Origin of the sequence: Vibrio campbellii CAIM 519 = NBRC 15631 = ATCC 25920 (assembly GCF_002163755.1) — a bacterium.
Classification (GTDB): domain Bacteria; phylum Pseudomonadota; class Gammaproteobacteria; order Enterobacterales; family Vibrionaceae; genus Vibrio; species Vibrio campbellii.
This window is the reverse complement of the sequence record NZ_CP015863.1, coordinates 2,422,199-2,478,734: the sequence shown is the minus strand read 5'-3', so window position 1 is coordinate 2,478,734 and position 56,536 is coordinate 2,422,199. Positions and strand designations below refer to the sequence as shown.

The 56,536-nt window shown below is 47.4% G+C and carries 63 protein-coding genes (2 of these 63 cut by a window edge); 50 read left to right on the top strand and 13 right to left on the bottom strand.

Going from position 1 to position 56,536, the window contains the following annotated elements; genetic code table 11:
- Positions 1-1,113, top strand: the 3' portion of a protein-coding gene (locus A8140_RS11900; protein ID WP_005533968.1) for a DUF2066 domain-containing protein. 168 nt of this gene lie to the left of the window's left edge; 1,113 of the gene's 1,281 nt are visible here — the last part of the coding sequence; its start codon lies beyond the left edge, outside the window; its stop codon occupies positions 1,111-1,113.
- 160 nt (positions 1,114-1,273) lie between these two features.
- Here A8140_RS11900 and A8140_RS11895 read toward each other — a convergent pair whose 3' ends face one another.
- Genes A8140_RS11895 through bepA form a run of 4 tightly spaced genes read right to left on the bottom strand, consistent with a single transcriptional unit; the run spans position 1,274 to position 4,129 of the window.
- The gene (locus A8140_RS11895) at positions 1,274-1,714 is read right to left on the bottom strand and encodes a DUF2069 domain-containing protein (RefSeq protein ID WP_005432995.1); all 441 of its coding nucleotides are present in this window, start codon (positions 1,712-1,714) and stop codon (positions 1,274-1,276) included.
- A 20-nt stretch (positions 1,715-1,734) separates the two neighbouring features.
- A complete protein-coding gene (gene wrbA, locus A8140_RS11890) occupies positions 1,735-2,307 on the bottom strand; it encodes an NAD(P)H:quinone oxidoreductase (protein WP_005533969.1) in 573 nt (190 codons plus the stop codon).
- Positions 2,308-2,658, bottom strand: a complete 351-nt coding sequence (gene arsC, locus A8140_RS11885) for an arsenate reductase (glutaredoxin) (RefSeq protein ID WP_005533970.1) — start codon at positions 2,656-2,658, stop codon at positions 2,308-2,310. It lies immediately after the preceding gene.
- A 16-nt stretch (positions 2,659-2,674) separates the two neighbouring features.
- Positions 2,675-4,129, bottom strand: coding sequence for a beta-barrel assembly-enhancing protease (gene bepA / locus A8140_RS11880; RefSeq protein WP_005533971.1), 1,455 nt, complete (start codon positions 4,127-4,129; stop codon positions 2,675-2,677).
- A 269-nt stretch (positions 4,130-4,398) separates the two neighbouring features.
- Between bepA and A8140_RS11875 the strand changes: the two genes are divergently transcribed.
- Together A8140_RS11875 and A8140_RS11870 are read left to right on the top strand one after the other, a co-directional pair.
- Positions 4,399-4,635, top strand: a complete 237-nt coding sequence (locus A8140_RS11875) for a sulfurtransferase TusA family protein (RefSeq protein WP_005533972.1) — start codon at positions 4,399-4,401, stop codon at positions 4,633-4,635.
- A 1-nt stretch (position 4,636) separates the two neighbouring features.
- Positions 4,637-5,707 (top strand): AI-2E family transporter, encoded by a 1,071-nt coding sequence (locus A8140_RS11870; RefSeq protein WP_005533973.1) that lies wholly within the window; start codon positions 4,637-4,639, stop codon positions 5,705-5,707.
- A gap of 65 nt (positions 5,708-5,772) precedes the next feature.
- Here the strand turns inward: A8140_RS11870 and bcp are convergent, their stop codons facing one another.
- Both bcp and A8140_RS11860 read right to left on the bottom strand, forming a co-directional pair.
- Positions 5,773-6,243, bottom strand: coding sequence for a thioredoxin-dependent thiol peroxidase (gene bcp / locus A8140_RS11865; RefSeq protein ID WP_005433058.1), 471 nt, complete (start codon positions 6,241-6,243; stop codon positions 5,773-5,775).
- Positions 6,244-6,258: 15 nt separating this feature from the next.
- Positions 6,259-6,801, bottom strand: a complete 543-nt coding sequence (locus A8140_RS11860; protein ID WP_005533974.1) for a glycine cleavage system transcriptional repressor — start codon at positions 6,799-6,801, stop codon at positions 6,259-6,261.
- A 409-nt stretch (positions 6,802-7,210) separates the two neighbouring features.
- Between A8140_RS11860 and dapA the strand changes: the two genes are divergently transcribed.
- Complete coding sequence (gene dapA / locus A8140_RS11855; protein WP_005533975.1) at positions 7,211-8,089, top strand: 4-hydroxy-tetrahydrodipicolinate synthase; 879 nt, start codon at positions 7,211-7,213, stop codon at positions 8,087-8,089.
- A gap of 66 nt (positions 8,090-8,155) precedes the next feature.
- The gene (gene bamC / locus A8140_RS11850) at positions 8,156-9,175 is read left to right on the top strand and encodes an outer membrane protein assembly factor BamC (RefSeq protein ID WP_005533976.1); all 1,020 of its coding nucleotides are present in this window, start codon (positions 8,156-8,158) and stop codon (positions 9,173-9,175) included.
- Between the two features lie 142 nt (positions 9,176-9,317).
- Here bamC and A8140_RS11845 read toward each other — a convergent pair whose 3' ends face one another.
- From A8140_RS11845 to A8140_RS11830, 4 genes are read right to left on the bottom strand one after another with little or no spacing between them, the layout of a single operon-like run.
- Entirely contained in the window at positions 9,318-9,521 is a 204-nt protein-coding gene (locus A8140_RS11845; RefSeq protein WP_005433031.1) for a DUF2897 family protein, read from the bottom strand.
- On the bottom strand, positions 9,518-10,216 hold the full coding sequence (locus tag A8140_RS11840; protein ID WP_005533978.1) for a M15 family metallopeptidase: 699 nt from the start codon (positions 10,214-10,216) through the stop codon (positions 9,518-9,520). The genes A8140_RS11845 and A8140_RS11840 overlap by 4 nt, the downstream gene beginning before the upstream one ends.
- Positions 10,217-10,255: 39 nt before the next feature.
- The gene (gene dapE / locus A8140_RS11835) at positions 10,256-11,392 is read right to left on the bottom strand and encodes a succinyl-diaminopimelate desuccinylase (protein ID WP_005533979.1); all 1,137 of its coding nucleotides are present in this window, start codon (positions 11,390-11,392) and stop codon (positions 10,256-10,258) included.
- A gap of 18 nt (positions 11,393-11,410) precedes the next feature.
- Complete coding sequence (locus A8140_RS11830; RefSeq protein WP_005433033.1) at positions 11,411-11,761, bottom strand: ArsC family reductase; 351 nt, start codon at positions 11,759-11,761, stop codon at positions 11,411-11,413.
- A 304-nt stretch (positions 11,762-12,065) separates the two neighbouring features.
- Between A8140_RS11830 and A8140_RS11820 the strand changes: the two genes are divergently transcribed.
- Positions 12,066-12,353, top strand: coding sequence for a winged helix-turn-helix domain-containing protein (locus tag A8140_RS11820; RefSeq protein WP_005445349.1), 288 nt, complete (start codon positions 12,066-12,068; stop codon positions 12,351-12,353).
- Positions 12,354-12,390: 37 nt separating this feature from the next.
- Here the strand turns inward: A8140_RS11820 and A8140_RS11815 are convergent, their stop codons facing one another.
- Together A8140_RS11815 and A8140_RS11810 are read right to left on the bottom strand one after the other, a co-directional pair.
- Positions 12,391-12,723 carry a DUF4156 domain-containing protein gene (locus tag A8140_RS11815; protein WP_005533981.1) on the bottom strand — a complete coding sequence of 111 codons (333 nt, stop codon included), beginning with the start codon at positions 12,721-12,723 and terminating at the stop codon, positions 12,391-12,393.
- A gap of 1 nt (position 12,724) precedes the next feature.
- On the bottom strand, positions 12,725-13,078 hold the full coding sequence (locus tag A8140_RS11810) for a DUF2956 domain-containing protein (protein ID WP_005533982.1): 354 nt from the start codon (positions 13,076-13,078) through the stop codon (positions 12,725-12,727).
- A gap of 145 nt (positions 13,079-13,223) precedes the next feature.
- Between A8140_RS11810 and A8140_RS11805 the strand changes: the two genes are divergently transcribed.
- The 18 genes from A8140_RS11805 to fliJ all read left to right on the top strand — a co-directional run bounded on the left by A8140_RS11805 (position 13,224) and on the right by fliJ (position 32,406).
- Positions 13,224-13,709: a DUF2919 domain-containing protein gene (locus A8140_RS11805; protein ID WP_005533984.1), complete on the top strand. Its 486-nt coding sequence runs from the start codon at positions 13,224-13,226 to the stop codon at positions 13,707-13,709.
- A gap of 44 nt (positions 13,710-13,753) precedes the next feature.
- Complete coding sequence (locus A8140_RS11800) at positions 13,754-14,656, top strand: Dyp-type peroxidase (protein ID WP_005533992.1); 903 nt, start codon at positions 13,754-13,756, stop codon at positions 14,654-14,656.
- A gap of 161 nt (positions 14,657-14,817) precedes the next feature.
- Positions 14,818-15,957, top strand: a complete 1,140-nt coding sequence (locus A8140_RS11795) for a flagellin (protein ID WP_005533994.1) — start codon at positions 14,818-14,820, stop codon at positions 15,955-15,957.
- 263 nt (positions 15,958-16,220) lie between these two features.
- Positions 16,221-17,354, top strand: coding sequence for a flagellin (locus tag A8140_RS11785; protein ID WP_087490646.1), 1,134 nt, complete (start codon positions 16,221-16,223; stop codon positions 17,352-17,354).
- A gap of 295 nt (positions 17,355-17,649) precedes the next feature.
- Entirely contained in the window at positions 17,650-18,780 is a 1,131-nt protein-coding gene (locus A8140_RS11780) for a flagellin (protein WP_005531042.1), read from the top strand.
- 80 nt (positions 18,781-18,860) lie between these two features.
- A complete protein-coding gene (gene flaG / locus A8140_RS11775; protein ID WP_005531045.1) occupies positions 18,861-19,289 on the top strand; it encodes a flagellar protein FlaG in 429 nt (142 codons plus the stop codon).
- Positions 19,290-19,309: 20 nt separating this feature from the next.
- Positions 19,310-21,322, top strand: a complete 2,013-nt coding sequence (fliD, locus tag A8140_RS11770) for a flagellar filament capping protein FliD (RefSeq protein WP_005531052.1) — start codon at positions 19,310-19,312, stop codon at positions 21,320-21,322.
- Positions 21,323-21,628: a flagellar protein FliT gene (locus A8140_RS11765; RefSeq protein WP_005531053.1), complete on the top strand. Its 306-nt coding sequence runs from the start codon at positions 21,323-21,325 to the stop codon at positions 21,626-21,628.
- Positions 21,629-21,640: 12 nt separating this feature from the next.
- Positions 21,641-22,051: a flagellar export chaperone FliS gene (gene fliS / locus A8140_RS11760; protein WP_005433081.1), complete on the top strand. Its 411-nt coding sequence runs from the start codon at positions 21,641-21,643 to the stop codon at positions 22,049-22,051.
- 286 nt (positions 22,052-22,337) lie between these two features.
- Complete coding sequence (locus A8140_RS11755; RefSeq protein ID WP_005531054.1) at positions 22,338-23,804, top strand: sigma-54 dependent transcriptional regulator; 1,467 nt, start codon at positions 22,338-22,340, stop codon at positions 23,802-23,804.
- Between the two features lie 192 nt (positions 23,805-23,996).
- A complete protein-coding gene (locus A8140_RS11750) occupies positions 23,997-25,028 on the top strand; it encodes a sensor histidine kinase (RefSeq protein ID WP_005531055.1) in 1,032 nt (343 codons plus the stop codon).
- A gap of 36 nt (positions 25,029-25,064) precedes the next feature.
- On the top strand, positions 25,065-26,474 hold the full coding sequence (locus A8140_RS11745) for a sigma-54-dependent transcriptional regulator (RefSeq protein ID WP_005531056.1): 1,410 nt from the start codon (positions 25,065-25,067) through the stop codon (positions 26,472-26,474).
- Between the two features lie 126 nt (positions 26,475-26,600).
- Entirely contained in the window at positions 26,601-26,912 is a 312-nt protein-coding gene (fliE, locus tag A8140_RS11740; protein ID WP_005438670.1) for a flagellar hook-basal body complex protein FliE, read from the top strand.
- 15 nt (positions 26,913-26,927) lie between these two features.
- A complete protein-coding gene (gene fliF / locus A8140_RS11735; RefSeq protein WP_005531069.1) occupies positions 26,928-28,670 on the top strand; it encodes a flagellar basal-body MS-ring/collar protein FliF in 1,743 nt (580 codons plus the stop codon).
- Positions 28,663-29,718 (top strand): flagellar motor switch protein FliG, encoded by a 1,056-nt coding sequence (gene fliG, locus A8140_RS11730; protein WP_005531075.1) that lies wholly within the window; start codon positions 28,663-28,665, stop codon positions 29,716-29,718. Before fliF ends, fliG begins: the two co-directional genes overlap by 8 nt.
- A gap of 114 nt (positions 29,719-29,832) precedes the next feature.
- The gene (fliH, locus tag A8140_RS11725) at positions 29,833-30,633 is read left to right on the top strand and encodes a flagellar assembly protein FliH (protein ID WP_005531084.1); all 801 of its coding nucleotides are present in this window, start codon (positions 29,833-29,835) and stop codon (positions 30,631-30,633) included.
- 3 nt (positions 30,634-30,636) lie between these two features.
- Positions 30,637-31,956, top strand: a complete 1,320-nt coding sequence (gene fliI, locus A8140_RS11720) for a flagellar protein export ATPase FliI (protein WP_005531090.1) — start codon at positions 30,637-30,639, stop codon at positions 31,954-31,956.
- A gap of 6 nt (positions 31,957-31,962) precedes the next feature.
- On the top strand, positions 31,963-32,406 hold the full coding sequence (gene fliJ / locus A8140_RS11715) for a flagellar export protein FliJ (protein ID WP_005433085.1): 444 nt from the start codon (positions 31,963-31,965) through the stop codon (positions 32,404-32,406).
- A gap of 36 nt (positions 32,407-32,442) precedes the next feature.
- Here the strand turns inward: fliJ and A8140_RS11710 are convergent, their stop codons facing one another.
- The gene (locus A8140_RS11710; protein ID WP_005531091.1) at positions 32,443-32,757 is read right to left on the bottom strand and encodes an NIPSNAP family protein; all 315 of its coding nucleotides are present in this window, start codon (positions 32,755-32,757) and stop codon (positions 32,443-32,445) included.
- Positions 32,758-33,018: 261 nt separating this feature from the next.
- Here A8140_RS11710 and A8140_RS11705 point away from each other — a divergent pair, with 261 nt between their 5' ends.
- From A8140_RS11705 to ccmE, 26 genes are all read left to right on the top strand, one after another.
- Positions 33,019-34,959, top strand: a complete 1,941-nt coding sequence (locus A8140_RS11705) for a flagellar hook-length control protein FliK (protein ID WP_005531092.1) — start codon at positions 33,019-33,021, stop codon at positions 34,957-34,959.
- A gap of 36 nt (positions 34,960-34,995) precedes the next feature.
- Positions 34,996-35,496, top strand: coding sequence for a flagellar basal body-associated protein FliL (fliL, locus tag A8140_RS11700; protein ID WP_005531093.1), 501 nt, complete (start codon positions 34,996-34,998; stop codon positions 35,494-35,496).
- A 7-nt stretch (positions 35,497-35,503) separates the two neighbouring features.
- Positions 35,504-36,550, top strand: coding sequence for a flagellar motor switch protein FliM (gene fliM, locus A8140_RS11695; protein ID WP_005433073.1), 1,047 nt, complete (start codon positions 35,504-35,506; stop codon positions 36,548-36,550).
- A 98-nt stretch (positions 36,551-36,648) separates the two neighbouring features.
- Positions 36,649-37,059: a flagellar motor switch protein FliN gene (gene fliN / locus A8140_RS11690; RefSeq protein ID WP_005433003.1), complete on the top strand. Its 411-nt coding sequence runs from the start codon at positions 36,649-36,651 to the stop codon at positions 37,057-37,059.
- A 1-nt stretch (position 37,060) separates the two neighbouring features.
- On the top strand, positions 37,061-37,474 hold the full coding sequence (gene fliO / locus A8140_RS11685; RefSeq protein ID WP_005531095.1) for a flagellar biosynthetic protein FliO: 414 nt from the start codon (positions 37,061-37,063) through the stop codon (positions 37,472-37,474).
- Entirely contained in the window at positions 37,461-38,330 is an 870-nt protein-coding gene (gene fliP, locus A8140_RS11680) for a flagellar type III secretion system pore protein FliP (protein ID WP_033000092.1), read from the top strand. Before fliO ends, fliP begins: the two co-directional genes overlap by 14 nt.
- 27 nt (positions 38,331-38,357) lie before the next feature.
- A complete protein-coding gene (gene fliQ, locus A8140_RS11675; RefSeq protein WP_005433008.1) occupies positions 38,358-38,627 on the top strand; it encodes a flagellar biosynthesis protein FliQ in 270 nt (89 codons plus the stop codon).
- A gap of 8 nt (positions 38,628-38,635) precedes the next feature.
- Positions 38,636-39,418 carry a flagellar biosynthetic protein FliR gene (gene fliR, locus A8140_RS11670; protein WP_005531099.1) on the top strand — a complete coding sequence of 261 codons (783 nt, stop codon included), beginning with the start codon at positions 38,636-38,638 and terminating at the stop codon, positions 39,416-39,418.
- A gap of 9 nt (positions 39,419-39,427) precedes the next feature.
- Positions 39,428-40,558: a flagellar biosynthesis protein FlhB gene (gene flhB, locus A8140_RS11665; protein ID WP_005531101.1), complete on the top strand. Its 1,131-nt coding sequence runs from the start codon at positions 39,428-39,430 to the stop codon at positions 40,556-40,558.
- 238 nt (positions 40,559-40,796) lie between these two features.
- On the top strand, positions 40,797-42,896 hold the full coding sequence (flhA, locus tag A8140_RS11660; RefSeq protein WP_005531105.1) for a flagellar biosynthesis protein FlhA: 2,100 nt from the start codon (positions 40,797-40,799) through the stop codon (positions 42,894-42,896).
- Positions 42,897-42,923: 27 nt separating this feature from the next.
- Positions 42,924-44,435, top strand: coding sequence for a flagellar biosynthesis protein FlhF (gene flhF / locus A8140_RS11655; protein ID WP_005531106.1), 1,512 nt, complete (start codon positions 42,924-42,926; stop codon positions 44,433-44,435).
- Between the two features lie 14 nt (positions 44,436-44,449).
- Entirely contained in the window at positions 44,450-45,337 is an 888-nt protein-coding gene (locus A8140_RS11650) for a MinD/ParA family protein (protein WP_033000094.1), read from the top strand.
- Positions 45,330-46,064 carry an RNA polymerase sigma factor FliA gene (locus A8140_RS11645; RefSeq protein WP_005433165.1) on the top strand — a complete coding sequence of 245 codons (735 nt, stop codon included), beginning with the start codon at positions 45,330-45,332 and terminating at the stop codon, positions 46,062-46,064. Before A8140_RS11650 ends, A8140_RS11645 begins: the two co-directional genes overlap by 8 nt.
- Positions 46,065-46,109: 45 nt before the next feature.
- Complete coding sequence (cheY, locus tag A8140_RS11640) at positions 46,110-46,478, top strand: chemotaxis response regulator CheY (RefSeq protein ID WP_017635949.1); 369 nt, start codon at positions 46,110-46,112, stop codon at positions 46,476-46,478.
- Between the two features lie 119 nt (positions 46,479-46,597).
- The gene (locus A8140_RS11635; RefSeq protein WP_005531113.1) at positions 46,598-47,338 is read left to right on the top strand and encodes a protein phosphatase CheZ; all 741 of its coding nucleotides are present in this window, start codon (positions 46,598-46,600) and stop codon (positions 47,336-47,338) included.
- Positions 47,339-47,347: 9 nt separating this feature from the next.
- Complete coding sequence (locus A8140_RS11630) at positions 47,348-49,396, top strand: chemotaxis protein CheA (protein ID WP_005531114.1); 2,049 nt, start codon at positions 47,348-47,350, stop codon at positions 49,394-49,396.
- A 29-nt stretch (positions 49,397-49,425) separates the two neighbouring features.
- Positions 49,426-50,541 carry a protein-glutamate methylesterase/protein-glutamine glutaminase gene (locus A8140_RS11625; protein WP_005531115.1) on the top strand — a complete coding sequence of 372 codons (1,116 nt, stop codon included), beginning with the start codon at positions 49,426-49,428 and terminating at the stop codon, positions 50,539-50,541.
- Positions 50,542-50,549: 8 nt separating this feature from the next.
- On the top strand, positions 50,550-51,329 hold the full coding sequence (locus tag A8140_RS11620; protein WP_005531116.1) for a ParA family protein: 780 nt from the start codon (positions 50,550-50,552) through the stop codon (positions 51,327-51,329).
- A complete protein-coding gene (locus A8140_RS11615; protein WP_005531118.1) occupies positions 51,319-52,476 on the top strand; it encodes a chemotaxis protein CheW in 1,158 nt (385 codons plus the stop codon). The genes A8140_RS11620 and A8140_RS11615 overlap by 11 nt, the downstream gene beginning before the upstream one ends.
- A 36-nt stretch (positions 52,477-52,512) precedes the next feature.
- A complete protein-coding gene (locus A8140_RS11610; protein ID WP_005438733.1) occupies positions 52,513-53,007 on the top strand; it encodes a chemotaxis protein CheW in 495 nt (164 codons plus the stop codon).
- A gap of 14 nt (positions 53,008-53,021) precedes the next feature.
- Positions 53,022-53,513: a DUF2802 domain-containing protein gene (locus tag A8140_RS11605; protein ID WP_005433118.1), complete on the top strand. Its 492-nt coding sequence runs from the start codon at positions 53,022-53,024 to the stop codon at positions 53,511-53,513.
- A gap of 199 nt (positions 53,514-53,712) precedes the next feature.
- On the top strand, positions 53,713-54,330 hold the full coding sequence (ccmA, locus tag A8140_RS11600; RefSeq protein ID WP_005531128.1) for a cytochrome c biogenesis heme-transporting ATPase CcmA: 618 nt from the start codon (positions 53,713-53,715) through the stop codon (positions 54,328-54,330).
- 1 nt (position 54,331) lies between these two features.
- Positions 54,332-55,000: a heme exporter protein CcmB gene (gene ccmB, locus A8140_RS11595; protein WP_005531129.1), complete on the top strand. Its 669-nt coding sequence runs from the start codon at positions 54,332-54,334 to the stop codon at positions 54,998-55,000.
- Between the two features lie 108 nt (positions 55,001-55,108).
- A complete protein-coding gene (locus A8140_RS11590; protein ID WP_005531130.1) occupies positions 55,109-55,852 on the top strand; it encodes a heme ABC transporter permease in 744 nt (247 codons plus the stop codon).
- Between the two features lie 11 nt (positions 55,853-55,863).
- Positions 55,864-56,070, top strand: coding sequence for a heme exporter protein CcmD (gene ccmD, locus A8140_RS11585; RefSeq protein ID WP_005433154.1), 207 nt, complete (start codon positions 55,864-55,866; stop codon positions 56,068-56,070).
- On the top strand, positions 56,067-56,536 hold the 5' portion of the coding sequence (gene ccmE, locus A8140_RS11580; RefSeq protein ID WP_005531131.1) for a cytochrome c maturation protein CcmE. The gene runs 16 nt beyond the window's last position; the window shows 470 of its 486 coding nt (coding positions 1-470); its start codon is at positions 56,067-56,069; the stop codon falls past the right edge of the window. Before ccmD ends, ccmE begins: the two co-directional genes overlap by 4 nt.

Genomic DNA, 56,536 nt, shown 5'->3' with positions numbered 1-56,536 from the left:
AGCCAATCTTCCCTTAGCAACCCAGTAATTAAGAAAGCAGTGGGTTCAAGTTCTCGCTATATTTCTCAACTTGGTTACGGCCAAATTGATGGTCAAAACAGCTTGAAGATGCTGTTTAACAGCGGCCAAATCCGTTCACTGCTGACTCAAGCTCAGCTTCCATTGTGGTCACCAAACCGTGCCAACATTTTGGTGTGGATGGTAGAAGAGCAGGGCTACGATCGTACGATTACGTGGGAGCACTCAGATTCAGCAAGTGCAGCTGCGTTGCGTGAAGCCGCACAAGCGCGTGGTTTACCAGTCACTATGCCCGTGGGTGATTTTGATGATGTGACGGGTGTGAATGTGTCTGACCTTTGGGGTGACTTCGTTGATCCAATTAGCCAAGCGAGCCAACGTTACCCGGTCGATGCGGTACTGATCGTACGCGTTCAAGGCGATAAGCTTCGCTGGACTCTGTACGACCAATCACCAGCACAATTATCTGAATCAAAGCAGTCTCCACGCAGTGGTTCTGCATCAGGTGCGAATGCGATTCCTGCGATGATGGGCGGTATTGCTGATTACTACGCGAAGAAGAGTGCGGTGGTGGTTTCAAGCAAATCGTCTAAAGCCCTAGATGTGAAAGTACTGAACGTTGAATCAGCAATGGATTTCTTTGAGCTAGAGAATTCGCTAACCAAGCTTAACTCGGTAGCGGGTACGGAAATCAAGCGTATTCAAGGCAACCAAGTGACGCTAACAATTCATCTATTGGCCTCACAGCAGGCGTTTGAGCAAGAAGCGTCTTCGATTCGTCCGTTAGAAGTGACTGAAGATCCGATGGTGGGTATGGAACCAGCAACACCAGTGCAGCTTCCGGTAGAACCTGCTCAACCAGCACAATTGCCAGCAGAGTCAGAAGAAGGTCAAACGGCGAATGTGGTCGAACTCGATACGGCGAACGAGCAGGCTCAGCCAGAGCAGCCTGTGATCGCTCAGCCAGCACCAGTGCAATACGACTTGATCTATAAGTGGAAGGCGCCTGTGCGTACTCAAGCTGAGCCAGTAGAGGAAGAATCAGAAATCGCGCCAGTGCTAGAAACAGACGTGGTTGAAGATCATCTGACTTAACTCGTGTTCAATAAAAAACGAACAAAAAAAGAGTCGCCTAGTGCGACTCTTTTTTATGTAGTACCGTCCTAAGTAAGGTAGCTACATTTCCAACATTACATTGGCGAATATTATGCAGAGACTGAAGCTGGATGTCTCTGAGCTTATTACTTATTCCTTATTACTTATTGAATTTCGCTTTCTCTTCTTTCTCAACTTGAGACAAGCGTTTTAGCTTCAAACCTAATTCTTTACCTCGTGCTCGTGCAAACAATATGTTGCCGACGAAGCCAAGTGAGGTAAGCGCTAACTCCACAACGGCTAACCATCGCTCACCGCCATCAACATACAGAATCGTTAGGGCGTGCAAGAAGTAAAGCATTAAGACGAAGTTTGCCCACGCGTGCGTGTAAGGCTTGCCCGCAAGAATACCCGGAAGCGGCAATAATAGAGGGATACACCACGCAATTGCCAGCGTAGTGCTGCTTAGATGCGGGTGAGGGGAAAGGGCTAGTTGCCAAATTGCGACCCAAGCCAATAACGCCAAATTGCCAAATAGCGCCATGTAGCGATAGGTTTGGGTGCGTGTGCTGAGAGGTGGTTGGTCGATAATGTCAGACATCGATTTACTTATCCTTGAGCTTACTGACTTCCTTTGAGCTTTTGCGCTGCGGTTGCCAGTCGTTTTCCTAATTGTTGTGCGAGACGAATCTCTTCTGCAGTAAGACTTGGTTCGTGTCCTACACTGCTTGCCCCATAAGGCGTGCCACCAGACTTTGTGGTGTGCAGTTCGGGCTCTGAGTAAGGAATACCCAACACCATCATGCCGTGATGCAGAAGTGGGGTCATCATGCTCTGTAGAGTCGTCTCTTGACCACCGTGCATTGAAGACGATGAGGTAAACACACAGGCTGGTTTATCGATAAGGTCGCCATTCACCCACAAAGGTGTGGTTTGATCCCAAAAGTGCTTGAGCGGCGCTGCCATGTTGCCAAACCATACTGGGCTGCCAAACGCGAGACCATCGCACTGCTTCAATTCATCTAGAGTAACAAGTGGATCAGAAGGGGTATGTGAGTGAGGTGACAATTCTTCAACTGTACGCAAAATCGCTTCGCAATGAGGAGTCGATTCGACCCCTCTTGCTATCTGTCTTGCCAGCTGTTTTGTTGAGCCATGACGGCTGAAATACAAAATGAGGATCTGGCAATCCATTTATAGAATTTCCAACACTTGCTCTGGTGGACGACCGATCTTCGCTTTACCGTTTGCAACCACAACAGGGCGCTCGAACAGTTTAGGGTTTTGCGCCATTGCATCGAAAAGCTGCTCATCAGTCACTGAGGTGTCACCAAGTGCTAGCTCTTTGTAAATGTCTTCTTTGGTACGCATCATTTCGCGTACTGAAGAAAAACCAAGTTGAGCGTAAAGTGCTTTCAGTTGTTCAACATTAAGCGGTGTATCTAGGTATTTAACCACTTCCGGTGTTACACCATTTTGCTCAAGCAGTTCTAGAGTTTGACGGCTCTTCGAGCAACGAGGGTTGTGATAAATCACGACTGACATGGTTTTCTCCATTTCGTTATTGTAATGCCATGAATCGATCTCTTTGGATCATCAGTTGGTCGATACGAGCATCATATCGAGCTTGTTTCAAGCTGCCCAACTCAGCAATTTTACTTGCCTCACTATAATACTGGATCGCTTTGTTCCAGTTTGCTCGCAATGCCAAAATTTCGGCACGTGCGGCGAGTTCTTCATCATTGTTGCCCAGAGCGTGGTTGCCTTTTGAAAGCAGGTGCCAACCATTGGTGTCTTCTGGGTTATCGTGAGTGTAGCGCTGCAGAATACGTACTGCTTCTTCGTCTTTCTTCGCTTCAAGTAATGCGTTGGCATAGTTGATGGTTAAGACGTTGTTTTGCGGATTACGTTTTAGCGCGCTGCTCAGCATATCGACCGCTCTTTGTGGCTTTTTCTGCGCAATGTACAAATCTGTCATTGCGTCTAAGTAGAATGGGTTGCCAGGGTCTTGTTGTAGCAGCTTTTTCAGCAGCGGCTCTGCTTCGCTCAGGCGTTTGTTATCTAAGTGAACCAGCGCACGCCCGTAATCAAACGATGACATGATTTCTTGTGAGGCTTTTTTCTGAGTACGTTTAAACCATCCCATCGCAGCTTGTCCATCGATACCTGCGTAACGCGCAACGATCCGAGCTCGCGTCAAGTGGTAGTCAATCGACGGCATGATGCGCATTGGCGGATAAGCTCGGGCACGTGCTCGGCTATCGGTAATACGGTCTTCTGGTAATGGGTGAGTCAGCAGCATTGGTGGTGGCTTGCTGGCGTAGCGATATTCATCCGCTAGGCGACCAAAAAAACGTGGCATTGCTTGTGCGTCAAAGCCTGCTTTTGCCAGTGTCGCGATACCAAAACGGTCGGCTTCTTTTTCGTTTGAGCGGGTGTAGTTGATTTGGCTTTGCATGTTGCCTGCGGTTGCTGCCGTTACGGCTGCCATGCCTGCTTCTGGGGCGGCAATGGCGAGTAACAGCGCGCCAGCCAATGCAGCCATCGTTGCAGGAGAACGACGTGCTTGCTCTTCCATGCTTCGTGCGAGGTGGCGCTGTGTGACGTGCGCGATTTCGTGCGCGACAACAGAGGCCAGTTCACTTTCGGTACGAGCATGTAAAAACAGACCCGAGTGCAGAGCAACATAACCGCCAAAGAAGGCGAATGCGTTGATGTTGCGATCTCGAATCATGAAAAAATGAAACGGAGTTTTTACGTCATTTGCATTCGCGACCAAACGGTGACCGAGGGTGTCAATGTATTCATTGATGACAGGGTCGCTAACAATAGGGCTGCTTGATCGAAGCATACGCATGTAGGCGTCGCCGTAAATCAACTCTTGATCGATTGTCAGCGTGCCCCCAGCTGCCGTACCAATATCAGGGAGGTCGAGACTATTGGCGTAAATCGGCGCAGGTGTACTCAATGCAGTAGCAAGGCATAAACAAACTAGCGAGCGAGTGCGTTTTAACATACGGTTTAAAGATTCTCCAAAATACCGAGTCTGTGCTTGAGAGATGAATTCCTTTCAACGTCAGCACAGGCTTTATGGTCATCCGTGTCGGATGAATATGCTAGCAATAAGACCGAAGATAAACGAATTGGTTTCGTAAATTGTCATACACATAACTTTAAATTGTTAATTTAGAAGTCATTGTCGTCTACGCTTAAATCACTAGCACCAGCTCAAAAAGCCGTTACAATACAACCCTATCACAAGTGCAGAGCAATACAATGGAATCCATGTTACTCGATTTGCGTGAGCAAAGCTGCCCTATGGCACTGTTACTTGCTAAGCGTCACGCTGCAGATGTGTTTCAGGGAGAAACACCGCAATATCATCAGCTTGTCATTCAAGTGGTGGACAAAAGCTCTAAACACGACATCGTGAAGTATTTGCGTCACCAAGGTTATACGGTGGATTGCCAAGCTTCGCCAGAACACTTCACTTTGACAGTATTCAATAAGGAACCTTCATAAGATGCTTGAAATGGTAAGTCGTTGGTATAAGCGACGCTTTTCTGACCCACATGCAGTGAGCCTAGTGGCGATCTTGCTGTTCGGTTTTATCACTATTTACTTCTTCGGGCATTTGATTGCGCCATTGTTGGTGGCGATCGTTCTTGCATACCTACTTGAATGGCCGGTGACACAAATGTGCCGTTTGGGTATTCCTCGTACCTTCTCTGTGATTACCGTCATTCTCATCTTTATTGGTTTGATGCTGATTGCCGTATTTGGTTTAGTGCCGACCATTTGGACTCAGGTCGGAAACTTAATCAACGACATCCCGAACATGTATGCGGGGCTGCAAAAGTTTATTGCAACTTTGCCACAGCGCTACCCTGAGTTAGCAAACTTACAAATTGTCGAAACCGTCGTGACTAACGCGAAGAACCAGGCGCTTGGCTTGGGTGAGAGTGTTGTGAAGGGCTCACTGGCTTCTTTGGTTAGTTTGGCAACGTTGGCGGTTTACCTGATCCTTGTTCCGCTGTTGGTGTTCTTCTTGTTGAAAGACAAAGAAGAGATGATGAGCATGGCAAGTGGCATTCTGCCGAAAAACCGTAAGCTAGCGAACAAAGTGTGGCATGAGATGAACGAGCAAATCTCTAACTACATTCGCGGTAAAGTCTTAGAAATCCTTATCGTAGGTGGCGTGAGCTACGTGACGTTTGCTATTCTAGACCTGCGCTACTCTGCATTACTTGCTGTTGCGGTGGGTTTGTCAGTACTGATCCCATACATCGGTGCGGCTGCGGTGACTGTGCCTGTTGCGATTGTCGGTTTGTTCCAATGGGGTCTTACACCGCAGTTCTATTGGCTATTGGTTGCTTATGGCATTATTCAGGCACTAGACGGCAACGTATTAGTCCCTGTGCTGTTCTCTGAAGCGGTAAACCTTCACCCTGTTGCCATTATCGTGGCTGTGCTGGTATTTGGTGGATTGTGGGGCTTCTGGGGCGTGTTCTTTGCGATTCCATTGGCAACGCTAGTGAAAGCAGTATGGAACGCCTTGCCAAGCACCGAAGAAAACGAGCCGATACAAGAATAGAAATGAATTCCAATAAAAAGCCCAGCGATTGCTGGGCTTTTTGATATTCGGATGAAAGCTAAAGCTTACGCGTTTTCTTTCAAGTAGTTCACAACCACTTCATGGTGATCTTTAGTTTTGAACTTGTTGAATACGTGTTCAATCACGCCTTCTTCGTTGATCAGGAAGCTGATACGGTGAAGACCATCGTACACCTTGCCCATGAACTTTTTCTCGCCCCATACGCCGAACTGGTCAGCAACCGCATGGTCTTCGTCAGAAAGTAGTGTGAAGTTCAGCTCATCACGTTCGATGAATTTACCTAGGCGTTTTACTGGGTCGATGCTTACGCCCAATACCACAACGTTGTGTGCGTCTAGCTCTGCTTTTACATCACGCAGACCTTTCGCCTGAGTGGTACAACCCGGCGTCATTGCTTTCGGGTAGAAGTAAAACAGAACTTTCTTGCCTTTAAAATCACCAAGAGAAACGGTGTTGCCATCTTGGTCGAGCAAAGAGAAGGCTGGCGCTGGCGAGCCTGCTGTCAGCGTATTCATGGTTATGTCCTTTACTTATAGATTATTTTTAATGAAATTAAGAGAACCTTGTACGTTGAGCGTGTTACAAAGTTCATCGAAATCTTCTTGTAGTTGCATCAGATTGCAGTCAGCGCTCACTGAAGCGGTGATCGCGATGTGGAACTGATCCGCATCCAGTTGGATTTTAGATTTACTGATGGTTTGCGCACTAAGAGAATGTAGGCCAATCTGTTTATCGGCGAAAAACTGTGTGAACTTTTCAGTGAGGCCGATGCGATCTTCAGAATCAATGAACACTTCCATCGTGTAGCTGTTGTCGAGCAACTCATGTGCTGACGTGCGTTTCATGATGGTAATGAGGTCGTGTTCTTGCCCAAGAAGTGGCAATTGCGTCTCGACGCGAGTGACATTACTGGCGTTCCCAGTAAGCAGCATGATAAGCGTAAATTCGTTACCAAAGATAGCGATACGGCTATCGACAATGTTACAGCCAGCTTGTGTGACGAGCTTAACCACTTGGTTACATATGCCCGGACGATCCTTTCCAACCGCTGTAAGTACCAGATGTTGCTTCATAAATGAGCTTCTTGTCCTTTCTTTCAATAGAGAGATGGTAGCACAGATACAGCACAGAAATGTCGAGTCAGTTCTTTTTTTAAACTTGTTAAAACGCTTTGTTGATTAAGTGAACAGTTTGCTTGCGAGGCGTTCTATTAATTCACTCAACGCTGACTTGAGCCTCATGACGAGAGAGTATATTCCGCGCCTAATTTAAAGTGGCGAGCTCAGCTTGCTCACGGCGTATCGCCATTAAACACAATTATCAGAATGGATAGGATTGAGAACAAAATTCACATTTTAGTTGCGAGACCTCTAACAACTGATAATTATTCATTCATTTGTACTTTGTAAGCGAGTTTACGCTCTTGTGTTTGTCAATCGCATTACAGTACCATGCAGAAAGAGTAAAATGAGGGAGATAAACATGTTTTCAGGAAGTATCGTAGCGCTGATTACACCATTAAAAGCAGATGGTGAAGTAGACTTTGATAGTTTACAAAAGCTTGTTGAGTACCATGTTGAAGCAGGTACAGACGGTATTGTCGCAGTTGGCACCACAGGTGAGTCAGCGACTCTAACCATTGAAGAGCATGTAAAGGTCGTAAATAAAACCGTTGAGTTTGCAAACGGTCGTATCCCAGTGATTGCTGGTACGGGTGCAAATGCGACCCACGAAGCAGTTACATTCAGCAAATTATTGGCTGATTCTGGTATCTCTGGCTTCCTGAGCGTAACACCTTACTACAACAAACCAACTCAAGAAGGTTTGTTCCTACACTACAAAGCAATCGCAGAAGCGAGTGACGTACCTCTAATTTTGTACAATGTACCGGGTCGTACTGCAGTAGATATGTCTCCTGAGACAGTGGCACGCTTGTCAAAGCTTGATAATATCGTGGCACTGAAAGACGCGACAGGCGATTTGAGCCGAATTGCACTTCACCGTGAACTTTGTGGCGAAGATTTTATCTTACTAAGTGGTGATGATGCGACTGGCCTAGAATTTGTTAAACTTGGCGGTCACGGCGTTATCTCGGTAACGAACAATATCGCAGCGGAAGACATGGCAGACATGTTCCATTTGGCAAGTGAAGGTAAATTCGACGAAGCAGAAGCGATCAACGAACGTTTGATGACTCTGCATAAAAACCTATTCGTGGAATCAAGCCCAATCCCAGTAAAATGGGCAGCACACAAGCTTGGTTTGATTGAAGAGGGTGAATTGCGTCTTCCTTTGACCCCACTTTCTGAAAAATCGCAGCCAGTTGTGGAACAGGCGCTAACAGACGCCGGTATTTATTAAGATTGATTTGCTAGGATCGAAGTTCATGCTGGGGGCAAGTAGGCCCTCAGTGTTTTAGGAGTATAAATGAAGCTTTCAAGCCAGTTAGTGTTAAGTTCACTAGCTGTATTCGTATTGACTGCCTGTTCAGGTGGTGCCAACCAGCGTCGTCAAGCAAAGGACGACTTCGAGTATTTGAACACACCAGCTCTGGAAGAGTGGAGTGTACCGGCAGGTGCTCAACCTCAGTTTTACCCTAACTACCGTATTCCTCAAGGAAACTATGCGGGTGGTATCGGTAAAGAAGTTGATATTCGTCCGCCTCAGCAAGTATTGGAATTGATCCCTGGTGCTCGCCTAGACCGCAGCAACGACGGTGAAGTAACACTATGGCTGCTTCGCAAGGATGAACTGGATAAAGTTTGGCAAATCGTTCAAAAGATGGTTTCAGAGAACAAGATCCCGGTAGAAAACCAAACGGACAATCGTATCGAGACAGGTTGGGTTACTTGGAACTCACCTGATGAAGACATGGAAATCGGTAGCCGCTACGAAATTACTCGTGGTGAGATGAACGGTCGCCATGGTTTTAAAGTAAGCTTGATTGATTGGCGTGAAGGCAACCAAGTGAAAGAAGTAACACGTACTAACCGTGAGCGTTACAACGTGTTTATGACTAACTTGGTGACGGCTCGTTACGACCAACATGTACGTAAAGAAGCCCAGCGTAAAGCACAAGAGCTCGTGAAACACATCCCAATTACGATGGGTAAAGACCGCAGCGGTTTGCCAGTGATCATTGCTCGTGCTCAGTACAATGTGGTTTGGAACCGTCTACCAGATACGCTACCTAAGATGGGCTTCAAGATTGAAGAACGCAGCCAATCTCAAGGTACTGTGACTGCGAAGTACGCATCACCAGATGACGAGTTCTGGAATGACATCGGCGTGAAGCCTGTTGACCTAGCTCCTGGCAAGTACACCTTCCTACTTGGTGACTTAGGTAACCGTACTTCTATCAACATTACTGATTCTGCTGGTAAGCCAGTAGAAGAAGAGTTCTTGAAGTCACTGGCGCCAGTACTTGCTGCTGTTGTGAAAGAGTAATTGCTCTCTACAACTAAGTAGTCAGACACAGACAAACAAAAGGGACCTCAATGGTCCCTTTTTGCTGTTTGCTTTAACGAGAATGCTCGACGGGGTAGAGCGCCTGAAGTGGTATCAAGCTTGTCTTGAATTCACAGAGAGGTTAACGAGATTCGTCTTTCTTCTCTCCGTTTTCATCGTAACGCTCTTTATCCAGTTCGTTCAGTTTGTCTAAATCGTTCTTGCGACCTTTATCCATCTGACCGAACTTCATTTTGGCGGTGTACTTGAGAGCAGCGATATTACCTACCACGATGCTGAGCACTATGATGATAATGACCCAAGGGTTGGTTAGTAATTCGATCATAGAGCCTCCGGCGGCGTGATATTGTGAATGAATTTGGTAACGATCTTATCCAAATTATTCAATATGACGTCGATCCCTGCAATGCTGTCGATCTGATTTTGCTCAATTAACTGATTTCTCAGCACTTCGGGCGTCAGATGAGTTAAGCATTGTAGCCCAACCGATTTATGACTGATGTGCCAAGGTTCAATCGCCACGCCACCCAGATCTTGCTGATAAGGGAAGAAGAAACCAAAGCTATCTAGGTTGGCTTCCAACCATTGATAGAACGCCAACTGATGACCTTCTAAGTATTCCCACGGCTCCAATTGTAATTGCGTGCCTGGCGGTAACAAGTTACGCGCGTAGACATCAAAATCACAACCCCAATGATGTCGGCTACCGCCGGGTAGGGCTGACCAGCGCAGGATCGCAATCAGCTTTTCTTCATCACTGAGCTTCGCTTTGTCTAAAGGTTGGGAGTGGGAGTCTAAGATTGTTAAGTCACCGGCAAACTTACCGTTCCAGATGGCTTTTTGGCGATGAAAATCGCGAAAGCCGCTGGCGATTTCCATCTTAAAGCCAGCTTCGATTGCGGCTTCAATCATCTTCAACAAATCATCGACGACTTCTGGATGAAGCATAAACGCCTTTTGACCCACTAACGTGGATTGAAGATGCGAATCGGTGATTCCGGTAAGTTGCTCTGGTGTCATGGTGTTCTCGTTAAATACTACTTACTGCACTCGCAGGCGCTATTTTGCCAATAAGTGCTTTAGCGTGTTCTCGTACATGTCGGTCAATTTCTCTAGGTCATCGACCTTCACACACTCGTTCACTTTATGAATCGTCGCGTTCACTGGACCAAGCTCAACCACTTGACCGCCCATGCGCGCGATAAAGCGGCCATCAGACGTACCACCTGTGGTCAGAAGTGCAGGCTTAGTGCTGTTCACCTCATCAACCGCCACAACGACGGCATCAAGTAGCGCACCTGTATCGGTTAGGAACGGGTCGCCATTGAATGTCCACTTTAGATCGTAGTCTAAGTCATGCTTATCCAGCGTTTCGGTGATACGTTGAACAATCACTTCATTGCTCAATTCAGTACTGAAACGAAGGTTAAATTGAACGTTAAACTCACCCGGAATCACGTTAGACGCGCCAGTACCTGCCGAAACATTCGGGATCTGGAAGCTAGTCGGAGGGAAGTAGTCGTTACCTTGGTCCCACTCAGTGGTCGCTAATTCATGGATTGCCATAAGCGACTGATGAACAGGGTTGTTTGCAAGATGAGGGTAGGCCACGTGGCCTTGCGTACCTTTCACAGTTAGATCGCCGGTGATTGAGCCACGGCGGCCATTCTTCACGACATCACCAACCACTTCAGTACTTGAAGGTTCGCCAACGATACACATATCGATGTTCTCGCCGCGATCCATTAGCGTTTCAACCACGCGAACCGTACCGTTGATGAACGGGCCTTCTTCGTCTGACGTGATCAAGAAGCCGATCGAGCCTTTGTGGTCTGGGTTTTCTGCAATAAAGCGCTCAACCGCCACGACCATACACGCTAGCGAGCCTTTCATGTCTGCGGCGCCACGACCGTGAAGGTAACCATCGATAATAGTCGGCTCAAATGGGTGGGTGTCCCATTGCTCTAGCTTGCCTGCTGGTACGACATCGGTGTGACCGGCAAAAGCAAACAATGGTGCTTCTGTACCACGGCGAGCCCAGAAGTTAGCGGTGTCCTCAAACACCATCACTTCGATTTCAAAACCAAGCGCTTTTAATCGCTCGATCATTACATCCTGACAGCCTGCATCTTCAGGCGTTACGGACTGGCGGCTGATCAGGTCTTTAGTGAGTGCCAGTACTGGACTGTCTGTCATCCTTGAGTGTTCCTTTAATTAAGAGTTAAAAATGGTCGCGTATTGGTCTGCTTTGAAACCAATATGAAGTTGGTCTTCAACTTTCAAGATAGGGCGCTTAATCATCGCTGGGTTTTCTACTAACAGCGCGATTGCGTTTTCTTCGTTAAGAGCATCTTTTTGTTCTTGAGTCAGCTGACGGAAAGTCGTGCCACGCTTGTTCAGAACCTGCTCCCAACCTAGTGCGTTACAAAATTCAGTCACCATTGCCGCATCGATACCTTGTTTGCGGTAGTCGTGAAAATCAAAAGCAACGTTTTCCGCTTCTAGCCATTTCTTGGCTTTTTTAATCGTGTCGCAGTTTGGGATGCCGAACATGGTGATCGTCATATTATTTCCTCTTGTCTTTGTGCTTTACTTATCGGTTTGCGCTATGGAACGCCCGATTTTGCGTTGTTTTTGGCTGTTCAAGCATCCTATCAAGAAGCAACCAATGTGACAAAATCATGGGGCGAATATTTCACAGGTCAGTGCTCTATTGGGCCGTGCCCAGTCGCTCATTCCTCCACCAAACAGCGATAAGAATGATAAAAAACTTGGCTAAATAGCACGGAAAAGTCGAGTTATTGATCAAACGCAACATCTTGCTGAGCAAAAAGGAAATAATGAATCGGCACAATTTTAGGAGGTGTCAATGGAATTGAGTCCTGTTTTTGCAAGGCGGCTATATTTGGCCTTGTTGGTGGAAAACCTAGAAAGGCCAAATGTACCAAAATTGATCGAAAGAACGGGGTGGCCTCGTCGTACTATTCAAGATGTACTCAAGGCATTACCGGGGATCGGCATCGAACTCATCTTCGTTCAAGATGGTCGACGTCATAACGACGGCTATTACCAACTTTCGGATTGGGGACCTTTTGACAGTCAATGGGTTCTTGAGCGAGAGGGAGATATCGCTAGCAGTCTTGGATTTCGTGCATAAGCCAGCAATTGCTGGCTTTTTTACGTTTGGAAAACGCTTATTGGCAGCGGTAGGCAGTACCTAGTACGCTGAAAGAAGTCACAAAGTCTTGTGGGGAGACCATGTAAACGGTGTCGGCCTCGAGCAAAGCGGCGTTGTTTTTCAAATCGGCCATCGCACCATGCATCATGGCATCGTTGGTGTAGAACAAGTAACTGTACCAGTGACCTTCGCTGCCCGTGACTTCACCTAAATACTCGCATTGCTCCGGATTGAACTGGCTATCAAAGCGAATCTGAACGTCATCACTTGATGCCGCCGGTAGCGTTGACGGTGACGAACAGCCCATCAAAGCTAGTGCGATGCTTCCTATCATCACAGAACGTTGCATATTATTTCCCCATCACGATGTAAGCCGCAAAACCAATCCAGCTTAGAACCAATAGTGCCCAAGGTAATACAGCTGGTTTGCTCGTTGATGCTTCAATATTTGCTGAATCTTGTTCAACGACGTCATCACGTTGACGCTGTTTTTCTCTCTGTTGTTTTTTCTTCGCTTTATCGGCCTGTCGATTGCGCTCTTTCTGCTGCTTTTTGTACTGAGCAATGCCTTTTTCAATCCCCTGGGCGATCAGTTTCGTCTGCTCTTTGGTTTGCCCTGGCTTTTGGGTTGATTTGGCAATTTTCATGGCTTCAGTTTGGGTTTCTTGAGAAGGAGCGGGTGCTGCTGTGTTTTTCTTTTTCATGCTTTTTTATCGACGTCACTGTAAATCTTAACTTAGTTTACCTGCGTAAGATGACGAAATGAACTTTAGTTCTCATCTTTGCTGGGTTGCAACTCTTAAGCGATCGGTTAAAGTGGCGTTTTTATGAAACTAAGAAGACGATATTGTGCGTTACTCATTTGATCAGTACGACGCTCATGGATTTTTGAAAGCGCCAATTATGTTATGGCTAGGGTGGATGTTCCTAGCGCGCTCTTGGGTAGTGTTTGCCATGGCAGGAGTAAGTAGACACAGCGGTAGCAAGATATTATCGATTGTTTATCCCGACTCAAATACGCTATATCTCGGACTATCGATGGGTATTCCAAGTTTATTATTGATGTGGCTGATGGGCTTACGTCATCCAGACAGAGGTTGGGTGAATCAAATTACGCAGCATGGTCGTGCCATGACTTTGATCTTGTGCGGTATTCAATTGGTTCAGACCATGTATCATGTCTACTTAGAACATGGTGTATTCAACTGGGCAAACGCGCTCACTATTACCCTGTTAGCTTGGTTTATGATCTATCTTTTTAATGGAAGATGGGCGAAAGACTGTTTCAACGTGCCACAAGTTGAGCACAAAGAAGAACAGCCATCTAAGAATTAAGAACAAAAAATTCCCGCATGGGGCAATGTATAGAGGATTTCTCAATGTCACAAGCTCAAACGGCGATTGTGCCTGAAGCAGGACCATTTGCACTTTACACTCAGTTAAAGGTGAACCAAAACCGTGAAAACGTACTGGCGAAACTGAAAGCGCTACCTGGGCTAGTAAATGAGCTAAATGCGAGCCAACCAGGTGCAGACCTAACGATTTCTATCGCATTCACTAAGTCTTTCTGGCAGCACCTAAACATGCAAATGCCAGAAGATTTGATCGACTTCCCTGAGCTAGGCGAAGGCGACGTGATTGCGCCTGCATCTGATGTTGATGTACTGATTCACTGCCACTCAAATCGTCACGATTTGCACTTCTATGTACTGCGTAAATTCCTAGTGGATACAGCAGAAGATGTAACAGTCGTCGACGAAACTTACGGTTACCGTTACCTAGATGCTCGTGACATGACGGATTTCGTAGATGGCACAGAGAACCCGAAAGGTGATGCGCGTGCTGACGTTGCATTGATCAAAGACGGCGCTTTCGCTGGTGGTAGCTACGTGATGGTTCAACGCTTTGAGCACAACCTTCCTGCATGGAACCGTCTGAATGTCTCTGCTCAAGAGAAAGTCATTGGCCGTACTAAACCAGACTCTATCGAGCTAGAAGACGTTCCAGCTGCGTCTCACGTAGGTCGCGTAGACATTAAAGAAGAAGGTAAAGGTCTTAAGATCGTTCGCCACAGCTTGCCATACGGCACAGCGACTGGTGCACATGGTCTTCTATTCATCTCTTACTGCAATACTATCCACAACATCAAAGTGATGCTTGAAAGCATGTACGGTGTGACGGATGGCAAGACAGACCAACTGCTTCGTTTCACTAAAGCGGTAACAGGCGCTTACTTTTTCGCTCCATCACAAGAAATGCTAGCGGAATTGGCGATTAAGTAATTTCCTAGAAGCAACGTATACTAAAGCTCTCCGCTCGGAGGGCTTTTTCGTCTTTCCTCCCTTTCCATTACTTTGAGCACTGGCTCTTTCTCAAAAAAACCTAAACCTTTCTGCAATTTGGTCGATAAGTATCCAAAGCCTTAATTTCAGGACCAATATTTGTGGCGATCACTGTTAATACCAATGTGGCAGCACTTGTCGCACAGCGTCATTTGACCAGTGCAACCGATATGCTGAACCAATCCATGGAGCGTTTGTCTTCAGGGAAGCGTATTAACGGCGCAAAGGATGACGCTGCGGGTATGCAAATCTCCAACCGTCTGCAATCGCAAATGCGTGGTTTAGATGTTGCCGTACGTAACGCGAACGATGGCATTTCCATCATGCAAACTGCGGAAGGCGCGATGAATGAGGTGACCAATATCATGCAACGTATGCGTGATTTGTCGCTCCAGTCAGCTAATGGCTCAAACAGCAAAGCGGAACGCACTGCGCTGCAAGAAGAAGTGATGGCACTTAATGATGAGCTAAACCGCATTGCCGAAACCACCTCCTTTGGTGGGCGTAAATTACTGAATGGCACATTTGGCACATCGTCTTTTCAAATCGGTGCAACTGCTGGTGAAGCGGTACAAATTGGCCTACGGACTATGCAGCCGGAATCTTTTGCTAGCTTTTCTATGAGATCATCTCAAAGGGTCGGCTCCGATTGGATGGTTCAAAACGGAAACAACGATATTGTTATCCACTATCGTGATAACAATTTTGAAGAGCAGGAGGTCCGTATTGAAGCTAAAGCAGGTGACGATATAGAAGAACTCGCTACTTACATTAATGGGCAAACCGATAAAGTAAAAGCGTCTGTTAATGAAGAGGGGCAACTGCAGTTACTGATGTCCTATAAAGATGCCATAGGATACCCTGGACCAACCTTCAGTGGTGGTTTGGGGGATGAGTTAGAGCTTGACAAGTATGTCACCGTAAAAAGAACGGTAGATAAAATTGATATCAGTACGGTGGGTGGTGCTCAGATGGCGGTTGGTATTCTAGATGATGCCATGAAAACAGTGGACAGCAGTCGTGCTGAGCTAGGTGCGTATCAAAACCGCTTTAATCATGCGATCAATAATCTGGAGAATATCCACGAAAACCTAGCGGCTTCGAATCGCCGTATTCAAGATACTGATTACGCCAAAGAAACCACACAAATGGTGAAGCAGCAGATCTTACAACAGGTCAGCACTTCGATTCTGGCACAAGCAAAACAAGCGCCAAACCTTGCTTTGACGCTGCTTGGTTAATGATTCGCACCACACGAATTTAACGCAAAATCAGCCTGTATCGACAATTCGAAAAGAAGCTTTAGCGAAAAATGAAAGTTTTTTTGCTTTTTTATCCGCTTCGTCACGATTACCCCTCCAAACGAATTATTTTCAAAAAAATCTAAAATTTTTTCTAAAGAAAACAGGGCATGCGCCGTTAATAAAAGTAACTTTGAGAGAACTACTTGGTTTTCCGAGACGTCGGAAACCGTTACATCGGAAAATCAATTGGAGAAATCACCATGGCAGTGAATGTAAACACAAACGTATCAGCGATGACCGCTCAGCGTTACCTAAACAACGCAAACTCAGCACAACAAACTTCTATGGAGCGTTTGTCTTCAGGTTTCAAAATCAACAGCGCGAAAGATGACGCTGCGGGTCTTCAAATCTCGAACCGCTTGAACGTACAAAGCCGTGGTCTGGATGTGGCTGTTCGTAACGCGAACGACGGTATCTCTATTGCACAAACTGCTGAAGGTGCAATGAACGAGACCACTAACATCCTACAACGTATGCGTGACCTGTCTCTTCAATCAGCAAACGGTTCTAACTCAAAAGCAGAACGTGTTGCGATTCAAGAAGAAGTAACAGCACTGAACGATGAACTAAACCGTATCGCTGAAACGACTTCTTTCGGTGGTAACAAGCTTCTAAACGGTACTTACGGTACTCAGTCTTTCCAAATCGGTGCGGACAACGGTGAAGCAGTAATGCTTAACCTAAAAGACATGCGCTCAGACAATAAAATGATGGGCGGCGTGAGCTACCAAGCTGACAACGGTAAAGACAAAAACTGGAACGTTGAAGCGGGCAAAAACGACCTGAAAATCAGCCTGACTGACAGCTTTGGTCAAGAGCAAGAAATCAACATCAGCGCGAAAGCGGGTGACGATATCGAAGAGCTAGCGACGTACATCAATGGTCAAACTGACCTAGTAAAAGCGTCAGTAGACCAAGACGGCAAACTACAAGTGTTTGCGGGTAACAACAAAGTTGAAGGTGACGTTGAATTCTCAGGCGGCCTATCTGGTGAGCTAGGTCTAAGCGACGGCAATAACGTAACGGTTGATACTATCGACGTAACATCAGTAGGTGGCGCACAAGAATCTGTGGCTATCATTGATGCGGCACTGAAATACGTAGACAGCCACCGTGCAGAGCTGGGTGCTTTCCAAAACCGTTTCAACCACGCAATCAGCAACTTGGATAACATCAACGAGAACGTGAACGCGTCGAAGAGCCGTATTAAAGATACTGACTTCGCGAAAGAAACGACTCAAATGACTAAGTCACAAATTCTATCGCAAGCGTCAAGTTCTATCCTTGCGCAAGCGAAACAAGCGCCGAACTCAGCGCTAAGCCTACTAGGTTAATAACCTAAGGCGAGAACCCCATTGGCTCGTGGTGAGAGATGAGCGAGTAAACCCAGCTTCGGCTGGGTTTTTTTATATCTGTTTTTGAGGTTTGGACAAGCTTGAGTTACTTCTAGTTACAATATTAGAGATGCATCACACTTCAGTAAGCCAAAGAAATTAATCGCAAAAAATTGAAAATTTCTCCTAAAGGATATTTATAGGCCGCCGTTAAAGGGACTGAGAGAAATGAGATGTACCTAAGTGAGGTGAGAGACACGACGGTGCATCAACTAAAGCCTTAAGGAGATCAACTATGGCGATTAACGTTAATACTAACGTTTCTGCGATGACCGCACAGCGTTACCTAAACCAAGCGGCTGAAGGTCAACAAAAATCAATGGAGCGTTTGTCTTCGGGTTATAAAATCAATAGCGCGAAAGATGATGCTGCAGGTCTACAGATTTCTAACCGTTTGAACGCACAGAGCCGTGGTCTAGACATGGCTGTGAAAAACGCGAACGACGGCATCTCTATTGCACAGGTTGCTGAAGGTGCAATGAATGAATCTACCAACATCCTACAACGTATGCGTGACCTATCGCTTCAATCTGCGAACGGTTCAAACTCGCGTTCTGAGCGTGTAGCGATTCAAGAAGAAGTAACAGCACTTAACGACGAACTAAACCGTATCGCTGAAACCACATCATTTGGTGGTAACAAGCTTCTTAACGGTACTTACGGTACTCAATCTTTCCAAATCGGTGCGGACTCTGGTGAAGCAGTAATGCTTTCTATGGGTAACTTACGTTCTGATACTTCTGCAATGGGCGGTAAGAGCTACTCAGCAGAAGATGGCAAAGATGCATCTTGGGCAGTAGGTGATAACACTGAGCTTAAGATGACTTACACCAACAAGCAAGGTGAAGAGAAAGAGCTGACTATCAACGCGAAACAAGGCGATGATATCGAGCAGCTAGCAACTTACATCAACGGTCAAAGCGAAGATGTAAAAGCATCTGTTGGTGAAGATGGCAAGCTACAAGTATTCGCTGCTACTCAAAAAGTAACAGGCGATGTAGAGTTCTCTGGCAACCTAGCGGGTGAAATTGGCTTCGGCGATGCAAAAGACGTAACGGTTAAAGACATCGACGTAACCACAGTTGCAGGCTCTCAAGAAGCAGTAGCGATCATTGACGGCGCACTAAAATCAGTAGACAGCCAACGTGCGTCTCTTGGTGCATTCCAAAACCGTTTCAACCACGCTATCAGCAACCTAGACAACATTAACGAGAATGTTAACGCGTCTAACAGCCGTATTAAAGATACTGACTACGCGAAGGAAACGACAGCAATGACTAAGTCGCAAATCCTTCAACAAGCAAGTACTTCAATCCTGGCACAAGCGAAGCAGTCACCATCTGCAGCGCTAAGCTTGTTGGGCTAATTGGGTCGACTCAGCCTAGTGATACCATCACCAAAGCGATAGACCTAATCGTTAGCTCATAAGGTGGAAGGGAGATTGTAATGGAAATATCCTCCTACACGTCGAACATCCAGCCTTACGGCACACCGAGTGGCACAAAAGTTGCTAAAGAAAATGGCATAGGCACGCCTAGCACAGCAAGTACTAACGGCACCGTTCCCGTTAAAAAACCGAACGATGCCGAACGCGAACTCTATGTTCAAGCTGCGATTGAAATGGCGGAATCTCGCCAAGAGCTGAACAAAGAAGAACGCGAAAAAATGGTCGAGCAAATGAATGAATTTGTGAGCGCCATGAATAAAGGGGTAGCGTTTCGAGTCGATGAAGAATCGGGCCGAGACGTTGTGACGATTTACGAAGCCACAACCGGTGATGTAATTCGTCAGATCCCTGATGAAGAAATGCTCGTGGTATTGCGTCGCCTAGCTGAGCACACAGCTAACCGCGGTTTGTTAGTTGAAAAGGTGTAAGTCGTTTTTGAGGTGATTTGATGAGTTTAGGCCCTTTGGGGATGTCTGGCGGCATGGATATCAATTCCATGGTCAGCAAAATTGTAGATGCCGAGCGTGTGCCAAAGCAGCAACGCATCGACAACGAGCGCGCGACAATTGACGCCAGCATCAGTGCCTATGGGCGACTCAGAGAATCGTTGGATACGATGAAGAATCTCATGACGAACTTTCGTCAGGAGAAGGCGTTTGCCGTTCGTTCTATAGAGACAACGGACGACGCAGTCGTATCCGCGACCGCAACAACAGACGCTATAGCCGGTAAGTATGCTATCGATGTGTTGCAGCTTGCACAGAGCCACAAAGTGGCTTCTGACGTTTTGCCAGAAGACGCCAAGTTTGGCGCTGGTAAGCTGCAGATTTCTCTTGGTGATGACACCTTCGACGTTAATGTCCGTTCTAGCTCTAAGCTAGTTGATGTCGTTCGTGGAATTAACGGCGCTAAGGATAACCCTGGCGTACGTGCTTCCGTTATTAACGACGTAGAAGGGCCGCGTTTGATCCTTGCTTCGAACCTTTCGGGCAAGGACCATCAAATCAAAGTCAGTGTGGATGCCGAAGCTGGCAACCCTCTGAAACATTTCGAATACAAAACTCTGGAAGACCGAGTGAACGCGCTTGAAGAAGCTCGTGAAGCGGCAGAAGCCGTACTTGGCCCCCTTAAAGAACCAGAGTCAAACACCGATGCAGACCAACCTGAACAGGTGGATGCAGACGGCAATCCTATACCTCCTGAAGAACAAAAAGCGGCAGAGAATGCGCAAGATGGCGCAACGGACGAACCGATCTCTGCGGCGGGTGCCGCTGCGGCGAAGGCAGGGCAAGAAGCAATTGATGCTGCCAATAAACGAGCGGGTATGCGTCCGCAAGACAGCATACCCGGTTGGACAGAAACCGCTTCAGGCACACTTCTCGATTCTTACCGTCCGCCAGAATTAGAGCTGGATGAAGAAGCCATCGCGAAAGCACCAGACGTTCCGGGCTGGAACAATGCAGCCTCTGGTACGCTGACTGACTCTTACGTCACAACCAAAGAAGCTAAACAACAGCTTGAACAAGAGAAAGCGGAAATTGAGCAAAAGATTGCCGATGAAAAGCAAGAACTTGACCAAAAGGTGGCTCGTGGTGAACTGACGGAAGAACAAGCGAAGCAAATCCATCGCGCTAAACTAGAGCCTGAAGAGCGCGAGCGTCTTGAGAAAATTGATGTCGCAGAGGCAAAGATCGCAGAAGCGCAAAAAGCCTTTGAAGTTTATTCAGGCATGACAGAAGTGCAAGCCGGTCAGGATTCGCAAGTGATGCTTGATGGCGTTGCACAGCTTTCGAGCCATAACAACGTGATTGAAGACGCCATTGAAGGTGTAAACCTAACGCTGAAGGGCAAATCGGAACTGGGTAAACCCCCGGCTGAGATTGGCGTTGAGTATGATCGCCAGAGTGTACGGTCAGATATTGAAAACTTCGTTTCCGCGTACAACTCGTTCTATCAAACCTCTAAAGCACTTGCCAGTGTTGACCCGACGACAGGTCAGAAAGGACCGTTAGCGGGTGACAGTACGGTACGTAACGCTGATGCACGTTTGAAATCGGTCTTTTCAACCTCGATAGAGAAAGCACCGGAAGATCTGAAATCCTTGACTGAGTTCGGTATCACCACCACACGTCAAGGTACGTTAGAAATCAACTATGACATGTTGGATCGCCAATTGAACAACAACTTTAATGAGTTGGAGAAGTTCTTTGGCGGTAACACAGGTTTCGCGAAATGCGTTGAAGACGCAATCCAAGGCATTACCGGTTTTACGGGTAGCATCCGTACGCGAGAGAAGAGCCTAACTGAACAAAACTACCGCCTTGGAGACGACCAAGCGGCATTAGATCGCCGCATGGACAGTTTAGAGAAGCGTACTCACGCTAAGTTCGCTGCGATGCAAGATGCAACGGGTAAGATGCAGGGCCAACTAGGGGCGCTGATGAACGCGTTGGGCCAATAGATGAAAGATGCACTCATAGAAATTAGTGATATTGATCAACTAATTACGCAAGAGCTGGAAAAAGTCGACTTTAATACTGAAGAAATCCTTCACTTGGTCGATATCAGGGAACGGTTATTGCAAAACCTGCTGTCCATTGTTGAGAACAATCCATTGGTGAAGCAGGAAGCAGAGTGGCAAGACTTGCTCACTCGTACCAAAAGTATTGTTGAGCTGATGCAAAACGAAACCACTAACGTCGGTAAAGAGCTTCACAAGTTCCGTTATGGTCAACGTTCGCTTCAGCAGTACAAAAAATTTATATAAAAGAGGAATACTATGCGCGGTTCTTTGCAAGCATACAAAAAGGTATCAGTCGACAGCCAGCTGAGTGCGGCGTCTCCGCACAAAGTCATTCAAATGCTAATGGCAGGTGCAATTGAGCGTCTGATCCAAGGTAAAGCAGCAATGCAAGCAGGTAACATTCCTGCAAAAGGTGAACGCTTGGGTAAGGCGTTGGACATCATCATCGCACTTCGTAGTTGTCTATCTATGGAAGATGGTGGTGACATTGCTTCAAACTTAGATTCACTTTACGAATTTATGATCACTCAGATCTCGGCTGCGAACCACCAGAATGATCCTCAACCAATTGATGATGTTATTGATATTATTCGCGAAATCAAATCGGCTTGGGACCAGATTCCTACTGAGTTCCACAACCTAACGGCAGCAGAAGTCGGCATTTAATCGATAAAACAATACCTTACTTAATGAGTAGGGTATTGTGCCAAATTGCATAGAAATGAGTTAGATAAAGTTACAATAGAGCTCACACCTCTTTATTGCTTGGTTGCCTTATTTTTTTATTCAAATAAAATAGAAGTCATTAGTGGCCCTAATGGCTTTTTTTTGTTGCTGATTTTCCTATTTTGTCTATCGTTAATTGAGAGTGGTCCCCCCCTTTCTAACACTCAATTGCGCAAATCAAGGTTTGGCCGCAACAACCCCATAATAAAGGCAATCATTCTTACTTATGCAAGGTTTGGCAAAGCTGCTTGTAATCGATGACGATGCACCAAGTCGTTTGAATATAAGCAATATATTGGAATTTGTTGGAGAAAGTTGCGAAGCTGTCAGTTCTGATCAGCTAGGCGATGTTGACTGGTCAGCCGTTTGGTCAGGCTGCATTGTCGGTAACATCTCTGCGGGTCATGCAGCGACAGCGGTGATGGCTCACCTCAACGAAGCGTACCATATCCCACTTCTCGTCATGGGCTCTTTCCCATTGCCCGTTGATGATTTGCCAAACTTTGTCGGTGAATTAGAGCAACCGCTCAACTACCCGCAACTTAGCGAAGCGTTACGTCATTGCAAAGACTTCCTTGGTCGTAAAGGCGTAAACGTGGTAGCAAGCGCACGCAAAAACACGCTTTTCCGTAGCCTTGTCGGCCAAAGCCGAGGCATTCAAGAAGTTCGTCATTTGATCGAACAAGTATCAGGTACTGAAGCAAACGTACTTATCTTGGGTGAATCTGGTACAGGTAAAGAAGTGGTAGCACGAAACATTCATTACCATTCTGCTTACCGCAATGGTCCGTTTGTGCCTATCAACTGTGGCGCCATTCCCCCAGAACTATTAGAAAGTGAACTGTTTGGTCACGAAAAAGGCGCATTTACTGGCGCTTTAACAGCACGTAAAGGCCGTTTTGAACTGGCTGAGGGTGGCACTATCTTCCTTGATGAAATTGGCGATATGCCGATGTCGATGCAAGTGAAGTTATTGCGTGTACTGCAAGAGCGTTGCTTCGAGCGTGTTGGTGGTAATACGACGATCAAGGTGAACGTTCGAGTGGTAGCAGCAACACACCGAAACCTAGAAGGGATGATCGACGACGGCACATTCCGTGAAGATCTTTTCTACCGTTTGAATGTCTTCCCAATTGAAATGCCAGCGCTAAAAGCGCGTAAGCAAGACATCCCTTTGTTGCTACAAGAGCTAATGACGCGTTTGGAAGCAGAAGGCGGGCAACCAATTTGCTTCACACCTCGTGCAATCAACTCATTGATGGAGCATAACTGGCCGGGTAACGTCCGCGAGCTTGCTAACCTTGTTGAGCGTATGGTGATCCTGTACCCGAATAGCCTAGTGGACGTGAATCACTTACCCACCAAATACCGTTACAGCGATATCCCAGAATTCCAGCCAGAAGGTAACCCATTCACCTCTGTGGAAGAGCAAGAACGCGATGTGTTCCAAGATATCTTCTCTGAGAACTTCAGCTTTGATGAGCAGAACGACCTGGACCACAACATGAATGCACCTCAAGGATTGCCACCAGAAGGGGTTAACTTGAAAGAGCTGCTTGCGGATATGGAAGTCAACATGATCAGCCAAGCGCTTGAAGCACAGAGTGGTGTGGTAGCAAGAGCTGCAGATATGCTAGGGATGCGACGCACAACACTGGTTGAGAAAATGCGTAAGTACAACCTTCAACGCTAGGGTCACCCTGGCGTTAAAGCGGTTGAATCTCAGGCAACTTGTTATCTTTTCTGACAATAAAACCGCACATTTCTTAGTGTCAGCTTCTTGTCGATGACATAACGCTATGATAAATATAGAAAACAGTTTGGTACGCTAATTGCTTGCCAAGCTGTTTTAGTATTTAAATGGCGATATTTCGACAGGCAGTGAATGGACAATAACACCAACCAATCCCATTTAGACTCAGTAGAGAATCAAGTAGAGCGTTATAAGCAGGTTTTGGACGTGATGCCCGCTGGTGTGATCTTACTAGATACCCACGGTGTGGTGCGTGAAGCCAACCCAGAGGCGCACCGCATTCTTGAAATTCCACTGGTCGACGAGAAATGGTTCAACATCATCCAAGCGGTGTTTGATCCGCGCGAAGATGATGGTCATGAAGTCTCACTGCGCAATGGTCGTAAAGTTCGTCTAGCGATCTCGGCATCGGCGACTGGCCAACTCATTTTGATCACCGATCTAACGGAAACGCGTTTACTGCAATCTCGCGTGAGTGACTTACAACGTTTGTCATCGTTAGGCCGTATGGTGGCGTCTTTGGCACACCAAGTCAGAACACCATTATCGAGCGCCATGTTGTATGCATCTAATTTAGCAGCGCCAAATCTCCCTCCGGCGACAAAAGATAGATTTCAAAGCAAATTAATGGATCGACTGCACGATTTGGAAAAGCAGGTTAATGATATGCTGCTTTTTGCTAAAGGTGGTGATAATAAAGTCATTAAGCCTTTTAACATTTCTCAGTTAGTTGCTGAATATCAGCCAATGGTCGAAACCGCGCTGAAGAACAACAACATTGACTACTTCCTAGAAGTGGAAGAAGAACACACTGAGCTGTTAGGCAACGCTAACGCCATTGCTTCAGCACTGAGTAACTTAGTGATGAACGCGATTCAGATGTCAGGAAAGGAATCGCAGATAGATGTCTTTTTCCGTCCTGTGAACGGTGAATTGCGCATTTCTGTGCAAGACAGCGGTCCGGGTGTACCAAAAGAACTGCAAGCAAAAATTATGGAGCCATTCTTTACCACGCGTTCTCAAGGAACCGGGTTAGGGCTCGCTGTGGTTCAAATGGTTTGCCGTGCCCATGACGGCCGATTGGAACTTATTTCAGAGCAGGGTGATGGAGCCTGCTTTACCATTTGCATTCCGCTAGAGCGAGTGCAAGCAGAAGCGCAGTAAGCGGCTTTTGTCGATAACAATTACTGGAGAATCATAATGGCGCAAAGCAAAGTGCTGATCGTAGAAGACGATGAAGGTCTTCGTGAAGCCCTAGTGGATACTCTGGCTCTGGCAGGGTACGAGTGGTTAGAAGCCGATTGTGCGGAAGACGCGTTGGTTAAGCTGAAGTCGAACGCGGTAGACATTGTGGTTTCTGACGTGCAAATGGCAGGCATGGGCGGTTTGGCTCTGCTACGTAATATCAAACAGAATTGGCCAAACATGCCAGTTCTTCTTATGACGGCTTACGCAAACATTGAAGACGCTGTGTCGGCAATGAAAGAAGGTGCGATTGATTACATGGCGAAGCCATTTGCACCAGAAGTTTTGCTCAACATGGTGAGCCGTTACGCACCAATCAAAAGTGATGACAACGGTGATGCAGTCGTAGCAGACGAGAAGAGTCTGCGTCTATTGGCTTTGGCTGACAAAGTGGCGCGCACCGATGCTAACGTGATGATCTTGGGCCCAAGTGGCTCGGGTAAAGAAGTCATGTCTCGTTACATTCACAACGCTTCAAACCGTAAAGACGGCCCTTTTGTTGCGATCAACTGTGCAGCGATTCCAGACAACATGCTGGAAGCGACACTATTTGGTTACGAGAAAGGTGCATTTACTGGCGCGGTACAAGCGTGTCCGGGTAAATTCGAACAAGCCCAAGGCGGTACTATCTTGCTGGATGAAATCAGTGAGATGGACCTAAACCTACAAGCGAAACTGCTGCGCGTTCTTCAAGAGCGTGAAGTGGAGCGTTTGGGTAGTCGTAAGAGCATCAAACTGGATGTACGTGTATTGGCAACCAGTAACCGTGACCTTAAGCAGTATGTGTCGGAAGGCAACTTCCGTGAAGATTTGTACTACCGCTTGAACGTATTCCCAATCTCATGGCCTGCACTGTGTGAACGTAAAGGTGACATCTCGCCATTGGCTCAGCATCTAGCAGAACGTCATTGCAGCAAGATGGGCATGCCTGTGCCGAAGTTCTCTCAAGTCGCGTTAGATAAGCTGCTTCAATACCCTTGGCCGGGTAACGTTCGTGAGCTGGATAACGTGGTTCAGCGTGCTCTGATTTTGAGTGAAAATGGTGACATCGATGCAGAACACATTTTGCTAGAAGGTGTAGATTGGCAAGATGCGAGCAGCCTGCAGTCTGTGGTTCAAAACTCAGAGGTTTTGGTGCCCGATGTTAAACCTGTCGCGCAAGTTGAATCGATCAACCGTGTGGCTGTCGGTGGCGAAGGTCTTGGTGGTGAGCTGCGTGACCAAGAATACGCGATCATTTTGGAAACGCTGATCGAATGCAACGGTCGTCGTAAAGAAATGGCAGAGAAACTGGGCATCAGTCCACGTACTTTGCGCTACAAACTTGCCAAAATGCGTGACGCTGGTATCGATATTCCGGCTTAGTATTCACATAAATAGCCATAGGACAAAAGTGTGGGTACACTACGGCACTATTGTCTTATGGCACAGTAATTGCTGTGTCAATAATCAGTTTTATTTAATAGTCAAACTTTTGGCTTAGAGGTGACAATGAAAGTTGATGGTATTCAGGCAGAAATGCGCGCCATGATGGTGGAGGCGACCAACACCGCTCCCGTTGCAACAGGTGCGAAAGTTGGGGCAGATTTTGGTGATCTCCTAACGAAAGCCATCAATAACGTAAACTCACTTCAAAAAGCATCGGGCGATCTGCAAACGCGTTTTGACCGTGGTGATGCCGATGTTTCCCTTTCTGACGTTATGATTGCTCGTAACAAGTCCAGTGTTGCCTTCGATGCCACTGTACAAATCCGCAATAAGCTCGTTGAGTCCTATAAGGATCTCATGAACATGCCAGTGTAATTTTAGGTAATAAGTGTGGCAGACAAGTCAACAGATTTAACCGTCACTGATGGCGGCGCAGATGGTGCACTGATCGCTGGCTCAGATTTGGATGTGGATAGCCAAAACCCAGATCTTGAAGAGCGCAGTGCGTCAAAATTCGATATGGCAGTGGGAGACCTCGATTTACTTCGTCAGGTCGTATTAGTGCTGTCCATCTCTATCTGTGTTGCGTTAATCGTAATGCTTTTCTTCTGGGTGAAAGAACCGGAAATGCGCCCACTTGGTGCATACGAAACCGAAGAACTGATCCCTGTGCTGGATTACCTCGACCAGAAAAAAATCAATTACAAGCTAGATGGCAATACTATTTCGGTTGAATCGAGCGATTACAACTCGATTAAGCTAGGCATGGTGCGTGCAGGTGTTAACCAAGCAACAGAGGCGGGCGATGACATTCTGCTGCAAGACATGGGCTTTGGTGTATCACAGCGCTTGGAACAAGAGCGTTTGAAGCTCAGTCGTGAGCGCCAACTTGCGCAAGCCATCGAAGAGATGAAGCAGGTGCGTAAAGCGCGTGTTCTTCTCGCTCTACCAAAACACAGCGTGTTTGTTCGTCACAACCAAGAAGCGTCTGCTTCGGTATTTTTGACGCTCTCTACAGGCGCAAACCTGAAACAACAAGAAGTGGATTCCATCGTTGATATGGTGGCGAGTGCTGTTCCGGGAATGAAGACTTCTCGTATTACGGTAACCGATCAACACGGTCGTCTACTGAGCTCAGGTTCCCAAGACCCAGCATCTGCTGCACGTCGTAAAGAGCAAGAGCTAGAACGCAGCCAAGAGCAAGCGCTGCGCGAAAAGATTGATTCAGTACTTCTGCCTATTCTAGGTTTTGGTAACTACACTGCTCAGGTAGATATCCAGATGGATTTCAGCACCGTCGAGCAAACTCGTAAAAACTTCGATCCGAATACGCCGTCTACGCGCAGTGAATATGCGCTGGAAGATTACAACAACGGCAACATGGTTGCGGGCATTCCAGGTGCATTGAGTAACCAACCGCCAGCGGATGCGTCTATTCCTCAAGATGTGGCGCAGATGAAAGACGGCACATTGACTGGTCAAGGCTCGGTACGTAAAGAATCGACGCGTAACTTCGAGCTTGATACCACCATCAGTCATGAACGCAAGCAAACTGGCACGTTGGCTCGTCAGACCGTTTCGGTAGCGATCAAAGACCGTCGCACCGTAAACCCAGATACGGGTGAGGTGACGTACACGCCGCTATCAGAATCTGAAATCAACGCGATTCGCCAAGTGCTGATCGGTACCGTCGGCTTTGATGAGAATCGCGGTGACCTGCTTAATGTACTGAGTGTGAAGTTTGCCGAGCCAGAGCTTGAGCAAATGGTTGATCCACCAATTTGGGAACATCCAAACTTCAACGATTGGGTTCGTTGGTTTGCAAGTGCGCTAGTGATTATCGTGGTTATCTTGGTTCTGGTTCGCCCTGCAATGAAGAAATTGCTCAACCCAGCAAGTGGCGACGAAGACGAAATGTACGGGCCAGATGGCTTGCCAATTGGTGCGGATGGCGAAACCAGCCTGATTGGTAGCGACATCGAAAGCGGTGAACTGTTTGAGTTTGGTTCAAGCATTGATCTGCCTAACCTGCACAAAGATGAAGATGTACTCAAAGCAGTACGTGCTCTGGTGGCAAACGAGCCAGAGCTTGCTGCTCAAGTTGTGAAAAACTGGATGAACGAAAATGGCTAACGATATCGTACCTCAAGATGAAAACGGCGCAGGTTTGCCAGCGGAGTTTGATGTCTCTAGCATGACAGGCGAAGAGAAAGCGGCGATTTTGCTGCTGAGCCTGAACGAAAACGACGCGGCTGGCATCATCCGTCACCTAGAACCAAAACAGGTTCAGCGTGTGGGTAGCGCAATGGCGCGAGCGAAAGACCTAAGCCAAGACAAAGTGTCTGGTGTGCATCGCGCGTTTCTAGAAGACATCCAGAAATACACCAACATCGGTATGGGCAGCGAAGACTTTATGCGTAATGCGCTAGTGGCTGCTCTGGGTGAGGATAAAGCAAACAACTTGGTTGACCAAATCCTATTGGGTACTGGCTCGAAAGGTCTGGATTCACTGAAGTGGATGGATCCTCGCCAAGTGGCAAGTATCATCGTCAACGAACACCCGCAGATTCAAACCATCGTACTTTCGTACTTGGAAGCGGACCAATCGGCAGAAATCCTTTCTCAGTTCCCAGAGCGTGTGCGTCTGGATCTGATGATGCGTATTGCCAACCTAGAAGAAGTTCAGCCATCAGCACTGGCAGAGCTGAACGAAATCATGGAGAAGCAGTTCGCGGGTCAAGCGGGTGCACAAGCGGCGAAGATTGGCGGCCTGAAGGCAGCAGCAGAAATCATGAACTACCTAGACAACAACGTCGAAGGTATTTTGATGGAGCAGATTCGCGACCAAGACGAAGACATGGCTACACAAATCCAAGATCTTATGTTCGTATTCGAGAACTTGGTGGAAGTGGACGACCAAGGTATTCAGAAATTGCTGCGTGACGTTCCTCAAGACGTTCTGCAAAGAGCACTTAAAGGTGCCGACGATTCTCTACGTGAGAAAGTGTTCAAGAACATGTCTAAACGTGCCGCTGAGATGATGCGCGACGATATCGAAGCAATGCCTCCGGTTCGCGTAGCAGACGTAGAAGCGGCGCAGAAAGAAATCTTGGCGATTGCTCGTCGTATGGCAGACGCTGGCGAAATCATGCTGTCTGGCGGCGCAGAGGAGTTCTTATAATCCTTTCTTGTTCCTCCTGTTTAGGCGGGAGGAGCGCACTTCTGTAGTAATGCACTTTTTCAAAGCACTTTATTTTCAAAATCAATTTCAACATAGACAGATTGTAGGTTAAGCATGGCTGGCGATAGAAAACGTGGATTTATCCGTCCTGATGAAGACGATGCGATGATCGAACCGCAGCGCTGGGGGTTACCTGATTACGGTGAGCCGAAAGCAAAACAAGCCAAACAAACTGCGTTTAACTACGATCCAGGTTGGGTGCCAAACTTTGACGAACCAGAAGAAGAGCAAGTTCTTGAACTGACAGAAGAACAGATTGAGTTGATCAAGCAAGGCGCTTATCAAGAAGGTCTGTATCAAGGTCAAGAAGCGGGCTTCAAGCAAGGTTACGACAAAGGCAAAGAAGAAGGCATTCAAGCCGGTCATGCAGAAGGTCTCGAACTCGGAAAAGCGGAAGGTGTTACCGCTGGGCAGGAGTACATTCAGCAGCAGGTGGAAACCTTTATGAACTTGGCCAACCAGTTCGCTCAACCTTTGGAGCTGATGAACGCTCAGGTTGAAAAGCAGCTGGTGGATATGGTGCTGTGCCTAGTCAAAGAAGTTGTGCATGTGGAAGTGCAAACCAATCCTCAAATTATTCTCGATACGGTGAAGCAGTCTGTAGAAGCGCTGCCTATTTCTGGTCATCCAATTACCTTACATCTGAACCCCGACGATGTGGCGATCATTCGCTCTGCATACGGCGAAGAAGAGCTTGATTGCCGTAATTGGACTTTGGTGTCGGAGCCTTCATTGAACCGTGGTGATGTACAAATTGCTGCTGGTGAATCGAGCATCAATTACCGCATGGAAGAACGCATAAAAAGCGTATTGAACAGCTTCTGTGGCGCAAATCGTCATCAAGGGGGCGAGTAGTCCATGCAAGCCTTGGCCGATCGTTTAAAAAACTACAAAGTTGAAGGCTTAACTACGCGTCCGGTTGCTTCAGGCAAGCTTGTACGTGTTGTTGGCTTAACCTTGGAAGCGACAGGCTGTCGTGCTCCGATTGGCAGTTTGTGTTTGGTCGAAACCATGTCCGGTCATATGGAAGCGGAAGTGGTGGGTTTTTCTGGTGATAACCTTTTCTTGATGCCGAGTGAGCAAATCACAGGCATCTTACCGGGCGCGAAAGTGACGCCGTTGACCAGTGAGGCGGGTTTGCCTGTTGGTATGGAGCTGCTAGGCCGTGTGATTGATGGTGTGGGTAACCCACTGGATGGACTCGGCCCGCTTTATACCGATCACTGTGCTTCGTTCAATGCTGAGCCAATTAACCCACTAGCGCGTAAGCCCATTTCTGAGCCACTTGATGTGGGCTTAAAAGCCATCAACGGCTTGCTGACGGTAGGTAAAGGTCAACGTATCGGTCTGTTTGCCGGTTCTGGTGTGGGTAAATCGGTCACTCTTGGCATGATGACGCGAGGCACGACGGCGCAAGTTGTTGTCGTTGGTCTGATTGGTGAGCGTGGACGCGAAGTAAAAGAATTCATCGAAGAAATTTTGGGTGAAGACGGACGCCGCCGTTCTGTGGTGGTGGCTGCACCTGCCGATGCTTCACCTTTGATGCGCTTGAAGGGCTGCCAAACGGCACTGACGATTGCCGAATACTTCCGTGACCAAGGATTAGATGTTCTTCTACTGATGGACTCTCTGACGCGTTTTGCTCAAGCGCAGCGTGAGATTGCATTGTCTGTGGGTGAACCGCCTGCAACCAAAGGTTATCCGCCTTCGGTGTTTGCTAAACTGCCAGCCTTGGTGGAACGCGCAGGTAACGGTGGTGATGATCAAGGTTCGATCACCGCATTTTTTACCGTTCTGACCGAAGGTGACGATCTGCAAGATCCGATCGCCGATGCGTCACGTGCGATCCTCGATGGTCACATTGTCTTATCTCGTGAAATGGCGGATGCAGGTCACTACCCAGCCATCGATGTCGAGAAATCGGTGAGCCGTGTTATGCCGCAAATCACCACAGAAGAGCACGTGTTGATGTCGAAAGCGGTGCGTCAGGTGTTGTCGATTTGCCGCAAGAACCAAGATTTGGTGTCGATTGGCGCTTATAAACCGGGGACTGACCCTGCTATCGATGGCGCATTTACCCTCAAGCCAAAACTGGACGAATACTTGCAGCAGCGCATGAAAGAGTCTGTGCCTTATGACATGTGCGTCAACATGTTGAAGAGCATCTTGGGTGGGTAATAGTGTATGAATAACGCGATGGAATTCCTACTCGAGCAAGCAAAAGAACGCGAAGACCAAGCGGTGTTGGCGCTCAACAAAGCACGCTCAGAGCTAGATGATTACTACCGCCAAGTAGAGCAAATTGAAAAGTACCGCTTAGATTACTGTCAGCAGTTGGTAGACCGCGGTATGGCGGGACTCACCGCAAGCCAATACGGCCACTTAAACCGCTTTTTAACTCAGCTCGATGAAACGCTTTCCAAGCAAAAACAGGCAGAAAACCACTTTAAAGAGCAGGTGGTGAACTGCCAAGATTACTGGTTAAACATGCGTAAAGAACGGATGTCTTACGAGTGGATGATTGAAAAGCGCGAGAAAGAAAAGCAAATGGCGGAAGCGAAGCGTGAACAAAAACAAATGGATGAGTTTTCTACCTTGCTTTACAGCCGAAAACCGCAACGTTTCTAAGCATTTCTCATCGTTATATTGCGTTAGTGCTGCTGGTTACATCTCTACTGATTCAAGCAAGGTTACTTTGACGGAGTCTTGCTCTATCAACTCAAACACTTTTGGTCGAATCACGCTAATCCACCACTCATTGTAAGTCTCTGCGTATATCGTTTGTCGCGCTTGTTCACTGTCGAACTCACGTAACCAGACAAAGTAATCATGCCCATCTTCACCAGTGTGAACATAGGTGTTTAGGACACGCATGCCTTTGGAGCGTTGGTAGGGCAGCAACTCGTCTTTCATCCACGTTAACCATTGTTCAGTTTTGCCAGTTTTAATTTTATATTGGCGGAGTTCTGTGACTTTCAAAGCGATTCCTTATTGATTGAGCAAGGTCTCTGTTTACTTTCTAACGAACCGCCAGTCAAATTGCAAAGGCCTTTGTGTCTGCTGCAAGTTTGATCTTTGTTCCATCAGTATCCCTGATTCGTACCGTCAGAAAATCCACGCTGAGCGTTGGCGTGATTTTTGCAATTTATCCGTCAGTATCGGGTCTTTTGACCTAAGTTTGCCGCCCATGTGCAATCCGACAGCGGCTTGCTCAACGCTGCCGATGACGAGAGTTTCTATATGAATGTGAATTTATCCAATGTTTCTGCAACCAATAAGGCGTCGGTTTCCGATTCTTCAAATAAAGTTGATGCAGAAAACCCTGAAAGCAAAGGTTTTTTTGAAACCTTAGCCGGGGTATTCACTGATTCACAAAAAGCCGAAAAAGCGGTCGCAAAATCTGATACACCAGACGCTGCTGCAGAAACTTCGGAGGAGGCTGGGAAGGTGGTATCCCAGAACTCACAAGGTGAGAGCCAAGAAAAAGTCGCGCAAGATACAGGCAATGCGACCTCGACAGAATCAACCGATGAGTTGCTTGCTCAAGGGGAAGGGAAACAAGCGACGAATAGTTCTGTTGAATCCTCAGAAAATGCCGCTTCTTCTAGCAATGTTAAGGCATCAAATTCATCAGACGACACAAGCCCAAGTGAAACGAAAGTGAGTAAAGCTGATGTCGCTGATCAAGCCTCCGATTCTCAAGTAAAAAGTGCAATGGGAGAGGGACAGCAGTTATTGGGTCGCATAGAGCAAGCAAACCAAACGCTTAAGCCTAATGAGCAATTGGTTGATAGCGGCAAAGCATTGCCACCAGAGGCAGCCCAAACCCAAGGTGCCTCTCAACAAGTCAAAGACCATGTGGTTACTTCAGATCAACAAGCGGTATCAACCTCGGTGAAATCTGTCGAGCAAGGTGATGTTTTACCAATCCGTGCTGCAGAAAAAGTAACATTGGATGCAAATGGTAAACCTATTGCAACAGCGGTAGAGGTTTCACCAAATGCACAAACAAGCAACGTGGCGCAGAGTACTGCTTCTACACAAATTGACTGGAATTCACCAAGCTCTCAAGTCGCCCAGGTGTTAGCGGGAACTGAAGCGCTACAATCTGTATTGCCAGCAGATGCACAGACAACGAATACCGAGGTTGCGGACGTACAGCGTATCTCACTGGATGAGCTGCAAGTCATCGACACTAAACTTGCTCAAGGAAAGCCACTGTCTCAGCAAGAACTTGATGTGATTGAAGGGCTAAAAACGGGTGAGCTGGTGGCTGATATTCCGGTACAAGAATTAGCGCAATTCGTAGCTTTACCAAGTGATGTCAAAGTTGCGATGGCAGAGCATCAAGCTGCCCATAACCAAACTCGTGTCGCCGCTTCAACAGTGGCCGCCCAACAGGCTCATCAGCTAGTCACGCAGGACATGAAGCACGCTGCAGCTCAAGCGAGTGCGCAGGTAGCAGCATCCCCAAATGCTGACAAAGCAGCGTTATCTGCAATGCCAGAAGCACTAGTGGCAGCGAATTTAAACACATCAGCGCAGGCGGCTTCTAGTGCAGAGCTGAGTAAGAAAGTGATGAATGCTGGACTTGCTGCAGGCGCATTGAAAGGTGCAACGAATAAGCAAGATAAGCCTGACCCACAACATGGTTTGGCGGGACAAATTCAAGCGGCTGCGGGTCAACAAGGCGTGACAGCTCAGCAACAAGCTCGTGTCGATGCTGCCCAGCAAGCACAGTTACCGTTTCAACTAACCAAAGAACTGGCCAATGACCAAGTGGCTGAGAAAGTACAAATGATGATGTCGAAGAACTTAAAGAACCTCGATATCCGTCTTGATCCGCCAGAACTTGGTCGTATGCAGATCCGCATGACAATGAACAACGATCTCGCTAATGTTCATTTTACGGTGGCAAACCCACAAGCGCGTGACTTGATTGAACAAACCTTACCTCGCCTGAGAGAGATGTTGGCTCAGCAAGGCATGCAATTGGCAGATTCTTCGGTTCAACAACAGAGTAGTGGTCAGCAACAAAGTGGTTACGCGAATGCGGAACAAAACGGTCAAGGCTCTCAAGGTCGTGGATTTTCTGGTCAGTCAGATGAAAACTTTGATGCCGACACGAATCTTGATTTGAATGTGGTTTCAAAGCGTGATGGAATTAGTTTTTACGCATAAGATAGCGGCCTAAAAACAGAACAATAAGAGACAGTAATGGCAGAAGAACAGCTACAAGGTGCAGATGCACCAAAAGGAAAAAGTAAGTTACTGATCATCATTATCGCAGTGGTGGTTTTGCTCCTCGGTGGTGGTGCAGCAGCCTTCTTTTTGATGGGGTCTGATGAACCTGCGCAAGCCGCACAAGCGGAGCAAACACAAGTGCAAACGGCAGCCGCGCCAATCGCGTATGTGAACATCGCACAACCGTTTATTTTTAATGTGACGGGTGACCGTCGTGACAGACTAGTACAAATCAAAGCCCAGCTGATGGTGCGCGGCAGTGAGAATGAGCAACTAGCTCGTTATCACTCTCCACTGATTGAAAGCTCACTGCTATCGACGTTTGCTTCTGCGACGGTAGAGCAACTGCGTTCACCAACCGGTCGTGTTGAATTGCGAGACCGTGCTTCTGATGACATCAAAGCGGCGTTGAATGCTGCGGTGGGTAAGCCAGTGATTGAAAAAGTACTGTTTACAGATTTTGTAATTCAATAGGTATAACGTGACCGATCTATTAAGCCAAGACGAGATTGATGCGCTACTGCACGGGGTTGACGACGTTGATGACGTTGATGAACCCATGGATGCCGGCGACGAGAGTGCCGTCAGTTTCGACTTCTCGTCTCAAGACAGGATTGTCCGTGGTCGGATGCCGACGCTCGAACTTATCAACGAGCGCTTTGCCCGACACATGCGAATCAGCCTGTTTAACATGTTGCGTAAAACCGCTGAGGTGTCGATTAACGGCGTACAGATGATGAAGTTTGGTGAATACCAAAATACGCTGTACGTACCGACAAGTTTGAACATGGTGCGCTTCCGTCCACTAAAAGGCACGGCGCTGATCACCATGGAAGCACGCTTAGTGTTTATTCTGGTAGAGAACTTCTTTGGTGGCGATGGTCGTTTCCACGCCAAAATTGAAGGTCGTGAATTTACCCCAACTGAGCGTCGCATTATCCAGCTTCTGCTGAAAATTGTTTTCGAAGATTACAAAGAAGCGTGGTCACCAGTGATGGGTGTGGAATTCGAGTATCTCGACTCCGAAGTAAACCCGAGCATGGCCAACATCGTGAGCCCGACCGAAGTGATTGTGGTGAGCTCATTCCACATTGAAGTCGATGGCGGCGGTGGTGATTTCCACGTGGTCATGCCTTACTCAATGGTGGAACCGATCCGTGAATTGCTCGATGCGGGTGTTCAGTCTGACAAGATGGAAACCGACGTTCGTTGGAGCTCTGCACTGCGTGAAGAGATCATGGATTGCCCAGTTAACTTCCGCGTGAACTTGCTGGAGAAAGACATTTCTCTGCGCGATTTGATGGAGCTTCAACCAGGCGATGTCATCCCGATTGAGATGCCTGAGCACGCGACCATGTTCATCGAAGATTTACCGACTTACCGCGTGAAGATGGGTCGCTCCGAAGATAAGATGGCGGTACAAATCTCCGAAGAGATTGAACGCCCTCACGTTGTAAAAACCGATTTAGCGTTCTTGGGTAAAGACATCATGTCTGAACTTGAGCACGACGACGATAAAGACGATTAAAACCCTTACTCAATACCATCGCCTCGCTTCTGACTCTCAAACAAACGGTCATGAAGGAAGAAATAGGGCGCAAGTAAGGTTTAACACAGGACAGAAAAATGGAACCAAGTGACGATCAAAAGCTAGCAGACGAATGGGCAGCTGCTCTTGGCGAAGACCCGTCTGCACCTTCAATTGATGTTGATGAAGTATTGGCAGCGCCACTGGAAGAGTTGAAAGACACCTCTAGCCCAATCACGGATGATGAGCGTCGTAAGCTCGACACCATCATGGACATCCCAGTCACCATTTCGATGGAAGTGGGCCGTTCACAAATTAGCATCCGTAACCTGCTGCAGTTGAACCAAGGTTCGGTTGTCGAACTTGATCGCCTTGCGGGTGAATCGCTCGACGTATTGGTGAACGGCACTTTGATTGCACACGGCGAAGTCGTGGTCGTCAACGATAAGTTTGGTATTCGTCTTACCGACGTGATCAGCCAAACTGAACGCATCAAAAAGCTACGTTAATATGAGCAGTTCAATCAAAACTCGATTGAAGCAAATCACAGGAGCACTTGGCTTAACGCTAAGTGCTCCTTATGCATTTGCTGCCGCGCCAAGTAATTTAGATTTGGCGACAACACTGGGCTCATTAGTGTTGGTTATTGGCGTGATTCTTCTGCTTGCTTGGATGTTGAAACGCATGCAAGTGCCAGCACTAGGTCAGCAAAAAGGGCTGCGCATTGTTAGTCAGCTACCCGTTGGTACGAAAGAACGAATTGCGGTCGTCCAAGTCGGTGAAGAGCAGTTTTTGGTGGGCATCACTAGCCAATCTATTCAAACGCTTGCCAAACTTGAAACGCCATTGAAAGAGGAAGAGTTGGCTTCCGGTGCTTTTGCTAGCCAGTTCAGCCAACTAATAAAAAAACATGACAAAGGATAACTCAATCCGCCTGATGCTCAGCACCTTTGTGTTGCTGATTGGCGTACTGTTTTCTTCGCTTTCGTTTGCTCAAGCAGAGGAATCCGCGCTTCCTGCTAATCTCGCTCAAGGCGACAGCGTGACAGTAAAAGCCATGGAGAGCGAGTCGGGCTCAAGCCGCAGCATGTCGGTGGGCAATGGTGGAGGCATTCCCGCTTTCACCATGACGACCAATGCTGATGGCAGCGAAGACTACTCGGTCACGCTGCAAATTCTTGCGTTGATGACCATGCTTGGCTTCTTGCCAGCGATGGTGATTTTGATGACCTCATTCACCCGTATCGTGGTGGTAATGTCCATCTTGCGACAGGCAATGGGTCTGCAACAAACGCCTTCGAACCAAGTCATCATTGGTATTGCGCTCTTTCTTACCTTCTTCGTAATGTCGCCAGTTCTGAATGAGATCAATGACAACGCGATTCAGCCTTATTTGAATGAGCAAGTGACGGCGCGCCAAGCGTTCGATGCTGCGCAAGTTCCGATGAAAGCCTTTATGCTTAAGCAGACACGAATCAAAGACCTAGAGACCTTTGTGAACATGTCTGGTGAGCAGGTAACGAACCCAGAAGATGTCTCTATGGCAGTGTTGATTCCGGCATTCATTACCTCTGAGCTCAAGACCGCGTTCCAAATCGGTTTCATGTTGTTCCTGCCGTTTTTGATCATCGACCTGGTTGTTGCCTCGGTGTTGATGGCGATGGGTATGATGATGCTTTCACCAATGATCGTATCGCTGCCATTTAAGCTGATGTTGTTTGTGCTAGTGGACGGTTGGAATCTGATATTGTCTACACTCGCCGGCAGTTTTGCCCTTTAGATTGGCACAGAGAGAAGAGGGTAAGACATGACTCCTGAAATGTTTGTCGAGCTTTTCCGTGATGCACTGTGGATGGTGCTGATCATGGTCTGTGCCATTATCATCCCAAGTTTGCTTATCGGTCTTGTCGTTGCCATTTTCCAAGCGGCAACCTCTATCAACGAACAAACGTTGAGTTTCTTACCCCGTTTGATTGTCACTTTGTTGGCACTGATGCTGTTTGGCCACTGGATGACACAGATGTTGATGGAATACTTCTTTGGTTTGATTGAACGCCTACCACAGGTGCTTTACTAGAGGCGCGTATGGAGTATCCGACCCATATCGTCCTCGACTGGATCGCAAACTACTTTTGGCCCTATACCCGCATCTCTGCCATGTTGATGGTGATGACGGTAACTGGGGCACGCTTCGTCTCGCCTCGAATTCGGCTCTATCTTGGTCTCGCGATTACTTTTGCGGTCGCGCCTGCGATTCCTGCCGTGCCTCAAGACATTGAATTACTCTCTTTCCGTGGTTTTATGACCATTGCAGAGCAAATCGTTATTGGCGTTGCGATGGGCATGGTGACCCAGTTTATGATTCAAACCTTTGTTCTACTTGGTCAGATCTTGGGTATGCAATCGAGCTTGGGTTTTGCCTCGATGGTGGACCCTGCGAACGGTCAAAATACGCCTTTGCTTGGTCAGTTGTTTATGTTTTTGGCGACCATATTCTTCCTCGCTACCGATGGGCATTTAAAAATGCTGCAATTGGTGGTGTTCAGTTTTAAAACCTTGCCGATTGGGTCCGGCTCGCTCAATGCGGTCGACTTCCGTGAAATGGCGAGTTGGCTTGGCATCATGTTTAAGACGGCACTCAGTATGTCGTTGTCGGGCATTATCGCGCTGCTGACGATTAACTTGTCATTCGGTGTAATGACACGTGCTGCACCACAGCTGAACATCTTCTCGCTTGGTTTTGCTTTCGCCTTGATGGTGGGCTTGTTACTTTGTTGGTACATCTTGGCTGGTTTGTACAGTCATTATGAATTGTTCTGGGCTGTGGGTGAGGAACAGATTTGTAACCTCATTCGCTTGGATTGCTAGGAGGCTGGATTGGCAGAGTCAGACGGTCAGGAACGCACCGAAGAAGCCACACCCCGACGTTTACAACAAGCCAGAGAAAAGGGGCAGGTTGCTCGGTCTAAAGAGCTCGCATCGGCATCCGTGCTGATCGTGGGCGCTATCGCCTTGATGTGGTTTGGCGAGTCTTTGGCGCGCTCGTTGTTTTCAATTATGAGTCGCTTGTTTGATCTTACTCGTGATGAAATCTTCGATACCGCGAAGCTATTCGATATTGCCTTTGGAGCGATGACGGATCTGCTGTTCCCACTGTTCCTTATTCTTATCACTTTGTTTGTTGCCGCCATGATTGGTGCAGCGGGCGTCGGTGGTATTAGCTTTTCTGCCGAAGCGGCGATGCCAAAGCTCTCCAAGATGAACCCGCTTAGTGGTTTAAAGCGCATGGTCGGGATGCAGAGTTGGGTCGAGCTGATTAAATCAATTCTGAAAGTCGCATTGGTGACGGGGATGGCGATCTATCTGATCCAAGCTTCGCAAGCGGATTTGATTCAGCTAAGCATGGATGTGTACCCGCAAAATATCTTCCACGCTTTGGATATTTTGCTCAACTTCATCCTACTGATCAGTTGCTCCTTGCTTATCGTCGTGGCGATCGATATTCCGTTCCAGATTTGGCAACATGCTGATCAGCTTAAAATGACCAAACAAGAGATCAAAGACGAATACAAAGAGACCGAAGGTAAGCCGGAAGTTAAAGGTCGTATTCGTATGTTGCAGCGGGAAGCGGCTCAGCGTCGAATGATGGCCGATGTGCCTCAGGCCGACGTTATTATTACCAACCCGGAGCACTTTTCTGTTGCGTTGCGTTATAAGCAGAAAACCGACCGTGCGCCAGTGGTAATCGCCAAAGGTACCGACCATATGGCGATGAAGATCCGAGAAGTGGCACGTGAACACGACATTACCATTGTGCCAGCTCCGCCATTGGCACGTGCGCTTTACCACACCACAGAGTTAGAGCAGGAAATTCCAGACGGTTTATTTACTGCCGTGGCACAAGTTCTGGCGTTTGTGTTCCAACTTAAACAGTACCGTAAGCGTGGTGGGCAACGACCGAAAATTCAGGATTACGACTTACCAATCCCAACTGAACATCGTCACTAATGAAAATAATTGCATGGTGTGATTAGACAAAAATTCACATTAGATCAAAGGATTGTGATTTCTTTGAGCAACCAGTCATTATTTTGGCGTTAATCATGGTACACACATTGCTTATATCGTGCTAATCAACAACAATACCTAAACTTTTAGGCGAAAGCCGTCGCGTAATACTAGTTACATGTATGTACTCACATGCTTCTTTACGTGATGCTCCAGACCGATTGAGACACCTCGCAGTATGAAGTTAAGCCTGCCATTTGCAGATAAATTACCAAGAATTCCACAGCGTTCCATGCCCGCCATTGGTGCGCCTGTTATGGTATTGGCCACCCTTGCAATGGTCGTGCTACCTATACCTGCATTCCTGCTGGATTTATTCTTCACCTTTAACATCGCCTTGGCGATGGTGGTGTTATTAGTGACCGTTTACACACGTCGTCCACTCGACTTTGCGGCGTTCCCAACCGTTCTGCTTATCGCGACGTTATTGCGTTTGGCGCTGAATGTTGCTTCAACTCGTGTTGTACTTCTGTATGGTCATGAAGGGGGCAATGCGGCTGGTAACGTAATCGAAGCCTTCGGTAACGTGGTGATCGGCGGTAACTATGCCGTCGGTCTGGTGGTCTTCCTAATCTTGATGATCATTAACTTCATGGTTGTTACCAAAGGTGCGGGGCGTATTTCTGAGGTAAGTGCTCGCTTCACCTTGGATGCCTTACCAGGTAAGCAGATGGCGATCGATGCGGACTTGAACGCTGGTTTGATTGACCAAGACCAAGCGCGTTTACGCCGTTTTGAAGTGACCAAAGAAGCGGACTTTTACGGCTCAATGGACGGTGCGTCTAAATTCGTAAAAGGTGATGCGATTGCAGGTATTTTAATCCTGTTCATCAACATCATTGGCGGTCTGTCCATTGGTATGGCGCAATACGGTTTGGGCTTCTCTGAAGCAATGCAAATCTACACCTTGCTGACTATCGGTGACGGCTTGGTGGCACAAATTCCATCGCTTTTATTGTCTATCGCGGCTGCGATGATGGTAACGCGTCAAAATACTGATGAAGACATGGGCGAACAGCTGATTTTCCAGATGTTCGACAACCCGAAAGCCCTCATGATCACTGCAGCCATCCTTGGTGTGATGGGTATCGTTCCGGGCATGCCTCATTTCTCGTTCTTATCATTAGCGGTTGTTGCTGGTGGTGCAGCTTACTGGCTCGACAAGAAGCAAAAACAAAAAGCCAAAGAGCCTGCTTTACCCGCTAAAGCAGAAGATGGCAGCGAACCGATTTCTCAACGCGAATTGTCGTGGGATGACGTACAACCCGTCGATATCATCGGTCTAGAAGTAGGCTATCGTCTGATTCCATTGGTGGATCGTGACCAAGGTGGTGAACTGCTTGAGCGCGTGAAAGGGGTGCGTAAAAAGCTTTCTCAAGACTTCGGTTTTCTGATTCCTGCGGTGCATATCCGTGACAACCTAGAACTCACACCAAACAGCTACCGTATCACCTTGATGGGGGTTGCCGTGGGTGAGGCAGAAATTCGCCCAGATCAAGAGCTGGCGATTAACCCCGGTCAGGTTTACGGCATGATTGAAGGCGAGCCGACCATGGACCCTGCATTCGGTTTAGAAGCGGTTTGGATTCGTGAAGAGCAGCGTGAACATGCCCAAGCATTAGGTTACACCGTGGTGGACTCATCGACAGTGCTTGCTACCCATTTGAGCCAACTACTGACCAACAACGCGTCACAATTGATTGGTCATGAAGAAGTACAGAACCTATTGGAAATGCTCGGCCGCAGTGCGCCTAAGCTGGTTGAGAACTTTGTTCCTGACCAACTTCAGCTTGGTGTGGTGGTGAAAGTGCTGCAGAACTTGCTCAATGAAGCCATTCCAATTCGTGATATTCGAACCATCGTACAAACCTTGGCGGAGTACTCGAGTAAGAGTCAAGAACCTGACATTTTAACTGCCGCAGTACGCATCAGTTTGAAACGCCTAATTGTTCAGGAAATCAATGGTATAGAGCCTGAACTACCAGTGATAACTCTGATTCCTGAACTGGAACAAATATTGCATCAAACCATGCAGGCTTCAGGCGGCGAATCTGCCGGTATTGAACCGGGATTGGCTGAGCGACTTCAGTCCTCCCTAAGCCAAGCGACACAAGAGCAAGAACTTAAAGGTGAGCCTGCGGTTCTGCTGACATCTGGCGTATTGCGTTCGACATTAGCGAAGTTCGTTAAGAACACGATACCTAACCTCCGAGTACTGTCTTACCAAGAAATACCGGACGAAAAGCAGATCAGAATTGTGCAAGCCGTGGGCAACTAACCCGCGCATCATTAATGGATTTATAGTTTGAAAATTAAACGATTTTTTGCCAAAGACATGAGAACGGCGCTGCTCCAAGTGAAAGAAGAGCTTGGTGCAGAAGCAGTGATCATGTCGAATAAGAAAGTGGCAGGCGGTGTAGAGATCGTAGCGGCAATCGATGGTGAGTCGAATGCAGCACCAACTTCGCAAGCACACTCTCTTCCTAATCGTGGCGCAGCTCAACCAAATCGTTATAGCGAACAACGTCAATTGCCGTCATCCGCAGCAGAGCGTTATCAAGATCGCCGTTTGGATGAAGACAGAATTAGCCTAAACGCAAACAGCGAAAAATCAGGCTCAATGACGCAACGTTTCGCCAACATGCTCAAGCAATACAGCGGCGGGGCAGCAGAATCCGATGACCATGTGGCAGAGAACGAAGACTCTTTGTCGGCATTGCTGCAGCGTCAAAATAAGCACCGTGAAAGCTATAACCAAGAGAAGCCAGCGCCCTATCAACCAGACTCGCCATTGGCGAAGTTGATTGCGCAAGATAACCGATTCGACCGCCCAACGCCTAAGTTGGATCCAACGCGCTATGACCGTCGTCGTCCATCGGATGAGCGAGAAGATTCAGAAAGTGAGCTGGAGAACATGCGCGAAGAGATGACGTCGATTCGTCGTCTGTTGGAGCATCAAGTGTCAGGCTTAATGTGGCAAGAGGTAGAGCGTCGTGAGCCATTGCGTGCGATGTTGATTAAGCGTTTGGAACGCATGGGTGTATCACCTGAGCTTGCAGACCAGATGGCTTGCTACATTCCAGAAGATACCAAACCGGCGCGAGCTTGGAAGGCACTGCTTTCTCTCGTGGCGGATCAAATCAGCATTCCAAAACAAGACATCCTCAAGCGTGGCGGTGTGGTTGCACTGCTGGGCCCAACGGGTGTTGGTAAAACGACTACGGTTGCAAAACTTGCAGCGCGTGCGGCGATGGAGTTTGGTGCCGACAATGTGGCCCTTGTAACAACCGACACATATCGCATAGGTGCACATGAGCAGCTCTCAATTTACGGAAGAATTATGGGTTGTCCCGTAAGAGTTGCTAAAGATTCTAACGAGTTAGCCGATGTTATATATCAGCTACGAAACAGAAGACTGATTTTGGTCGATACGGCAGGGATGGGGCAACGAGATGTAAGACTCTCTGAGCAGCTTGATACCCTAATGCAAGAGAGCGGAGAAGTGATTCACAGCTACCTTGTTTTGCCAGCTACCGCACAACGTCGTGTTCTACAAGAAACACTGGATCATTTCCGACGCATTCCGTTGTCGGGCTGTATTTTGACTAAGCTTGATGAATCGTTGAGTTTAGGTGAATTCATCAGCGTGGTGATTCAGAACGCGATGCCAGTGGCCTACATTGCCAATGGTCAGCGCGTGCCAGAAGACATTGTGATAGCACAACCAAAATACATGATTGCGAAAGCAAATGAACTGTTAGAGAAGTCGACAGAGAACGAACCTCACTTTTGGAACAGTGACAGCGAAGGACTCTAGGGCGGCGGACTACTATGACTGAGAATATGATACACGATCAAGCAAGCGGCCTCCGTCGCTTAACACAACCATCATTGACTAAAGTAATTGCTGTTACTGGCGGCAAAGGTGGCGTGGGTAAATCAAACGTAACACTGGGTCTGGCGATCTGTATGGCTCGCCAAGGCAAAAAGGTGATGGTTCTCGATGCTGACCTAGGTCTAGCCAATGTGGACGTTATGCTCGGAATCCGTTCAAAACGTAACCTAGGGCATGTCCTTGCGGGTGAATGTGAGCTAAAAGATGCGATTGTTGAAGGCCCTTATGGTATAAAGATAGTCCCTGCAACTTCTGGCACACAAAGCATGACCGAGCTATCTCACGCTCAACATGCTGGACTCATCCGTGCATTTGGTAGCCTTGAAGAAGAAATTGACGTCCTGCTGATTGATACAGCAGCGGGCATTTCTGACATGGTGATTAGCTTTTCACGTGCAGCTCAAGATGTTGTGGTTGTTGTCTGCGATGAGCCGACTTCTATCACAGATGCCTACGCATTAATCAAGCTGTTGAGTAAAGAACACCAGGTTCAGCGCTTCAAAGTTGTTGCAAATATGGTCAGAAGCTACCGTGAAGGCAGAGAATTATTCGCAAAGTTGACACTAGTCACAGAGCGCTTCTTGAATGTCAGCCTTGAACTCGTAGCATGTATTCCATTGGATGACAAAGTACGTCAAGCCGTGAAAAGACAGAAGATTGTTGTGGATGCATTCCCTCGTTCTCCTGCGGCTTTAGCGATCAGCTCATTAGCGAACAAAGCTCTGACGTGGCCACTGCCAAAAGCACCAAGTGGACACCTAGAGTTTTTTGTCGAAAGACTGTTAAATCGTACTGAATTCACAGAGGACCCTTTTGGTGAATAAAGCGATTACCTATGACCAACATGGCAAATTTAACAGCCAGCAGGCGTTCATTGAACGTTACTCGGTGTTGGTTAAGCGTATTGCTCATCACCTGTTAGGCCGTTTACCGCCGAGTGTTCAGGTAGAAGATTTAATTCAGGCCGGCATGATCGGCCTTATCGAAGCTCAGCAGAATTATGATGGTTCTAAAGGTGCGAGCTTTGAAACTTATGCAGGTATCCGAATTCGCGGTGCAATGTTAGATGACATTCGCAAAGGCGACTGGGTGCCTCGTTCTGTTCATAAGAACAATCGCGAAATTAACCAAGCGATCGCAGAGCTGGAAGGTGTACTAAATCGTGACCCATCGGACTCAGAAGTAGCAGCGCATCTTGGTATGACACTAGACCAATATCATAGTGCACTTACCGACATAAACTGTTCAAAACTGGTGGGAATTGAAGATTTAGGCGTCTCTGATGATGTGATTTCACCGGCTGATGAAACCGATGACAGCAACCCATTTAAGGGCGTTGCTGATGAATCGTTCAAAAAAGCACTGGTTGAATCAATAAAACAACTTCCAGAGCGTGAAGCGCTAGTACTTTCGCTTTATTATGACGAAGAACTCAATTTGAAAGAGATTGGCGACGTGTTGGGTGTAAGCGAATCTCGCGTAAGCCAAATACTGAGTCAAGCGATGCAACGTTTACGCACCAAGCTCAGTGCGTGGACACAAAATGACTAAACACACTGATTTTACGATTCAGTGGAGGCAATTTTGAATAAAAACATGAAGATCCTTATTGTTGATGATTTCTCAACAATGCGCCGTATTGTTAAAAACCTGCTTCGTGACTTGGGTTTCAATAACACTCAGGAAGCGGACGATGGTTTAACCGCATTACCTATGCTGAAAAAAGGTGACTTCGACTTTGTTGTAACTGACTGGAACATGCCAGGTATGCAAGGCATCGATCTGCTTAAACACATCCGTGCGGATGCGGAACTTAAGCACCTACCTGTTCTAATGATCACAGCGGAAGCAAAGCGTGAGCAGATCATCGAAGCAGCTCAAGCAGGCGTTAACGGTTACATCGTTAAGCCATTTACGGCTGCAACGCTAAAAGAAAAACTAGATAAAATCTTCGAACGTTTATAACTCTTTCTTTCTCTTAGTTAACCGAGTCATCACTCCTAATACTTAATACTAAAGGGTGGCTCGTTTGACGCTAAAAAAGCGAAAAGGAAGAATTAAACGTAAAAAAGGGTCTATTCAGGATGATCTCACTAGAGCAGGCGAAGTCGCTCGTTCAGATGCTAGAAAGCGGGGAACAAGATCAAGCGAATGCGCTTGTTGCCTCGATATATGAAAGTGATGGGAATCCGATGTTAAAAGAAATCGGAACATTAACCCGCGACCTTCATGATTCACTTAAGCACTTCAATATTGATCAACGCATGACAGAAATTGCCAGGGCGGAAATCCCTGATGCAAGAGACCGTCTGCAATACGTGATTGATAAAACTGAGTTAGCAGCAAATAAAACGATGGACGCGGTAGAGTACTGTTTGCCTATCGCCGATAACCTGCATGAGTGCCTTCAACAAGTTCGCCCTCAGTGGAACGAACTCATGCACGGACGCATTGAATTAAGCGATTTTAAAGCGCTTTGCCATCGTATTGATGAGCTGTTGGTTCAGGTCGAAGGTGATAGCACTGAATTGCGCGGTCAGCTGACCGAAATTCTTATGGCACAAGACTTCCAAGACTTAACGGGTCAAATCATTCGTCGCGTGATCACGCTTGTCAATGAAGTGGAAGATCGCCTAGTTGAGATCTTGACCGTCTTTTCTGGCAATAAACCAGAAGAACAGACTCAAGTTTTGCCAGAACCGTCAGATAAAAAGATAAAACAATCAAGCGAAGCAGAAGGCCCAATTCTTAATCCTGAGCAAAGGGAAGATGCGGTCTCGTCGCAGGACGAAGTCGACGACTTGTTGTCCAGTCTTGGATTTTAAAGGTAACGTATGAGCTACGATTTAGACGAAGATATTCTTCAGGACTTTCTCATTGAGGCTGGAGAAATCCTAGAGCTGCTTTCTGAGCAGCTTGTTGAACTGGAAAACAATCCAGAAGACAAAGATCTCCTAAACGCGATTTTCCGCGGCTTCCACACAGTGAAAGGCGGTGCTGGTTTCCTATCATTAGCGGAGCTGGTGGATACTTGTCACGGTGCAGAGAACGTGTTCGACGTGTTGCGAAACGGTCAACGTTCAGTGACGCCAAGCCTGATGGACACCATGCTGAAAGCGCTTGATACGGTTAACCATCAATTCCAAGCGGTACAAGATCGTGAACCTCTAGACGCGGCAGATCCTGCGTTGCTAGAAGAGCTTCACCGTCTATGCAAACCTGAGTCTGAAGACGAAGTCGTCGCTACAGTTGAAGCGCCAGTCGTAACGCCAGAGCCTGTTATTCCTGAGCCTGTCATCGAGCAACCAGCTGCGCCAGTTGAGTCTGCTCCTGCATCTTCAAGCGTTGGCTCTGTTGACGAAATCACCCAAGACGAATTTGAAAAGCTATTGGACGAGCTGCACGGTAAAGGTTCTGCTCCGGGTGCGTCTGCACCGGCGCCAGTAGCTCCAGCTGCACCTGTTCAGGCAAGTGCGCCTGCAGCGGACAGCGGCGACATCACTGATGATGAATTTGAACGTCTATTGGATGAGCTACACGGTGTGGGTAAGAGCCCATCAGCATCAGATGTTGCTCCAGTAGACCCGCCTAAATCGCCAGAGCCAGCTGCTCCTTCTCCAGCACCTGCTCCGGCTCCTGAGCCAGAAGCAAAACCGGTTGCGGTAAAAGAAGAAGCAAAAGCACCTGCGGTTAAGAAGCCACAAGCGGAAGCAACGGTACGTGTTGATACTTCGACGCTAGACACCATCATGAACATGGTTGGTGAGCTTGTATTGGTGCGTAACCGTCTACTAAGCCTTGGTTTGAACAGCAACGACGAAGAAATGTCGAAAGCGGTAGCAAACCTAGACGTCGTGACTGCAGACCTTCAAGGTGCAGTGATGAAAACGCGCATGCAGCCAATCAAGAAAGTATTTGGCCGTTTCCCGCGTGTTGTTCGCGACTTGGCGCGTAACCTAAATAAAGACATCGTGCTTGAAATGCGCGGTGAAGAGACCGATCTAGATAAAAACCTAGTAGAGGCGCTAGCGGATCCATTGATCCACTTGGTGCGTAACTCGGTTGACCACGGCATCGAAATGCCAGACGACCGAGCGAAAGCCGGTAAATCTCGTACTGGTAAAGTCATCCTGTCGGCATCACAAGAAGGCGATCATATCGAACTGGCTATCGTTGACGATGGCGGCGGTATGGATCCGAACAAACTTCGTGGCATCGCAGTGAAACGCGGCATGATGGACGAAGATGCGGCAGCGCGTCTATCAGACAAAGAATGTTTCAACCTGATCTTTGCGCCAGGTTTCTCAAGTAAAGAGAAGATCTCAGATATCTCTGGTCGTGGTGTAGGTATGGACGTGGTGAAGACTGCGATCAATACGCTAAACGGCTCTATCGATATCGATTCAGAGCTGGGCAAGGGCACTAAGATCACTATCAAAGTTCCACTGACACTGGCAATTCTTCCAACACTGATGGTCGGCGTTGGCGGTCATCCGTTCGCTCTGCCATTGGCGTCGGTGAACGAGATTTTCCACTTAGATCTAAGCCGTACTAACGTGGTGGATGGTCAGTTGACGATCATCGTACGTGATAAGTCTATCCCACTGTTCTACTTGCAGAACTGGTTGGCTTCTAAGTCTCCTCGTGTTCAAGAGCGCACAGGCCACGGCCATGTAGTTATCGTACAGATCGGCAGCCAACGTGTTGGTTTTGTTGTGGATACATTGATCGGCCAAGAAGAAGTGGTGATCAAGCCACTAGACAATCTATTGCAAGGCACGCCAGGAATGGCAGGTGCGACGATCACCAGTGATGGCCACATCGCATTGATTCTTGATGTGCCAGACCTACTTAAGCAATACGCTGCAGCTTCGCGCATCTAAGCGAAGCTGGAGTCGATAAAAGGAATAAGATGGCGATTAAAGTACTAGTCGTTGATGATTCGAGTTTTTTCCGTCGTCGCGTAAGCGAAATCATCAACTCAGAATCGCGCCTAGAAGTGATTGACGTTGCGGTTAACGGTAGAGAAGCGGTTGAGAAAGCCAAAACTCTGAAACCTGACGTCATCACAATGGATATTGAAATGCCAGTCATGGACGGTATCACTGCCGTTCGTGAAATCATGGCTGCATCTCCTGCGCCAATCCTGATGTTTTCGTCCCTGACTCACGATGGGGCGAAAGCAACGCTTGACGCACTAGACGCTGGTGCGCTGGATTTCTTACCGAAAAAATTTGAAGACATTGCTCGTAACCGTGATGAAGCGGTATCACTGCTTCAACAGCGTGTGATTCAAATCGCTTCTAAACGAGCGTTTATGCGCCGTCCAATTGCTCGACCAGCTGCAACGGCGACCAGTTCAACAGTGCGCCCTTTGGCTTCTCGCAATGCTGCGCCGACTGCATCTGCGCCAAGCCGTCCGATGGCAGCGAAATTCCGCGCATCAGGTAAGAAGTATCAGCTAACGGCGATTGGTACGTCGACTGGTGGTCCTGTCGCGCTACAAAAAATTCTGACCCGTTTGCCAGTTAACTATCCGCACCCAATCGTGCTTATCCAGCACATGCCTGCGACTTTTACCGCGGCGTTTGCAAGCCGTCTCAACACGCTTTGCAAAATCCAAGTGAAAGAAGCGCAAGATGGTGATGTGTTGCAAGCGGGTGTGGCTTATCTTGCCCCAGGCGGCAAACAGATGATGGTTGACGGTCGTGCAGGTGCTGCTCGTCTTCGTATTATCGACGGTGGCGACCGAATGAACTATAAACCATGTGTTGACGTGACCTTCGGCTCGGCAGCAAAAGTCTACGGCGACAAAGTTCTGTCGATGGTACTGACCGGCATGGGTGCTGATGGTCGTGAAGGTGCACGCATGCTGAAATCTGCAGGCTCTACCATTTGGGCGCAAGATGAAGAAAGCTGTGTGGTTTATGGCATGCCACAAGCGGTTGCGAAAGCAGGCATCTCTACTGAAGACTTACCACTCGATCGCATTGCTGAGCGCATGTTGGTGGAAGTGGGCTTAGCGTAGGAAAGATCATGATCGTTTGGAGTGTAGCTAACCAAAAAGGTGGGGTAGGGAAAACCACATCAACCGTGACATTGGCCGGTCTACTTAGCCAAAAAGGTCATCGTGTTTTGATGGTGGATACCGATCCGCACGCGTCGCTGACGACTTATCTTGGTTATGATCCGGATGCCGTAACATCAAGCTTGTTCGATCTTTTCCAACTCAAGACGTTTTCACGTGAGACGGTGAAACCGTTGATCTTAGAAACCGAGCTTGAAGGGATGGACATCATTCCCGCGCACATGTCGCTTGCTACGCTAGATCGCGTAATGGGCAACCGCAGTGGAATGGGTTTGATCTTGAAGCGCGCATTACAAGCTGTTGCTCAAGACTACGATTATGTCTTGATTGATTGTCCGCCGATTCTAGGTGTGATGATGGTTAACGCACTAGCAGCCAGTGACCGCATTTTGATTCCGGTTCAAACCGAATTTCTTGCAATGAAAGGTCTGGAGCGCATGATTCGCACCCTGACTATCATGCAAAAGTCTCGTCCGGGTGGCTTCAAAGTGACTATCGTTCCGACTATGTACGATAAGCGCACCAAAGCCTCGTTGCAGACACTGACTCAGCTTAAGAAAGACTACCCGAATCAGGTGTGGACTTCGGCTGTGCCTATTGACACCAAATTCCGCGATGCGAGCTTGAAACATTTGCCTGCATCGCATTTTGCTTCTGGCAGTCGTGGCGTGTTTGCTTATAAGCAACTGTTGATTTACCTGGAGAGGTTAGCGTTCGATGAGCAATAACGACATACTTTCCAGTGAACAAGCACTCGATGATTACTTCAGTGCTTTACTAGGCGAAGAGGTCGAAGTTATTGAGCAAGAAGAAGAGCTTGACTTGCTCGCTCAAGAACTATCATCTGCAGAGCCAGAGCCAGAGCCAGAGCCAGAGCCAGAGCCAGAGCCAGAGCCAGAGCCAGAGCCAGAGCCAGAGCCAGAGCCAGAGCCAGAGCCAGAGCCAGAGCCAGAGCCAGAGCCAGAGCCAGAGCCAGAGCCAAAATTACAGCTGCAATACGCAGAACCGGAGTCGTATCAATATAGTGATTCGTACTCGCCAGAGTTAGAAGCGCCTAATCTGGAAGACGTTCAGCGATTGCTTAGCCAACTTGAGTCCACCAACGTGGTGGCAGAGTTGGATATCGATGACATTCTGGAACAAAACACCATTGATATTGCGACTGAAGCAAAAGCAATGGAGCCAGAAATTGAAGTCGAAACAGCGGTGGAAACCGTTGAAGAAATTCAAGAGTGGGTGATCGACGAAGAGCCGATATCGACTGTTGAGGTTGAACAACCTGAGCCAGTTTGGGAGCAACCAGAAATTGAAATGGTTGAACCCACAGTTGATGTTGAAGTGGAGACTGAACAGCACACTGAGACAGAAACAGAACTGGAAACCGAAGCGGGTGCAAAGTTACCCAATACTTGGGAAAGCACGCAGCGGAGTGCAGACTTTCAAGTGCTTTACTTCGATGTAAATGGTGTGACTTTTGCGGTGCCGCTTGATGAGTTAGGGGGTATTCACCGCATCACAGAGCTGAACCACTTGATTGGTCGCCCTGCATGGTACTTGGGTTTGCAAACCAGTCGTGAGCAACAATTTGATGTTGTCGACACTGCAAAGTGGGTGATGGCGGATAAGCTTCGCGACGACAACTACAAAGATAACTACCAATACGTCGTCATGCTTGGTGAAAGCATGTGGGGGCTGGCCAGTAACCAATTGATGGGGACTGAAACGCTCAATATCGACAAAGTCCGGTGGCGTGAACAAGCGGGCAAACGCCCTTGGCTAGCGGGCATGGTGAAAGAAAAAATGTGTGCTTTAATTCATGTCCAAGCACTTATAGACATGCTAAACGCGGGTTTAGATGTAAAATCACTGAATTAGATTTTTGGTCGGGAACGACATTAACGAGGATTAACTATGTCTCAAGCTTTTGAAGTAGAAGTGAAGAAAGATACATCGAACGACGAAGTTCTTCAGTGGGTGACGTTCCAACTAGAAGAAGAAACGTACGGCATTAACGTAATGCAAGTTCGTGAAGTTCTTCGCTACACAGAAATCGCTCCAGTTCCAGGTGCGCCAGATTACGTGCTAGGTATTATCAACCTACGTGGCAACGTTGTAACGGTTATCGATACACGTTCACGTTTTGGCCTAATGGAAGGCGAAGTGACAGACAACACGCGTATCATCGTGATTGAGTCTGAGCGTCAAGTAATCGGTATCCTAGTAGACAGCGTTGCTGAAGTGGTTTACCTACGCTCTTCTGAGATCGATACAACACCTTCTGTAGGTACTGACGAAAGCGCGAAGTTCATCCAAGGTGTAAGCAACCGTGACGGTAAGCTGCTTATCCTTGTTGATTTGAACAAGCTGCTAACCGATGACGAATGGGATGAGATGGCTCACCTGTAATTGGCTGATGAATCATGGCTGAAGAAACCTTCCTATCATTACCGTTTATTGTAGGCGGTCTAGCGTTTGTCTTCTTGGTGCTGCTTTTGCTTCAGCTGCGCGTGCGTGCGGGTTTGCAAAAGCAGATGGATCAGCAACGTGCTCAAGCGCGTCATGCGGAAAAAGAAGTGCAAAAGCTGAATAAACAACTGTTGGAAGTACGTTCAGTGGTGGTTGGCCTAGGTCAGAAAGTCACTGAACAACAAGATGTTATTCAACATCTTAATGAGCGCATTCGTGAACTTGAACACGCTGATACAGACGGACGTTTGTACAGCCGCGCTTCAAAAATGGTTCAACTTGGTGCTGACATCAATGAGTTGATTGAAGAGTGTGAATTGCCAAAAGCAGAGGCGGAATTGATGTTGTCTCTGCAGAAAAAATTGGCAGGGAAGGAGAAAATCCCACCGCTAAGCAGTCAACCCTCTGATGACCCGACATATTCCTCTCGCGGAAGACGTCGATAAAGATTGAAAAAAGAAGCTTCGGCTTCTTTTTTTATTTTTAAAATAAAAACTTATAATTACTTGTGGTTGTTTTTATTAAGATGTGACTATAAGTTAACAAAAACTCACGAACTTACATACATCAACGCTTTCTTATCCTGTTTTGTCATATCTAAGCTGTGCTAATATAGCGACTCGTTCATTTTTTAGTTGAAGCCCTATGTTAGAAGTCTCTAACCTAACTGCGATCCGTGATGACCGGGTCCTGTTTGAAAACCTGCAATTCGAAATCAAGCCTGGTGAGTTGGTCCAGATTGAGGGACGTAACGGTACAGGTAAAACCACACTATTGCGTATCGTGACAGGGTTAGGAGACAGAGAAGAAGGCATCATCAAATGGAAGGGTGAAGAGGTTGAGAAATCTCGCGACGTATTCCATCAAGACTTGCTTTTCTTAGGGCATCAAACTGGCGTTAAACGCGAACTGACCGCATTAGAAAACCTGCGCTTTTACCAATCTATCCACAATAATCGCTCCTCTGAAGAAGAAATCTTTGCCGCACTTGCCCAAGTGGGGCTTGCAGGCCGAGAAGATGTGCCTGTAGCACAACTTTCTGCAGGCCAGCAACGTCGCGTGGCTTTGGCAAGGCTTTGGTTAAGCAATCAAATCTTGTGGATTCTGGACGAGCCTCTTACTGCCATCGACAAACAAGGTGTCAAAGTGTTGGAGTCGTTGTTTGCCAGTCATGCAGATAGTGGCGGCATTGTTGTACTTACTACGCACCAAGATATGTTTGCAGACAGCCCGAAACTTAGAAAAATAAAACTGGGTGATTGATATGATTTCGGCCATGACAACCATTATCCGCCGTGAGCTTCTGATCGCATTTCGCCGTCAAGCGGACATCTTGAACCCGTTGTGGTTCTTCATTATCGTGATCACACTTTTTCCTCTCAGCATCGGTCCCGAGCCTAATTTGTTAGCACGTATTGCAGCTGGCATTGTTTGGGTTGCTGCGCTGCTGTCTGCCTTATTATCATTAGAACGTTTATTCCGTGATGATTATCAAGACGGCGCACTCGAACAAATGATGCTAATGCCAATTCCATTGCAACTTGTTGTGATTTCAAAGGTTATCGCTCACTGGGTGCTGACGGGATTGCCTCTGATTTTGATCAGTCCATTGTTGGCGATTCTGCTTTCTCTTGATTTCAATACTTGGTTGTCTGTAGTGCTGACACTTGCTATCGGTACCCCGACGCTGAGTTTTATTGGTGCCATTGGCGTGGCACTGACGGTTGGGTTACAAAAAGGCGGCGTTCTTTTGAGTTTGCTCATTCTTCCGCTCTACATCCCGATTCTGATTTTCGCTACGTCCGCGATTGATGCTGCGGCATTAGGTATGTCGTATAACGGACAACTGGCAATTTTAGGCGCAATGCTGATGGGGGCGATGACCCTTACGCCATTCGCCATAAGCGCAGCATTGCGAGTTAGTGTTAACTAACTAAATAAATGCGATTTAAGCGACGTTTGATCAAAGAATTATTATTAAAGCACTGCTAAGGTCTCGGCCCAATGAACAGTGTAACTGAAGTAAGAGTGAGAACTTAACATGTGGAAATGGCTACATCCTTATGCCAAGCCTGAAACAGCTTATCACCTGAGTGGTAAGTTCCTACCTTGGTTTTCTGTATTGGCTCTCGTATGCCTAACGGGTGGTACTGTCTGGGGCCTTGCATTTGCACCTTCTGACTATCAACAAGGCGACAGTTTCCGAATCATTTACATCCATGTACCTTCGGCTATTTGGTCGATGGGTGTTTACATGTCGATGGCCATTGCCGCATTTATCGGCTTGGTTTGGCAAGTACGCCTGTCAGATATGGCAGCATTGGCGATGGCGCCAATCGGTGCAGTATTCACCTTTATTGCTTTATTAACCGGTGCCGTTTGGGGCAAACCGATGTGGGGCACTTGGTGGGTATGGGATGCACGTCTGACTTCAGAATTAATTCTTCTATTCTTGTACCTTGGTGTTATCGCTTTGTACCACGCATTTGACGACCAAAAAACAGCGGCGAAAGCGGCAGGTATTTTAGCTATCGTTGGTGTTGTTAACCTTCCGATAATCCACTTTTCAGTAGAATGGTGGAACACGCTTCACCAAGGCGCGACTATCACTAAATTTGAAAAACCATCCATCTCATCCGATATGCTTTGGCCTCTACTGCTAAACATCTTTGGTTTTGCGTTCTTCTTTGGCGCAGTCACGATGGTGCGTTTCCGTAACGAAATTATCAGCAAAGAGAGTCACCGCCCTTGGGTGCGCAAACTCGCAACTGAAAAAACTCAGTGAGGTAATTGATTATGCATTTTGATTCTCTGAGCGAACTATTTGCCATGGGTGGCTACGCAGGATACGTATGGAGCGCGTTTGGTATCACCTTCTTATCTATGCTCATTCTTCTGATTTCGAGCATCCGTCGTGGGGATGCATTGTTGAAAGAGGTGAAAGCGAAAATTGACCGTCAAGCGCGTATCGACGCGGCGAAGAATATGGAGAACACGTTATGAACCCGAGACGTAAAAAGAGGCTAGGCATTGTTTTAGCAATCTTTATCGGTATTAGTGCAACCATCGGTTTAATGCTATATGCACTGAACCAAAACATGGATCTATTCTTCACGCCGACGGAATTGGTAAACGGTAAGCCAGACGGTACTAAACCTGAAGTAGGTCAACGCCTGCGTATCGGTGGCATGGTAGTTGAAGGTTCGGTTCGCCGTGACCCTGAATCATTAAAAGTAAGCTTTGATCTGCACGATGTGGGCCCTAAAGTAACCATCGTTTATGAAGGTATCCTTCCTGACTTGTTCCGTGAAGGTCAAGGTATCGTTGCGCAAGGTGTTCTTGAAGACGCGACGACCGTAAAAGCTTTTGAAGTGTTGGCAAAACACGACGAAGAATACATGCCACCTGAGATTGCAGAAGCAATGAAGAAGACACATGAGCCTCTGCAGTACACAACTGAACAGAAACA

Coding starts and splice junctions, on each gene's coding strand:
- A8140_RS11895 (WP_005432995.1), bottom strand. CDS start 1,714: ATGTCTGACATTATCGACCAACCACCTCTCAGCACACGCACCCAAACC.
- wrbA (WP_005533969.1), bottom strand. CDS start 2,307: ATGGATTGCCAGATCCTCATTTTGTATTTCAGCCGTCATGGCTCAACA.
- arsC (WP_005533970.1), bottom strand. CDS start 2,658: ATGTCAGTCGTGATTTATCACAACCCTCGTTGCTCGAAGAGCCGTCAA.
- bepA (WP_005533971.1), bottom strand. CDS start 4,129: ATGTTAAAACGCACTCGCTCGCTAGTTTGTTTATGCCTTGCTACTGCA.
- A8140_RS11875 (WP_005533972.1), top strand. CDS start 4,399: ATGTTACTCGATTTGCGTGAGCAAAGCTGCCCTATGGCACTGTTACTT.
- A8140_RS11870 (WP_005533973.1), top strand. CDS start 4,637: ATGCTTGAAATGGTAAGTCGTTGGTATAAGCGACGCTTTTCTGACCCA.
- bcp (WP_005433058.1), bottom strand. CDS start 6,243: ATGAATACGCTGACAGCAGGCTCGCCAGCGCCAGCCTTCTCTTTGCTC.
- A8140_RS11860 (WP_005533974.1), bottom strand. CDS start 6,801: ATGAAGCAACATCTGGTACTTACAGCGGTTGGAAAGGATCGTCCGGGC.
- dapA (WP_005533975.1), top strand. CDS start 7,211: ATGTTTTCAGGAAGTATCGTAGCGCTGATTACACCATTAAAAGCAGAT.
- bamC (WP_005533976.1), top strand. CDS start 8,156: ATGAAGCTTTCAAGCCAGTTAGTGTTAAGTTCACTAGCTGTATTCGTA.
- A8140_RS11845 (WP_005433031.1), bottom strand. CDS start 9,521: ATGATCGAATTACTAACCAACCCTTGGGTCATTATCATCATAGTGCTC.
- A8140_RS11840 (WP_005533978.1), bottom strand. CDS start 10,216: ATGACACCAGAGCAACTTACCGGAATCACCGATTCGCATCTTCAATCC.
- dapE (WP_005533979.1), bottom strand. CDS start 11,392: ATGACAGACAGTCCAGTACTGGCACTCACTAAAGACCTGATCAGCCGC.
- A8140_RS11830 (WP_005433033.1), bottom strand. CDS start 11,761: ATGACGATCACCATGTTCGGCATCCCAAACTGCGACACGATTAAAAAA.
- A8140_RS11820 (WP_005445349.1), top strand. CDS start 12,066: ATGGAATTGAGTCCTGTTTTTGCAAGGCGGCTATATTTGGCCTTGTTG.
- A8140_RS11815 (WP_005533981.1), bottom strand. CDS start 12,723: ATGCAACGTTCTGTGATGATAGGAAGCATCGCACTAGCTTTGATGGGC.
- A8140_RS11810 (WP_005533982.1), bottom strand. CDS start 13,078: ATGAAAAAGAAAAACACAGCAGCACCCGCTCCTTCTCAAGAAACCCAA.
- A8140_RS11800 (WP_005533992.1), top strand. CDS start 13,754: ATGTCACAAGCTCAAACGGCGATTGTGCCTGAAGCAGGACCATTTGCA.
- A8140_RS11785 (WP_087490646.1), top strand. CDS start 16,221: ATGGCAGTGAATGTAAACACAAACGTATCAGCGATGACCGCTCAGCGT.
- A8140_RS11780 (WP_005531042.1), top strand. CDS start 17,650: ATGGCGATTAACGTTAATACTAACGTTTCTGCGATGACCGCACAGCGT.
- flaG (WP_005531045.1), top strand. CDS start 18,861: ATGGAAATATCCTCCTACACGTCGAACATCCAGCCTTACGGCACACCG.
- fliD (WP_005531052.1), top strand. CDS start 19,310: ATGAGTTTAGGCCCTTTGGGGATGTCTGGCGGCATGGATATCAATTCC.
- A8140_RS11765 (WP_005531053.1), top strand. CDS start 21,323: ATGAAAGATGCACTCATAGAAATTAGTGATATTGATCAACTAATTACG.
- fliS (WP_005433081.1), top strand. CDS start 21,641: ATGCGCGGTTCTTTGCAAGCATACAAAAAGGTATCAGTCGACAGCCAG.
- A8140_RS11755 (WP_005531054.1), top strand. CDS start 22,338: ATGCAAGGTTTGGCAAAGCTGCTTGTAATCGATGACGATGCACCAAGT.
- A8140_RS11750 (WP_005531055.1), top strand. CDS start 23,997: ATGGACAATAACACCAACCAATCCCATTTAGACTCAGTAGAGAATCAA.
- A8140_RS11745 (WP_005531056.1), top strand. CDS start 25,065: ATGGCGCAAAGCAAAGTGCTGATCGTAGAAGACGATGAAGGTCTTCGT.
- fliE (WP_005438670.1), top strand. CDS start 26,601: ATGAAAGTTGATGGTATTCAGGCAGAAATGCGCGCCATGATGGTGGAG.
- fliG (WP_005531075.1), top strand. CDS start 28,663: ATGGCTAACGATATCGTACCTCAAGATGAAAACGGCGCAGGTTTGCCA.
- fliH (WP_005531084.1), top strand. CDS start 29,833: ATGGCTGGCGATAGAAAACGTGGATTTATCCGTCCTGATGAAGACGAT.
- fliI (WP_005531090.1), top strand. CDS start 30,637: ATGCAAGCCTTGGCCGATCGTTTAAAAAACTACAAAGTTGAAGGCTTA.
- fliJ (WP_005433085.1), top strand. CDS start 31,963: ATGAATAACGCGATGGAATTCCTACTCGAGCAAGCAAAAGAACGCGAA.
- A8140_RS11705 (WP_005531092.1), top strand. CDS start 33,019: ATGAATGTGAATTTATCCAATGTTTCTGCAACCAATAAGGCGTCGGTT.
- fliL (WP_005531093.1), top strand. CDS start 34,996: ATGGCAGAAGAACAGCTACAAGGTGCAGATGCACCAAAAGGAAAAAGT.
- fliN (WP_005433003.1), top strand. CDS start 36,649: ATGGAACCAAGTGACGATCAAAAGCTAGCAGACGAATGGGCAGCTGCT.
- fliO (WP_005531095.1), top strand. CDS start 37,061: ATGAGCAGTTCAATCAAAACTCGATTGAAGCAAATCACAGGAGCACTT.
- fliP (WP_033000092.1), top strand. CDS start 37,461: ATGACAAAGGATAACTCAATCCGCCTGATGCTCAGCACCTTTGTGTTG.
- fliQ (WP_005433008.1), top strand. CDS start 38,358: ATGACTCCTGAAATGTTTGTCGAGCTTTTCCGTGATGCACTGTGGATG.
- fliR (WP_005531099.1), top strand. CDS start 38,636: ATGGAGTATCCGACCCATATCGTCCTCGACTGGATCGCAAACTACTTT.
- flhA (WP_005531105.1), top strand. CDS start 40,797: ATGAAGTTAAGCCTGCCATTTGCAGATAAATTACCAAGAATTCCACAG.
- A8140_RS11650 (WP_033000094.1), top strand. CDS start 44,450: ATGACTGAGAATATGATACACGATCAAGCAAGCGGCCTCCGTCGCTTA.
- cheY (WP_017635949.1), top strand. CDS start 46,110: ATGAAGATCCTTATTGTTGATGATTTCTCAACAATGCGCCGTATTGTT.
- A8140_RS11635 (WP_005531113.1), top strand. CDS start 46,598: ATGATCTCACTAGAGCAGGCGAAGTCGCTCGTTCAGATGCTAGAAAGC.
- A8140_RS11630 (WP_005531114.1), top strand. CDS start 47,348: ATGAGCTACGATTTAGACGAAGATATTCTTCAGGACTTTCTCATTGAG.
- A8140_RS11625 (WP_005531115.1), top strand. CDS start 49,426: ATGGCGATTAAAGTACTAGTCGTTGATGATTCGAGTTTTTTCCGTCGT.
- A8140_RS11620 (WP_005531116.1), top strand. CDS start 50,550: ATGATCGTTTGGAGTGTAGCTAACCAAAAAGGTGGGGTAGGGAAAACC.
- A8140_RS11615 (WP_005531118.1), top strand. CDS start 51,319: ATGAGCAATAACGACATACTTTCCAGTGAACAAGCACTCGATGATTAC.
- A8140_RS11610 (WP_005438733.1), top strand. CDS start 52,513: ATGTCTCAAGCTTTTGAAGTAGAAGTGAAGAAAGATACATCGAACGAC.
- A8140_RS11605 (WP_005433118.1), top strand. CDS start 53,022: ATGGCTGAAGAAACCTTCCTATCATTACCGTTTATTGTAGGCGGTCTA.
- ccmA (WP_005531128.1), top strand. CDS start 53,713: ATGTTAGAAGTCTCTAACCTAACTGCGATCCGTGATGACCGGGTCCTG.
- ccmB (WP_005531129.1), top strand. CDS start 54,332: ATGATTTCGGCCATGACAACCATTATCCGCCGTGAGCTTCTGATCGCA.
- A8140_RS11590 (WP_005531130.1), top strand. CDS start 55,109: ATGTGGAAATGGCTACATCCTTATGCCAAGCCTGAAACAGCTTATCAC.
- ccmD (WP_005433154.1), top strand. CDS start 55,864: ATGCATTTTGATTCTCTGAGCGAACTATTTGCCATGGGTGGCTACGCA.